We start from the raw sequence: 57,671 nt of genomic DNA, 5'->3' as shown, positions 1-57,671 counted from the left end.
AGCATTCATGGCAGGGAAACGCGACCTTCGAACACTAGAAGTCATGCAGGAAATTGGAGCAAGAGTCTCCGATTTTACAAGTAAGTATGATTTAGCCATTTATGTAGCCAATTTTGAAACGTCAAGTAACAACACCGTTATAAGGATAAATTGGAAAGGCCTTGCAGGTATGGGTGATGACACACCCTGGTTTACATCCGAAATACCAACTGTTTTCATTAGTCTAGCAAACCCATATCATTTATTGGATGTCCCTATGGTACAGGCTTATGTCAATGGTTACACAAACAATGAATTTGTTCTTGAGAGTTTGATTGATAAATTAATGGGTCGTTCCGATTTTAAAGGCGTGAGCCCGGTTGATGCATTTTGTGGCAGGGAAGATACCAAATATTAATTAATTAGTTAACTGGGTGAATCGCGTATTCACCCAATTTACATTTGGAGGAAAGATAAATGAAATATAAAGCCATTATTTTTGATTTAGACGGAGTCATTTGTCATACAGATCAAAATCATTATCAAGCATGGAAAGCGATCGCGAACAAATTAAACATTTATTTTGATGAAATGATTAACAACCAGTTACGTGGAATAAGCAGGATGGAAAGTCTTAATATCATACTAGAAAGATATGATGGTAAGATGTCAGAAGAAGAAAAAGCCAAGTATGCAGATGAAAAAAACAATATTTACAAAAAATTATTAGAGAATATGTCTGAAAGTGATTTAAGCCTAGAAGTAAAAAATACTCTAGTAGATTTGAGAAGCAGAGGCTTTAAATTGGCCATTGGTTCATCCAGTAAAAATGCTAAATACATTTTACATCAAATAGGGCTGGGGACCTTTTTTGATGCCATCTCTGACGGTAATAATATAAAAAATTCAAAACCAGATCCAGAAGTTTTTCTAAAAGCTGCTGAATATTTAAATGAACAACCCCAACGTTGTCTTATAGTGGAAGATGCGGTAGCAGGGTTAGAGGCTGCTAAAGCAGGGGGGATGGATAGCTGTGCGATTGGCGATGCAATTTCAAGTGGCAAAGCCACTTACAACCTAAATTTATTCAAAGATCTTATAAAAATAATAGAATAGAAGATTTTCCCATCTTGTCTTAGAAGAAAAGCTGACTAGTAGCCATTAATTAGTCAGCTTCTTATTTTGTCCGGGGAAGCAAAATCATAGGAAGTGGAGTAAAACAAATTGAATAAGCTTAGCACGAAATCATTACTAGAAGCATATCAGAAAGCGATAGAATACAATCTAAAGGGATGCATTTATTACCTTATTATTAAAAGAAGAATTAAGTAAACGAGGGATTGATGAATCACTCATAACTGACTATAGGAATAAAGTGAATGCTAAAATTATAAACTTTAATGCATAGCCTATATTTCCAAACACCACACAATAATGCTAAGGGCACCGTTCATTGAGAACGGTGCCCTTAGGTTTTGCTTTTAACACTTCTATGCTACGAAAAGGATTAAACAGATTTGCGATCCTCAAATGGAAACTCATCGTTTAGGTTTCGTCTTTTTAATAGACCAAAGAAGTTTTCAATTTCTCGTTCAGCACTCAAAAGAGAGTCCGACCCATGGATGACATTTTCTTCTTTTGAAAAAGCAAAATCACCACGGATCGTCCCAGGCAATGCTTCCGAAGGACTTGTCTTTCCAATCATCAGACGAGAAACCTCAATGATATTTTCACCTTCCCAGACCATTGCAAAAGATGGGGCCGATGTAATGAAATCCACTAATTCACCGAAAAATGGCTTTTCTTTATGTTCGATGTAATGATATTCTGCTTTAGTGCGGTCAATGGTCATCAACTGTGCATGTAACAAAGTAAATCCTTTTTGCTCAAAGCGTCTGACAATCTCGCCAACTAATCCTCGTTTTACTCCATCTGGCTTGACCATAATAAACGTCCGTTGTACTGACATACAATCACCTCTTAAATAATTATATTTATATATGAGAACCTTGAGAATTGATCCTGCATGTTACCATTATGGCGAAAAAATAAAGTTTCAAACCAAAAAAAACACACATCCGCCAATGTGTATTAATGATTATGGTCATTCCTCTTTAACTGTATCTCTTTTACCTTTTGATACTGCTCATCCGGCCACCATGCACCACAATCATTTGAAACAATGCAGGCAGCACATTTTTCTAAGTCATAAACCATCATGCCTGAAATGGGAGGGGAATATAGATGGAGTGTAACCATATCAGTGTTATTGAGAGCCTTCATTTTATGAACGGCCTTTTTGGGGGCATAAAAGGTTTTCCCCTGATGTTGATATTGGTGAAACAATTGAGTTGGCAACCCATCCTCGCTTACTTCATAAACCGAATTGATTGAGGTCCCGGAGAGAACTTGTATCCAGCCGTGGGAACTGCCGTGATCATGTGGAGCACACTCTAAGTCTGACCAATTCATTACGAGCATCTCAACATCATTATTTTTATACAGCAGCTTTCGATTGTAGGGCTTTCCGTCAGTTGGTTCTGGCAAGTCGGCAAGTTCATCGACGGTTAGATTTAGTTGTAATAGAGCATCCTTCAATTCAGCTTTAGAGGGATTTTTTAAAATATCTAAAACTTTGCTTATCTTACGCGTCAAAGTCATACTGCTTCACTCCTATTGTCGTTTATTTCTATCGTTGCTGAACAACATAGGTACAAGCTGACCGTTAACAATGACCACTCCCATTATAATTATGATTCCTCCGGCAACACTTATGAATAAAACTTTTTCATGTAAAAGCAAAACGGCAGCAATTAATGTTGCGATCGGTTCCAGGTATAGAAACATAGAAACCTTTGAAGCCTCTAAAACTTCTAATGCCTTCCCCCAGTACCAGTAAGCAATGCCTGAAACAAAGACACCGAGAAATATCAAGTGGGCCCACTCTGTCTCGTTCAAAAGTGAAAGTCTTTCCCATCCTCTGTTTCGAATAATAAAAGGGATGGTGAGGATTAATCCGATTAAACTCATATAAAACGTTACAACAATAGGGGAGTAAGGGATTTTTAGGCTCTTTAAAAGCACTGAATAAACAGCCCAATTTAATGTGCTCAATACCATTAACAGGAAGCCTAGGTTCAAGGCAAAGTGTAATGATTGTCCACTTCTTGTTGAAGTGACTAACAACACCCCGATAATCGCCAGCGACATTCCGATAGCCCTTGTTAAGCTCATCTTTTCATGCAGGAAAAGAATCGATAAGATAACCGTAAAGACTGGAGATAACGATATAAGCCAGCCGGCAGAAGATGCATTAATCGTCAACAGAGCAGTAGCCTGTAATACCTGATGAACAAATACTCCAAGTGTACCAAGAATGAGCAAATGGGGGAAAAATCTCAAAGAGATAAATAGCCGGTGACGCTGCAGCAGGATTAAAAGCAGCAAAAAAAGAACCCCGATCCCAAAACGAAAAACGAGCAGCGAATAAGGATCAAGCTTTCCTAGGACAGCCTTGGCCGATACAAAGGAAACACCCCAGAAACTAATTGAGATCAAAGCATACATCGAAGCAGTTACTTTAGACTTGTACAAAATCATGAGTAGAATCCTTTCGAAAAAAGAGGTTTTTACTCAATTTTATGTTTGTCCTTTAATATAATGATTAGTGGTTTTTAAATACTAGTGGATATTTTTTATAATCATGCATAAAGTCACTAATAATGTCACTAGGTCGTTCACAATTATGACATATTTTTTCAAAATTTTTAATTGATATTTCGACATTAAATGAGTGTATTCTGGTCTTATTATGTATACGCTTTCATTTTTGTTTGAATTTTTCAATGAATTATGTAGATTGGGGATTGATTGTGTCGTTTTGTTACTATTTTCTATAATTTCTATGTTTGATACAATGAAAAAAACTTAATCTTTTTAAAAAATATAAAAGGAACTAGCGAAAGGGAGAAAAGTTTGTAACATCGTGGTCTTCCAAATAGGATTTTTTAGTGGTGCTCCAATCGCGCAGCTCTTTAGGAGGGCAATATTATGGTATTTAAGGTAAAAATCTGGAGAAAATTAACTAGGAACCAGAAACTAAGACTGCTATCACAAAAAGCTCACTTTTAACCTTTGGAAGAGCCCTGTTTGGGCTTATTTATTTTGGCCTATGTAGTAAAGTAGAAAAAACACTTTTTATAAATAAGCAGCTATCCCATAATAATGGACAGCTGCTTTTCTTGTTTTGAATTTAACCTAGTAATGAGGCTGAACCTTTTAAATTAGAATCTTCTGGCGGCCATACCGAAAGGTCAAAAGGATAATCTGAGCCTGGAACAACTCTGTCTTCTCCTACCGTTTTTGTGAGAAACTGAATACTTTCAGCGTTCCACAAGACATTATCATACCAAAATCGTTTAAGGTATTCTGATGGTTTACCTTTTAGTTTTGAAGAAACAAGCCCCCATTGTTCATACCCTTTATCGAGTCTTCCAATTTGATATGGGAGGAAGCCTCCGCCATGTGCAAATAATATTTTGACCTCTGGATATTGATCAATCATTCCACTCAATAGTATATCCGTTGCACAAACAGTTGTTTCCCAAGGGACGCCAATTAAATTAGGCATCATTCTTCGCTTTAACCGTGGGTCTTCACACAATAACGGGTGAATAAACACAATGGCCTTTAAGCGATTGGCTTCTTCGAAAAATGGTGTGAAGAATTCATCAGATAACATGTGACCGGATATTCCTGGACCAATGATGACTCCTTTTAATCCTAGATTCATGGCTTCAGATAGAACTTGTGCAGCTTTTTCTGGGTTGGTAAGAGGGACAGTCCCTAATGCGGATAGTTTCTGAGGTGTTTTCTTGGTCCATTCTGCTAACGCACGATTGTAAACAGTAGACAAATCGGTAGTTATTTCTTCACGAAAATCATATAGGAAAAGTTGAGGGATGGGTGAGATAACTGAATGGGCCACACCAGCCTTTTCTTGTTCAGTAAGATAAAAATCACCGTCAACAAAGGCTTTCTTTAGCTCAAATCCCCATTTTTCATTAATAACTAAAAACGGATCTTTCCCACCTTCTTTATTGATCCATTTGGCGTTTACGAGGTTCTGGTGATCCTTTAGCCAGGTTAAAACATCTGGCGGGATAAAATGTGTATGAAAATCATGCATCTAACATCGCTCCTCTTAAAAAATAACTCTATCGTTTTCTGTAGCCCAATCTAGTAGAAACCTCTAAAGCAGCACTGATTACTTTTTTAGCAATGGCTTGAATCTTATGAGATTGTAATCTTTGTTTTGGTCCGACAACAGATAAGGCTGAGATCACATTCCCTCGATAATCAAAAATCGGTGCAGCGATTGAGGTTACTCCATCTAAAATCTCCTCAACACTAGAAGCGTAACCATTTTCCTTCACTTCACGTAAGTGTGCACGCAGAATTTTTGGGTCTGTAATGGTATTTTTGCAGTATTTGTTTAGACCTTTTTCAATCACTCTATCAACGACATCATCATTGGAGAAAGCAAGTAATACTTTGCCTGAACTTGTGCAATAGGCTGGATTTCTTCTCCCAACATGCGTTAGAAATCGCACAGGATGGTTGCAATCTACTTTATGAAGGTAAATCACGTCTAAATGATCCAGTACAGAAATGTGAGCGGTTTCACCAAGAGTCTCAACCAGCCTGTTTAAGATTGGCTGTGATTCTCGGTGGATATCCATTGAACTATTGACGACGCCGCTGAGAGTAAGAATGGAAAGACCTAAGCGGTATTTCTTCGTTTCAGGATCTTTATAAACAAAACCTTCACTTGCAAGCGTTGCCATCGTTCTGCTGACAGTACTTTTATTTAGTCCAAGCGATGAAGAAATTTCACTAATTTTCTTTTCAGGTTCATCCATTGAAAAACTATTTAAAATTCGCAGTGCATTTTTTAAGGATGAAAGATAATGCTCTTCCTGGTTTTTTGTTTCCAAATTATCATTCCTCCTTTGCCCTGTAGTTTCATTATTGAAAACGATGTTGCTCTATAGTGGTCAATATAACAGATGAAAAAAGAAATAGAAAGAAATTTTTATAAAATTAAAATTATTTTTAATTGTTTCACTATGTGAAACAAGGATGTTGTATACGCAATCAAAAGGGGATATCTTCTAATTAACGAACATTTAGGAGGAACAAGATGATGACTGTGGAAACTAGAGTAAAGGCAATCAATTGTTTGCATTTCATTAATGGCCAATTTGTGGAGTCACAAAACAAAAAAACATTCGAGAATATTAACCCAGCAACTGAAGAGGTTTTGGGGACAGTAGCGGAGGGTGGTAAGGAAGAAGTCGACTATGCGGTTCGAGCAGCACGCAGAGCCTTAAATGGTAAATGGAAAAAGATGACGACAACAGAGCGTTCAAAAGTAATTCGCCGAATTGGTGATTTAATCCTTGAAAGACAAGAAGAATTAGCCCGTTTGGAATCGTTAGATACCGGGAAACCGTTTTGGTTAGCTAATAGTATTGATATCCCACGGGCTGCTTATAACTTCCACTTTTTTGCTGATTATATGATTTCAGTTAATACTGATGCAAACCAGCAAGATGATCAGGCTATCCATTACTCCTATCGCCGCCCAGTTGGTGTTGTCGGCATTATTAAACCGTGGAATCTACCATTACTATTACTTACCTGGAAACTAGCTCCTTGCTTAGCAATGGGAAATACAGCAGTCATCAAACCTGCGGAATGGACACCGATGACAGCAACCGTATTAATGGAAATTTGTAAGGAAGCCGGAGTACCGGATGGTGTGGTAAATCTAATTCATGGTTTCGGACCAAATTCTGCTGGAGGAGCAATATCAGAACATCCTGATATTGATGCGATTTCCTTTATCGGTGAACCGGGAACAGGCTCTGCGATTATGAAAGCGGCATCAAGTTCGTTAAAAAAGCTGTCTTTTGAATTGGGCGGTAAAAATCCGAATATAATCTTTGCTGATTCAGATCTTGATGAAGTGGTGGAAACATCCATCAAATCTAGTTTTATTAATCAAGGTGAAGTGTGTCTTTGCGGCTCACGGATCTATGTGGAGCGTCCGGCATATGAGGAGTTCTTAAATAAATTTACAGAGAAGGTAAAAACCTTAAAGGTTGGAAAACCAGAAAATGAGGATACAAAGGTTGGGGCCTTAATCAGCAAGGAACATTACGACCGTGTAAACAGCTATATAGACATCGCAAAAAATGAAGGCGCAGTCATTCTGACAGGTGGAAAACGCCCTGAGGGAATGGATAAGGGTTACTATTTAGAACCTACCATTATTACTGGAGTGGATCGTAATTCTCGTTGTGTCCGGGAAGAAATATTTGGACCGGTTGTAACGGTTATGCCATTTGATATGGAAGAAGAAGTAATTATGCAAGCGAATGATACCCACTACGGATTAAGCGCAACGATTTGGACCAATGACCTAAGACGTGCTCACCGAGTTGCACACCAAATTGAAGCCGGCATTATCTGGGTAAATACTTGGTTCTTACGTGATCTTCGTACACCGTTCGGTGGAATGAAAAATAGCGGAATTGGCAGAACGGGTGGAATGCATAGCATTGATTTCTACTCTGAATTATCTAATATCACCATTAAACTATAAAGGAGTATACCGATGACCAATAAAATAAAACAGTTTGCAGAACAATTGGCTGATGCAGAAACCACTCGTATAGGCATTTCTCCTCTCTCATCTGTTGAGCCAGAACTAACGATAAAAGAAGCTTATTCTATTCAGCTTGAAAATATTCAGCGAAAAGTAGCTGAAGGTCAAACGATTGTAGGGAAAAAGATTGGTTTAACTTCACTAGCCATGCAGAGATTACTTGGTGTGAATGAGCCTGATTATGGACATTTGCTGGATGGAATGGTGGTCGAAAACGGAGGTCATATCTCGATTGAGCACGTCCTTCAACCAAAAGTAGAAGCAGAAATTGCCTTTATTTTAAAAAAGGAATTACGAGGACCAAATGTAACTGCAATTGATGTCCTTCAAGCAACAGACTATATTGTACCTGCACTTGAAATCGTTGATAGCAGAGTGAAAGATTGGAAGATTACTTTGGCAGATACGGTAGCAGACAATGCCTCATCAGGATTTTACGTTCTTGGCGGCAAGCCTGCAAAAATTGAAGATATCGACCTTGAATTAGTAGGTATGGTGTTAACGAAAAATGGTGAGCTAGTCAACACGGGTGTAGGGGCAGCAGCACTAGGAAATCCGGCCAATTGCGTTGCCTGGTTAGCCAATAAGCTAGCGGAATTTGATATTTCTCTGAAGGCAGGAGAAGTCATTCTCTCAGGAGCATTGTCAGCAGCAGAAGCAGCCAACAAAGGGGATACTTTTACCGCAAGATTCGCACATATCGGTCAAGTAAGTGTACGATTTTAATTATATTAAGGAAGTGAGGGGAAAACTTTTGACGAAAGTAAAGGTAGCGATATTGGGTTCGGGAAACATCGGTACAGATCTCATGTTAAAACTAGGCAGATCGGAAGTTCTAGAATTAACAACTGTAATTGGAATAGATCCAGCTTCAGAAGGTTTACAGAAAGCCAGAGAGCTAGGTTATGAGACAATTGATACCGGAATACAAGGTTTTTTAGAGAGACCAGAGCTTGCAGATATAGTTTTTGATGCCACAAGTGCAAAAGCACATATTAGACACGCAAAACTATTAAAAGAAGCCGGAAAACAGGTGCTTGATTTAACACCTGCAGCAGTCGGGCCTTTAGTCGTCCCGCCGGTAAATATTGAGGAACATGTAAATGCGGAAAATATTAATTTAATAACCTGTGGTGGCCAGGCAACGATCCCCATCGTTCATGCGATTCATCGGGTTCAGCCTGTCGAATATGCGGAAATAGTGGCAACCATTTCTAGCAAAAGTGCAGGACCAGGGACAAGAGCAAATATTGATGAGTTCACACAAACGACTGCACGTGGAATTGAAAAAATTGGCGGTGCCAAAAAAGGAAAAGCGATTATCGTCTTAAATCCAGCAGAGCCGCCAATTATGATGCGAGATACCATTCATGTCCTTGTCGAAGGAGAAGAGGTTAAGGCAGAAGAAATTACGGCTTCTATTAAAGAAATGGAGAAGCAGGTTCAAACGTATGTTCCAGGCTACCGGTTAAGACAAGAACCAATTTTCGATGGCAATCGGGTAACGGTGTTTATTGAAGTGGAAGGTGCTGGCGATTATTTGCCTAAGTATTCCGGAAACTTGGATATCATGACAGCTGCATCGGTGAAAGTAGCGGAAGAATGGGCGAAACATAAAATCTCCGTTGAGGTAAGGAGTTGAGTGTAGTGAGTAATGAAAGAGAAATTTATATAACTGAAGTTGCCTTGCGTGATGGCAGTCATGCAATTGGACATCAGTTTACGGTTGAACAAGTAACGAATGTTGCCAAGGCATTAGACGAAGCAAATGTTCCAGTTATTGAAGTTTCCCATGGGGATGGACTAGGCGGTTCTTCTTTACAATATGGATTATCGTTAACAGATGAAATGAAACTGATCGAAGCAGCTGCATCTGTTGTCAAAAATGCTAAAATCGCTGTTTTGCTGTTACCTGGAATCGGGACGGTTCATGATTTAAAGCAGGCTGCCAATCTAGGGGCTAAAATGGCTCGTATTGCTACACATGTAACGGAAGCAGATGTAGCACCCCAGCATATTGCGATGGCAAAAGAGCTTGGTCTTGAAACAGTTGGATTTTTAATGATGTCCCATATGGCGCCAACGTCCAAATTGGTAGAGCAAGCAAAGCTGATGGAAAGCTACGGGGCAGATACTGTGTATGTGGTCGATTCTGCCGGGGCACTGTTACCGCATCAAGTAAAAGAGAGAATTCATGCATTAAAGAATAGCATTGGTGTGAATGTCGGTTTCCACGCTCATAATAATCTTTCGTTAGCGATGGCGAACAGCTTAGCTGCGATTGAAGAAGGGGCAACGAGAATCGACGGGAGTATTCGCTGTCTAGGAGCCGGTGCTGGAAATACACAAACAGAGGTATTAGTCGCTGTTTTAGAAAAGCTAGGAATTAAAACGGGAATTGATGTATTTAAGATGATGGATATCGCGGAAGAACTAGTGGCTCCTATTTTAGAAAAGCCACAAGAAATTACCAGAGATGGTCTTGTCCTAGGTTATGCAGGAGTTTACTCTAGCTTTTTATTGCATGCTAGGAGAGCTGCCACTCAATTCGGAATTGATTCAAGAGATATTTTAATCGAGCTTGGCAGACAAAAGATTGTTGGCGGACAAGAGGATATGATTTTTGATGTTGCTGCTGAACTTTCTAAAAAAAAGCAAAGTGTTCGTGCCTAAGGAGGTAGAGGGAATTGAGTCGATATAAGGAAATCGCCAATTATTTAGTCGCAGCAGAAGTAGAGAAACGCGAGGTTGCAAAGGTAACGGTAGACTTAAAGCCTGATTTATCGGTTGAAGAAGCCTACCTAGTTCAACAGGAAATTGTTAACCTGAAATTAAATGAAGGAAGAAGAATTGTTGGACCAAAAATGGGATTAACGAGTCAGGCAAAAATGAAACAAATGGGAATCGAAGAACCGATTTATGGCTATGTGTTTGATTATATGATCATTGAAAATGGCGGTAAGGTTCCATTACATGAATTAATTCATCCCAAAGTGGAAGCGGAAGTTGCTTTTGTGATCGGAGAAGATATAGAAGGTCCTGGTGTAACCGGTGCACAAGTGTTAGCAAAAACGGAGTATGTTTTACCTGCATTAGAAATTATAGATAGTCGTTATGAGAACTTCCAGTTTACATTACCGGATGTAATTGCTGATAATGCGAGCACCGCAAGAGTAGTATTTGGAACAACGCTTAAAAAACCGGATCAATTTGAACTGGATTTAGTTGGGGCGACGCTTTCGATTAATGGAGAAATAAAAGAATTAGGTGCTGGAGCTGCCGTCCTTGGCCACCCTGCACATTCTATCGCCATGCTTGCCAATATGCTTGCTAGAAAAGGAGAAAAGGTACGTAAAGGCGATGTAATCTTAACTGGCGGGATTACAAGTGCCGTTCAGTTGAAATATGGTGATATTGTTAGCGGTAAGTTTGACGGGCTAGGGGAAGTAACTTTTACCGTAACCGATTAACACTTTTAAAAAGGAGCATTTTAAGATGCCAATAATAAATGTGCAAATTTTAGAAGGAAGACCAAAGGAAAAAGTAGAAGAAGTAATCTATAATATTACTAACACTGTTTCAGAAACCCTGGGTGCTCCTAAAGAGAGTATTAGAGTTATTGTAACAGAGATTCCGAAAACTCATTGGGGGATTGCAGGGGTTCCTGTTTCGAAAAGGTAATGTCCGTTAGATCAATGTGACCGATTAAAAGTCGGTCACATAGTTAAGTTTCGATGTCCCGAATCCGATAAGGTTATCTTGTAAGCGGTTACTAATAAAAAACAAGGAGGATCATATGACAATTGAATTATCTATGTTAGTTCCTCATGTCCCAAGCCTATGCCATGAGGATCAAGTACCTGAATTCCAGCAGGACATGGCAGCTGAAATGAAAAAAATAGCAAAACAAATAAAAGAGATAAAACCAGATGTGATCGTCTTAGTATCCTGTCATTGGCCGTCTACTTTCTTCCATTATGTAGATTGTACGGCAGAACATAAGGGGATACTTACCGCGTTTGAAGCACCTGATTTAATTAAGGATGTTCTTTATCATTATCCTGGGGACGAAGAACTGGCAAATCAACTGGTTAAAGCTGGGGAAGAAGCAAATCTCCAAGTGCAAGGAGTAAATGATCCCTATTATATTTGGGATTATGGCACGGTGGTACCTTTACGCTATCTTGTACCGAATGAGGATATCCCAGTTATTAACTTATCGGTTACATTGGCGGCTAGTTTAGAAGAAACGTATAAATGGGGACAAGAAATTAGTAAGGTATTGCGAGAAAGTGATAAAAAAGTAGTCTTTATCTCGAGTGGTGCCCTATCCCATAATCTAGTACGAGGCAGACATAATAAGCCAACCGTATCGGAGCATGCCTTGGATAAACAATTTATAGAATATGTTATGACAAAAGACTATAAAGCAGCATATGCCATGCTGCCTGAATATGCAAGAATGGCAAGAGTCGAATCAGGCGGCCGTCATCTCGCTATGCTATTTACAATGATTGAAGAAGGCAGTGAACCAACTTATCTTGCAGAGGGCCAGTCTTCAGGGAGCTGGAATGCCCTAATTACGTTTGAAAAAAGCAGGGTAACTCACTTAAAAGCTGATGTGAAAAGTGAGTATGTTAAGTAAAATCTAGTAAGGAGTTGGTATCTAAGGTGCGCACTCAAGTAGGAATTATTGGTGCCGGTCCTGCAGGTCTTATGCTGTCACATCTATTACATTTGCAAGGGATCGACTCTATCATTCTAGAATCCCGTTCTCGGCAGGAGATTGAGGGGACGATTCGGGCAGGAGTATTAGAGCAAGGGACTGTTGATATTTTAAATGCAACTGGTGTCGGGGAAAGAATGATGCGAGAAGGACATGTACACGAAGGTGTTGAACTGCAATTCAATGGAAGCAGACACCGTATTGATTTTCCGGAATTGACCGGAGGAAAACGAATTATGGTTTATCCTCAGCATGAAGTCATAAAAGATTTGGTAGCCGCACGTCTGCAAGCGAATGCTTCCATTTTCTTCAACGTTTCTGATGTTGAATTATTAGAAATCGAAACGACACATCCAAAAATTAAGTTTAAAAATGAATTGGGTGAAGTTCAGTTGATCGACTGTGACTTTATTGCAGGCTGTGACGGTTTCCACGGACCTAGCCGCCAGGCAATCCCAAAAAACAAAAGAATCGAAAAACAACAAATTTATCCTTTTGGCTGGCTTGGTATTCTTGCCGAGACACCGCAGGTTAACCCGGAATTGATTTATGCCCATCATAAGAGGGGGTTCGCCTTGCTAAGTACACGAACCCCAAGTATCCAAAGACACTATCTTCAAGTTGACCCGCATGATGATATAGCAAATTGGTCTGATGAACGAATCTGGGCAGAACTTCATGCTAGAGTAGATATGGACGGATGGGTTCTGAAGGAAGGCCCCATTATTCAAAAGAATATTGTATCAATGAGGAGCTTTGTTTGTGAAACGATGCAATATGGCCGGCTCTTTCTAGCTGGGGATGCTGCACATATCGTGCCACCAACAGGAGCGAAGGGATTGAACTTAGCAGTTGCTGACATTCAAGTTTTAAGTCATGGTATTCGAGAGTTTTACGATTCAGGACAACAAGCTACACTAGAAAACTATTCAGCCATTTGCTTGAAAAGGGTATGGAAAGCACAAAGGTTTTCCTGGTGGATGACTACTATGCTGCATCGTAATGAAAAACACAGTCCATTTGAATATGGAATTCAGCTGACAGAACTCGAAAATGTCACTTCATCAAGAAATGCAGCAGCAAACTTAGCAGAGAACTATGTTGGCTTACCGTTACAACTTCCCTCTATAAACTATCAATCCATCACTAAGTAAACCAAAGGAAGGAAGGAATCCCTTCCTTTTTTAACATTTAGTCTGTGTTAAAGATGAATGTTGATATTGAACGATTTTTGCGAAATCTGCGAGACTCCTCGAAAATGCTATCGCATTTTCTTCGTGCGTGGGCAGATTCGAGGAAGCTTATTCAATGTCCTGCGGGATTACGGGTCTGGGGAGACCCCTCAGGCGCTTTAGCGCCGAGGAGGCTCCCCGGAACGCCCGCGGAAAGGGAGCGGATTTCGTAAAAATCAACACTGTACATTAACACAGCCAACATTTATTAAAAAAGGTAACTCGGAGGTGTCTATGAAATATCCATATGAAAGTGTTGTGATAAAAGAAGATGTTCCAATGTTCATGTTAATGACAAGTGTAAAATATGTAACCATGCACTGGCATGATCGTATTGAGTTTTTATTTGTATTAAGAGGCCAGATTCAAGTTTTTGTCGGGAAAGAAGAGCACACCTTAAAAACGAATGATTTACTGTTAATTAATAGCAATGAAGTTCACGGTGTTGAATCTAGCGAAGATAATGTCATATTAATGCTCCAAATTCCGATTTCATTTATAAAGAGATATTACTCGAACATTGAAAACGAAGTCTTTCATTGTCATTCTTTTTTGAATGAAGAACAAAAAAAGTTCAATGTGATCCGCTCATTAATAGTTCAGTTAATATTAATGCAACGAAAAAAAGAGGCAGGGTTTGATATTAAAATTCATTCATTACTGCTCGATATCGTCTATCAACTCATTTCCACATTTAGAGTTGAAAGTCAAAAAATGATACTCCGAAATAGTGGTAAAGATATTGAGCGACTGACTCGAATAACCAATTATATTCAACAAAATTATATGCATCCAATTACGCTGAATGAGGTAGCCGAAAATGAACAACTGAGTGTCCCTTACTTATCTAGATATTTTCAGCAGCATATGGGACAGCCTTTCATTAAGTATTTGAACGCAGTGCGGCTGGAGCATGCAGTCAGGTATTTGATGGAGACCGATTGGGCTGTTATTCAGATTGCAATTGAGTCTGGTTTTTCGAACCTAAATACATTCCACAAAATGTTTAAAGACACTTTTCATACAACTCCTTATCAGTATCGCAAAAAACATCAAAAGCAGACTTATACTACTCGTCTGCACGAGAAGAAAGGTATTGAAAGCTATCAATATAACGAAAAAGATGCTCTTTCTTACCTGCAAGATCTTTTATCTGAAAAGTATAAAAATCAATATTAATTTTGGCAAAAATGTGAACGTTTTTAACTGAATGCCTCCTTATAATAGTTATAAGAAACCGCTTACATTAGTAGAGTGTTAAAAAAATGGTGCAGGCTAGAGAAAGGCGGTTCAAATTTTTAAAGGGGTGTATTTGGTGTGAGTCAACCGAAACAATCATTTTTTCGCTACGAAAATGGTATTTTAATTGTCTTATTTTTGGTTTTTGGGCTGGTCTTTATGGATCGCCTCAGTATTATCTACTTATTTCCTTTTGTTGCTGGTGAGTTAGGTCTTAATAACACACAAATGGGAATGATTGTGGGGGCTACATCGATTGCCTGGGGGTTATCAACCTTACTATTCGCTAGTTTATCAGATTTTATCGGCAAAAAGAAAAATACACTCATTATTTTTATCCTTATTTTCTCAGCAGCTACCTTTACTTCCGGTCTAGTTGGCGGACTCGGCTCACTAATCCTCGTGAGACTTTTGATGGGAGCATCGGAAGGTCCTGTTATCCCATTAGTTCAATCCACGATGATGGCTGAGTCTACACCTAAACGCCGGGGATTTAATATGGGCTTTATTCAAAGCTCTGCACCGTTGCTCGGAAATGCCATTGCACCGGTTTTAGTCGTTAGCATCGCTGTTGCAACCAATTGGCGCTATTCTTTTTTTGCCTTAGCGATTCCTGGTGTCATTCTTGCGATAATTTTAATGTTTTATATGAAGGAGCCTATCCTGAAGTCAGCTAGTAACAGTGGTGAGAAACAGGAAAAACCTACCTTTTCAGAATATAAGAGTGTTTTTAAAACTCGTAATGTATGGGTCAGTATGTTAATCTCGGTTTTTTATATGATGTATCTTTTAGTATTTACTAGTTTCATGCCTCTCTTTTTATCAGGCGTTTCAGGCTACAGTGAAGCACAGTATGGAATTATTTTAGGCATATTTGGGCTCTCTATGTTCTTCTGGCAGTTAGTGATCCCATATTTATCTGATAAGGTAGGACGAAAAGCCGTGATCACACCAGTAACTTTTATAGCCATCTTTTTACCGCTAGCGATTGCCATGTTCCATACAAATTTTGCATTGTTAGCAGGTTCTATCTTTTTGCTGGCAATAGGTTTTGGCGGTCAGCCGCTTTATCTTGCGATCATTCCATCCGAGTCTGTACCGAGAATGTTTGCTGCAACATCAATAGCGGTAATTATCCTTACTGGGGAAATTATTGGGGGAACTCTAGGACCGGTAGTAGCAGGAATTCTAGCTGATAAGTATAGTTTATATACACCATTGTGGCTGGCAAGTGGAGCAGCCGTTGTTTTCTTCCTGTTAACCTTTGGGATCAAGGAAACGGCACCGATAAAAGAGTCACCAAATAAAGTCATTGATTCAAAGGAAGAAAATGTTACTGTTTGATCATTATCCATATAACAATATTTTTGAAGGGAAGCATTAAATGATGCTTTCTTTTTTTTTGCCTATTTTGCATGAATAGCTATGGATTTTGTAACGTTATATAAATGGACCTTTCGCAAAAACTGGAGTCAAACTAATATCCTAGAGATTGAAATTTCTAGGTTAGAAAGACCCAAACCCAATAAGTTACTGTTTATGCAAAAAAATACAAAATCAAAAGCATCCAAACTATTCAAAAATGTCTTAATGTTGGAAAAATTTTCTGAAAGTATAATGTATCAAGATAGGAAGTAAGTAACCGCTTTCTATTTATGTTAGGTGAAAATCCTACATATTAATATCGGCTGAACAGCAAGTAAAGGAGGGGAAAGGGGTTTTTACTAGTATTTTATTGTATTACAATACGTATAGGGAGGCTGTAAAAGTGAAGAAAAATACGGTAGTTAAAATGATTACGATCTTGGTGTTGATGGTTGCCATCATAGGCAGTTTTGTCCCATCACCAGCAGAGGCTGCTCCTAGTAATTACAAATTTGATTTCGGGAGTGGAAAGGTGGAAAAGGGCTTTATTGGTGTAAGTGCCACTGATCAATACGACGAAAAAAAGAGATATGGATTTAATACACCCGACAATATGATCAATGTCCCTGCATCTGGAACAGGAGCTGCAAGTGATGCTGTTCAATTTCTAGAGTTTGGTACAAAAAGCTCTAATACGTTTGATGTAGACCTGCCTAATGGTCTCTACGAGATTAAGGTCACCTTAGGGAATACGTTCAGATCAAGTGTTGCGGCAGAAGGTGTTTTCCAGGTTATCAATATGACAGGAAATAATGCAACAGATACGTTTCAAATTCCGATTACGGATGGCCAATTAAATCTTCTTATCACAGAAGGAAGAGTTGGTGCTAACTTTACGTTAAGCGCTCTAGAAATCAATAAATTGTCACGCCATCCTGAGACCAGTAGGACGATTTATATTGGTGGAGACTCGACGGTAGCAAATTATTATCCATTGGATAGCAGCATACAGGCTGGCTGGGGTCAATTATTTTCTAAATTTGTTGACGAGGAAATTTTTCAGGTGAGAAATATGGCATCGGGCGGCCAAATAGCAAGAGGCTTTAAGGATGATGGACAGTTAGAAGCGATTTTAAAATATATTAAACCAGGCGACTACTTTATCTTACAGCTCGGAATTAATGATACCAATCCAAAAAATACAACCACTGAAGAGCAATTTAAAGAGTATATGAGGGATATGATCCAACAAGTAAAAGCTTCAGGAGCAACAGTTATATTATCCACGCCTCAGGGCCGCGGATCAGACTTCAATTCTGAGGGATTACACAATTCGGAAAATAGATGGTATAGGCATTCAACTGTTGCATTAGCTCAAGAGGAAAATGTACCGTTAGTTGATCTTAATGTGCTGAGTTCAGCATATTTTACATCCATTGGAGCCGAAGCTACCCTCAACCTTTATTTACAGGGAGATACATTGCATCCGAACCGTGCAGGAGCCACCGAACTTGCTAGAATGGTAGCAGAAGAATTGCAGAGACAAGGGCTAGATGGATTTACGGGAGTTCAGAAAGATAATAACAAAAATAAATAAGAAATATACCAAGCTTTCGAGAGGGCATCAATCAAATTAAATGAGCCCTCTCATTTTTCCTTTTTATTAAAAATATAAGTTTAAGCTCAGTTGACATGGTTTTAGAATAACTTCATTTAACATATTATCTTCTTAATGATGTTTTAGACCATTTATTGAGGAGATGAAAACATGAACTTTGAGATGCAAAAAGCGATTATGCTGGCTGAAGGTATAAAAGGTTTCATCCAATTTGTCCAAAAAAACTATGAAAATAAAAATAGCTTTCGAATAAATACAGATAAATTGTATAAGATTAAGCTGATTACAGAGGATTTTAAGTTCCAAATTATAGCTGATGAACTGCTCAGAATAAATCAGTTTGATTGGGACGGTAAATACACCTATTACTTGGTCAATCAATTTCGAGAAGGGTATGAAATCATTGAGGAATACGTGAAAAATAACTACGAGGATTTATTCCTTATTACGGCAAGAATGCACTCATTAAAAAGCCTCAGTTCTTCGTTTAGTAGATAATTAATAGTATAGAAAAACAACTAGAGCCGACAAAGGGACTTATCCCCCACGGAAAGTCCCCCTTTCTTGGTAAATACAACATCGATAGTGTAAAATAATGTTCGAACGATTACTGTATAACAAGGGGATTTTTAATTTGCTAGAATCATTACTATTGAATTTTCTTTTCTTACTTTTACCTGTTCTAATTTTCCTGATCTTTTTTGAAAACAAATTCCATACTTATAACCGCTACATACTTGTCCTCTTATCTTCTCTTTCAATGGTTCTGTGTATGGCATTTCCGATAAAACTGCAAATCGGGTTTATTTTTGATTTACGGTATATTCCCTTCCTTGTTGTTGCCCTTTATGGAGGATTTAGGTACACATTCCCGTTATATATTGTGTTAAATATTTATCGTTACATGATTGGAGGGGAAGGTACCTTTCACTCTTTTATTTTTTCTACCGTTGTTTTCATATTAGTTTTGTTAGTAAGCAAGAAGTTTATAAAACAAAGTTCTAGGATTCGGATCTGGAGTGCAGTAACCGCTTCTATTATAACGATGATTCTCTATTTATCCGTTCTAGCTACTTTTTTTCCTGTATTGAATACTGAATTTTGGATTTTAGCAATTAATGCTCTGACTACTCACGCTGTGGTAATGGCTATTATAACCATATTAATAGAGCAAATCATTACTAATAGCAAGACACGCGAGTCGTTATTACAGTCAGAGCGATTTAATATAATGAGTGATTTGTCAGCTAGTGTTTCTCATGAAATCAGGAATCCGCTAACAGTTACAAGCGGGTTTCTCCAACTGTTAAATGAATCAAAGGCTCTTTCCCAGGAGGATAAAAAGTATATTGAGTATTCACTATTAGAGTTAAAACGGGCTGAAAAGATTGTTAGTGATTTCTTAGCTTATGCTAAGCCACAATCCGAAAATATGATTTATTCCAACCTTAAAGCTGAAACAGAGTATGTAAAGAATATGATTACACCCTATGCAAACATGCATCAAGTTGACGTTCAATTTCATTTTCATAACACATTAAATATAAGGTATGATAAAAATCAAATACAACAATGCTTAATAAATTTATATAAAAATGCTATTGAAGCAATGAAAGAAAAGGGCGGAACACTATTTATAGATGTTTCAGAACAGAAGAAAGCCATTCAAATAAAAATTAAAGATACAGGAATTGGAATGACAAAGGAGGAAGTTTTACAACTGGGAAAACCATACTATTCTACAAAAAATGAAGGAACTGGTCTTGGCATGCTTATGGTCTATAGCACAGTTAATAAAATCAATGGAAAAATCAAAGTAGTGAGCGAAAAGGGGAAGGGAACGACTTTTATTATTTCGATCCCTACAAAGAGCTGATTAATGTTAAAAGTCATTTTGTCAGAACAATCGACGAGCCTTCCTACATATTCTAAAGTATCAAATTGTGAGGGTGTATCAACTTGAGAAATAGGCTTGTAAATGAACCAAAACCGATGATTGGCCAAGCATGGACTGGGAGACATGTTGTCTTACTTCACTGTACAGTTGATAATCAGTTTCAATACTTATATCAAAGTTTCCACGCACCGATTGAACCTCCAAAACAAAATTGTGCAGAAACGTTATCACAGTTACTTAGTATTGGATATCGCATCCATGCTATAACCCCAATTCCTCCAAATCTAATTCAATACTTTTTGGTGCTTGAATGAAAAAGGAAACTCCCAGGAGCTTCCTTTTTCATATGGCTGTGTTAATGGATACTGTTGATTTTAGAGGCGCTTGACTCCTCGAAAATGAAAATCACATTTTCTTCGTGCGATGTTTCGCTACCGTAGCCTTCCTTGTCCTGCGGATGTACGAGCTGAGTGAGACCCCACAGGTGCGAAGCTGTAATAGGCTCACGGGTGAGCCCGCGGAAAGCATAGCGCCTGTAGCGTAAATCAACAGCCTAGTTAAACATAGCCTTTCTTATAAATGCAGGATATTTTTAAGAAGAAATAGGCAAGTCTTTTAACTTCAAATTCTTTCCTGTTTTTGGTATAATTACATAATATTCAGATGTCTCTGAGGTGAAAATATGGAGATTATGTATGCTTTAGTAGTTATTATTATAATAGTATCTATTATTTCTACATTATTAATTACAGGAAAGGGAGACGGTAACTATAGAGAGGCAACGAAAAGAAACACAATCAATTTAACTTTAATTTATGCGGTCATCATTTCTCTATCGCTTATTGCCCTTGGAATTTATATCAGATTTTTTGTCTAGAAATGCATAAAACTGCAGGTATATATTTTAGTATATTGAATTATCGAAAAAAATTGACACATTCGAATAAAACATGATATAAACAAACACAATAGGAAAGTTTATTACATAAAAGTGCTAAATTCTTTATAAAAAATAGGGGGAATTAACAATCATGGGACAAAGTAGTAAAATTCTCGACTGCACCATTCGTGATGGAGGTTTAATAAACAATTGGGACTTTAGCGTTGAGTTCGTTCAAGACTTGTACGATAGTCTTAGTGCTGCAGGTGTTGAATATATGGAGATTGGCTATAAGAACTCCCCTAAGCTATTGAATGCCACTGAGCCTAATCCATGGAGATTTCTTGACGATAACTTCCTTAAAGAAATTATTCCAGTAAAAAAGTTCACGAAGTTGTCTGCCTTAGTAGATATCGGTCGTGTGGATCCGAATGATATTTTACCACGTGAGCAAAGTGTCTTGGATATGATTCGTGTCGCTTGTTATATTCGCGAAGTTGATAAGGGACTAGAACTTGTCAGGATGTTCCATGACCTGGGGTATGAGACTTCTCTAAACATTATGGCTTTATCAAGCGTACCTGAACAACAGCTTATTAAAGCATTTGAAATGGTAAAGGAAAGTCCTGTAGACGTTGTCTATATTGTTGATTCCTTTGGCAGCTTAGACCCTACAGACATTGAACATCTGATTAAAAAGTTCCAAGCTATGATTCCCAATAAACAGCTCGGGATTCATACGCATAATAATATGCAGCTGGCATTTGCCAATACCATAACAGCCATTCGAAATGGTGTTACTTTCTTAGATTCCTCTGTTTATGGAATGGGACGAGCTGCAGGTAACTGTAATACAGAGCTTTTGGTCAGCTATATTCAAAAATCTAGCTATGAGCTAAAACCTGTACTTGGAGTTATTGAAAAGCACATGCTCGACATGCGTCAAAAGTGGGAGTGGGGATATATCATTCCTTACATGATTTCAGGTGTCCTAAATGAACATCCACGTGTCGCTATGGCTTACCGTGATAGTGCAGATCGTGATAACTTCGTTAATTTTTATGACAAAGTTACTTCACCGGAAGTTTCTCTTGCTCCTGTGTCAAAATAGCTTGTAATCAAAGTGCCTCTTTTAGAGGTGCTTTTTTTATGTAAAAACAAGAGGTTCTCGTCACAAGAACCGAGAACCTCCTTATCAAATCCTATTTTTAATCTCGGTCTCTGCCAATTTCGAGTAAGGATTTTTCAATTTTGTTATCCTGAACTTTTACTTCTTTACCTTTGAGTTTTCCTTTGCCTTTCTTTTGAACCTCGGTACCAACAGAAGCAAAGATGCTATTTGCTAACAGACGATAGCTGTATTGAGTATGTGCTCTGAAGGCAAGGTCGTTCGCAAACAGGGTAATCGTGCTGTCCTCAAAGCTTTGTGTAAAGGCAAGTGTTTGGCCTTTTGCACGCTCGTTACTAGGCCACCAGCCTGAAACATAGAAATCCTCATTATTATTGAAAGTTGCCAACACCACTGCATCTTTAGGTACGGAAGTAATCCATGCACCTTGAGTTGTATAAAGAAGTTCATCTGTTTGGTACCCAGAAGTTAGCATATGATCGTTAATCACTGCTTTGAAAAGTCCTTCATGACCATTTTTCGTGTAGGCAAAATCATACCCAGGAAGTGCTCCGCTGTTTTTAACTGCATTTAAAGTAGAAACTCCAATCCCAATAAATGATTTACCAGATATGCTAGATGGACTAAAGCTGCTGTTGTCACTGACAATAACATCGGCATTAGCTGTATTGGTTATATCAAATCCTAGCTCCTTCAGTGAAAATGCTAATTGCGATGAACCAGTTACTGCAACCTTAGGTAGACTTAATTGTTCGGTTTTTACATTATTGGAGGTACCTAGTGACGTTGCTTCGAAATAATAGTTTTGGCCAAATAGCTGTAGGTCCTTAGTACTGACAATAAAGTCTCCTCTATTGACCCCAGCTTTTGTTTCAGTTGCTTTTTCGACAACTGCTCCTTTTTTAAGAAGCTCATTTACTAGTTTAATAGTGTCGTTATTCGAATTTGCTAAAACTTGTTTAGGTGTTTTTCCGACAATTTTGCCAGTTGGAATGGTTACCGTTTCAACTTCAGCAGTAACTTTGTCAAATGCACCCGGCACACGGATTTCTTTTACATCAAAGCCCCTTAATGCTGGGAAGTTTACAACCACCGGATCATACATAGCTCCCCAGTCAGAAACATTGTCACCTTTATAAAGCATAGCGTTTGCAAGACCGCGTTTCGCTTGGTTCATAGGAATGACAAACGTTCCTTTTGGATACATCGTTCCATTTACATTCGTATTTTTAGTGGTTTGTTCAACTTTTACACCATTACGAAGTAAATAGTCTACCATTTTATGTGCTTCAAGAGTGTTCTTTTGTTCCTTGTCATTTGTCGGGATGACATAGTAATGAGGGAAGAAGTTTTCATTTTCTCCTCGTATACGCCCAATTGGTTCCCCTGCAGCATTGATATAATATGCATCAACAGCTCGGTTATCCTCTCCGTTTACTCCACGTTTGAAAATCTCAAGCTGATTTTCATACAATTCATCTTTATTCTCGATAACAAATGAGGTAGCACCTAACCCTGTGCCTACCATGGCTCGGTAAGAGTCTTGACCTAAAGCAGGTACCTCAACTGTATGTCCCATTGATCCATGAAGCATAGCAAAGGTAGCCGTATAAGCAGGCGTCATATCATCCCAGCCATCGCCCCAATCTTCTGCTGGAATGAAGTATGAATCTAGATTAGAGTTGCCGATACCAGCTTGTCCCATTGCATTTGCTTCAGCAATCATATTGTTGTAAAGCAAGTCATACTCATAATTTGGATTATGCGGAGGTGTTGTTGGCTCAATTAAAAAGCCATTTACATAACCATGCATATCAATGAAAGATAGTGGTGTCCATTTTGCAATTACTTGAGTAACAGCTTGTGTTTCAACTTGTGTTTGATAGTGGTTATCACGATTTAAGTCAAACCCATTAGCATTCGCTCTAGTATTTGCAACTCTTCCATCAGGGTTGTTTGTAAACATGTAAAGGAAAATCACATTATCAAGAACTTCATCAACATTCAAAGTAACTTGTTCTACAGCTTTGCTTCCTTTTTCTGAAGTATTAAATGTTATTTCATCTTCAAGGGCAAATTTCTTCAACAAGTCAACTGATGCATCCACACCTTCCACCTCGTCTGGATGGATATTGTTTAACCAAATTGGAACTTGGTAATCGCCGATTGCACCGTTTTGGATTGATTTAATAACACTATCAGGATCATCTAACGCTGCAGGTAATGTTTCATTTAAGTATTTATCAATAGCTGACTTATCCCTCGCTAAAATAACAAAGTGTAAATCACGACCTTCTACAGACTTGCCAAGGCTTTGATACTCCAGGTATCGATTATTGTCTGGATCAGCATCCGCTTGTTTAAATACTTGGTCAATTGCTGGCTTGATTTCATCATAAAATAAAAACTCATCATATACATTGAGTTTTACAGTCGCTTCAGCCTTTGTCCCATTTGAAGGGCTGACCATTGCTAATTCATAATTTCCGATAAAATTTTGATATTGTGTTCTGATTGTTCTGGAGGATAGATTAATAGTGTTATACAAAAGTCCAAACTCTAAAATCGCCTTAACTTTCCCATCCTCAACGTATGGTTGTTTTACAACTGTGATCAATGGAGCTCCGTTATAGGTTGTACCTCCAGACCATTTTTTAAATTCAGAGATGCTCTTCCCGTTAAAAAGGAACTCTAGTTGACCTAAATCAACATTCTCTCCCAAATCTGCTTGTACCTCAACGGTTCTAGCTTCTGTAAGTGAAAATAGCGTTCGACTAACCTCAAGGTTCACCACATCGTACTCTGCTGCTTCATTTGCTAGAGCCGGAAAGGCGGTTTGTGTGAATATGGATAGCATCATTAAGAATGCTAGCCAACCTGCAACATGTTTCTTCATATAATCTTCCTTTCTATGTATTAATCACTACTAAACTAACATAACAGAATATTCCAGCTATTCTTGCCGAAATATTTCGAAAACAGAAGGTTTTTCTCGACAAATTGTGCATTCTGTCAGATAGCTTTACAAGGCAAAAAAGTCAAAACTGGCAAAATTCTACTATCTCAGTAAATAAAATAGTATCATTGAAGAAAACTAGTTCTTCTTTTATCGTTAGAGATAAGAAAATGAAATGACAGGGAGTGGTAGTAATGCCAAAAGTAGTATTGGCTTTTCCAGAAGGTAAGCACAAGGTGTTAACAATGAGTTATGACGATGGCCGGGCAGCTGACCGAAAATTAGTAGAGATTTTTAATCAATATGGTATTAAAGGTACTTTTCATATTAATTCTGGTCTGCTTGGAGAAGGTGATCGGATTCCACAGGAAGAAGTGGCAGAGCTTTATGAAGGATATGAGGTTTCAGCACATACGGTTACACATCCAACGATTGCACGATCTCCTAAAGAGCAAATTATCGAGGAAATAATGGAAGATCGGAAAGGCCTAGAAAACATAGTAGGGTATACAGTAAGAGGGTTATCCTATCCGAATGGTTCGTATAATCAATTAATAAAAGAGATCCTTCCTTACCTGGGGATTGAATACGCGAGAACCGTTCATAGTACAGGTAATTTCTCAATTCCAGATGATTTATTAGAATGGAATCCAACCTGTCATCACAATCGGAATTTACAAAATCTAGCAGAAGAGTTTGTCCAACTTCACAAAAAACAATATTTGTATATGATGTATGTGTGGGGGCATAGCTATGAGTTTGATAATGATCAAAATTGGAATGTCATCGAAAACTTTTGTCAATACATTGGAAGACGAGATGACATTTGGTACGCAACAAATTTGGAAATTGTAGATTATATGAAAGCCTTCCAAGCACTAAAATTCGCAGCTGATAGTCGTTTTGTTTATAATCCAACAGCTACCACAGTTTGGCTTGATGTAAACGGTCACCATGTTAAGGTAGGAGCAGGTCAGCAAGTCTTTTTAAAGTAAAACAGAAAAAAAATAAAAAACTGAAATATCTGAACTTTAAACAAAGAGTACTGTTTTTTATATGTTAGCAATGTCTTGATACTGCTATTATGTTTGAATGGTAGCGGTTTCATAAATACCCTATGAATAATACATACCAGAATTTTATGAGTACCTATACCGTATTAAGCCATGTGGCTAATGGGGGAGGGTAGGGAAACAGAAAATTACTGAAGTACTATTGGGGAGGGTGCGATTTTTGAGAAAGAGAAACAATAAAATTTTATCAATTTTACTAACATTTTTTGTCATGTGTTATTCAGTATTACCGTTTATTGGTACTGGAACAAACCGTGTTTTTGCTGAACAGCTGGCATGGAAGTATGATTTTGGTACTGGATCGAGCCTTGTTGCTGATGGATATACACGCGTATCTGAGTCCACCATATATACATCTGATAGTGGATTTGGTCTGAATAAGAAAATTGCTTCACGCGACCGATCCTATTCTGATGCCCTCTTAAGAGATTTTGTTCTTGATACAAGTTCTGCCAAAAATTATACCTTTCGTGCTGACGTTCCAAACGGCACATATCAGGTAAAAGTTGGTGCGGGAGATGCAATTGCATCAAATAAAACCTCCGTAAGTGTTGAGGCGGTTGAATTAGGTGCTACCAATACAGGAAGCGGTGAGTTTGAGGAACTAACCGGTACGATAAAGGTAATAGACGGAAAAATGCTTTTTACCATTACTGGGAATGACACCCGAATAAATGTGATTGAGATTACACAGCTAGAGCAGAATGGTGAAACAATTAAAATTGAACAAATTACGGTAAATGGAACTGGTGGTACAGAAGAAGTTTTAGTTGGAGAATCACTGCAAATGCAGACGACCCTGTCTCCAGAAAATGCTTCTTATCCTTGGCTCACTTGGAATGTCTATGAAACCGATGGAACCGAAACTGGTCTTGCGTCTATTGATAGTAATGGGGTGCTTACGGCAAACTTCCCTGGTAAGGTGAAGATTGTAGCCAGTTCAATGGATGGTTCCGAGGTTAAAGGGGAAAAAATTATTAACCTAAAGCCAACGAATAAACCGAATTTAAAATTTGATTTTGGTACAAGCTCTAGTTCTCTTCAAACTGGTTTTGCAAGGGTAACTGAAGCCACTCATTATTCACCAGAAATAGGATATGGGCTGGATCAAACTGTCGTATCAAGGGATAGAAGCCATTCAGATAATTTATTGAGAGATTTTGTTCTTCTTCAAGGAAGCCAAGATTATACCTTCGAAGTTGACCTTCCAAATGGGTCTTACGATGTGAAAGTTTTAGCAGGAGACGCAATTGCTTCAAACCAAACGACTATATCTGTTCAAGATGTTGATTTAGGAACAATGAACAGCAGCAGTGGTAATTTTGCTGAGTTGACAGGGAAAGCGGAAGTAACAGATAGGAAAATGACATTCACGGTCGGTGGTAATGACAGGCGGATAAATGGGATAGAAATCACTCCAGTTCAATTAAATAATGAAACGGTACAGGCTAGTGCTGTTTTAGTCGGCGGGGTAAATGGAAAATCCATTGTCAATGAAGGTGAAAAACTTCAAATGACAGCCAATGTAATTCCTGCATTTGCCAAAGATCGATCCGTTACTTGGAGTGTATTTGACCTAAATGGAAACCCGACAGAACTCGCTGAAATTAGCCCCTATGGTTTGTTATCAGCTAAGCATTGGGGCCAAGTTAAGGTTATCGCCACAACAGAGGATGGGACAAATATTTCAGGGGAAACAGTCCTTACCATTCATACTAATCGTACTATTGGTGCACCTGATGGGCTCACTTTAACTGAACAAAACCTATTCCCTGAAAGCTCAGTTTCCTTAAGATGGAATAAAGTGGAAGAAGCAATTGGCTATAACGTTTATAGAAAGCTTTCTGGAGAAAAGGATTATCAAAAAGTAGGCAATTCTGTTTCGACCGATTTTACAGATGAAAACGCATTACCTGGAATGACATATTCATACGTAGTGACCGCTCTTATCGAAGGAATTGGAAACACAGAATCTGAGTTTAGTTCGGAACTGATTGTCAAAATGTACGTTGAAAATATTGCTGTACCAAGTTCACCTAAGCGGCTTAAAAATGTAGATGCTACGAGACATTCAATCGAACTGGCATGGGAATCACCTGACAGTGCAAAGCTTTATTACATTTATCGCTCTGATAAAAAAGATGGAACCTTTGTACAAACAGGCGAATCTAAGGCCACTAGTTTCATAGATAACGATGTTTTAACCGATGTGCCTTATTATTACAAAGTAAAAGCTGTCAATGAGGGCGGCTTATCGGAATTTTCCGATGTCCTAGAGGTTCCAATCGCTACTTATTATTATCGCCAAATGGAAAAATTAAATAGAGGTCTCATTGCAGTCAAGGCCGATAATGGTATTTATATTGGATGGAGGCTATTAGGTACAGATCCAAAGGATATCGCATTTAATTTATATCGTGACGGAAAGAAGATTAATAGTGAACCGATTAAGAACAGCACAAATTTCTTAGATTCTGATGGTACAGTAAAATCCATCTATAAAATCCGTGTTGTGGCAGATGGCAAAACTCTTGCTGGTTCAGAGTCAACAAAAGTCAAAAGTAATCAGTATTTTGACCTGCCACTGCAAAAACCGGCTAATGGTGTTACACCAAAAGGTGACCGCTATTCCTACAATGCTAACGATGCAAGTGCTGCTGACTTAGATGGGGATGGTGAGTATGAGCTCATCTTAAAGTGGGATCCTGAGAATTCTAAAGATAATTCAAGGACCGGATATACAGGAAATGTCTACGTTGATGCTTACAAGATGAATGGTGAACTCCTATGGAGAATTGACCTTGGAAAGAACATACGTGCAGGAGCACATTATACTCAATTTATGGTCTACGACTTGGATGGAGATGGCAAAGCCGAAGTGGCTATGCGTACCTCTGATGGTTCCGTTGATGCAGCAGGAAAGGTGATTGGTGACCCAAATGCAGATCACAGGGATACTGCAGGACGAATCTATAGAGGCCCTGAATTCCTGACGATATTTGATGGTATGACAGGTAAAGAACTTGTATCGACTGAATATGAGCCAAAACGAGGAAGTACTTCTGATTGGGGAGACGGAACTGGTAATCGTTCTGAAAGATTCCTAGCAGGTGTGGCCTACCTTGACGGGGAACGTCCAAGTTTAATTATGGCTCGAGGTTATTATGCGAAATCAGCAATTGCAGCCTATAACTGGAGAGATGGAGAACTAACAAAACTCTGGAAGTTTGATACAAGTGACCCTGGAAATAGTAGCTATAGAGGACAAGGAAACCATAACCTAAGTGTAGGTGATGTAGATGGTGATGGTAAAGATGAAATTGTTTATGGTGCAATGACCCTTGACCATGATGGCAGTCCTCTTTATAACTCAGGCTTTGGCCATGGTGATGCGATGCATTTAGGTGACTTGGATCCAGAGAGACCAGGATTAGAAGTGTTCAGTGTCTTTGAAAATGGTTCCTCTCCATATGGTTTAGCTATGAGAGATGCGGCTACAGGTGAAGTCATTTGGGGTAAAAAGACGGGAAGAGATACGGGCAGGGGATTATCTGCTAATATCGACCCTAGATACCCAGGTGAACAAGCATGGGCTATTGGCGGAGAATGGAACGATACAAATGGTTATTTATTCTCAGCTAAAGGTGAACCAATATCTAATAATATTCCGCCAGCCAATTTCGCCATATGGTGGGACGGAGATTTGCTTCGTGAACTGTTAGATCATAACTTTGATGGGACAAACGGAGTTGGAACGATTAGTAAGTGGGATTACGAGAATGAAAAGATCATTAATTTGCTCACTGCTGATGGCACGTTCTCTAACAACGGAACAAAAGGAACCCCTGTCCTGCAGGCTGACCTCTTCGGCGATTGGAGAGAAGAAGCAATCTGGAGATTAGAGGATAGCAGTGCCTTAAGAATTTACACCACTACTGTTGTAACCGAACACCGAATCCATACCCTTATGCACGACCCAATTTATCGTTTAGGTATTGCCTGGCAGAATGTTGCTTATAATCAGCCGCCTCATACTAGTTTCTATTTAGGTCATGGAATGGCTGAGCCGCCAGTTCCAAAAATCCTTACAGGACCTCGTTTGGTTGATAAAGGGATTATTCATGTTCTAGCACACCAAGAAGGGGAAAAGGCAGTAGTAAACATTTCAGCAGAAGAAATGAGTCTAGCTGCTCAATCGATGGAAGGTAACCATATTGTTGTGAAAGTAAATGGAGGAAGTGAATTAAATAAATTCGATGTAGCTGTACCTTCGCAAAGTATTAAGGCTGCTGAAGGTACGTCAGTTAAGCGGATAACTTTTAGCACAAATTTAGGTTCTGTTACGATAGATGTTAATGAATTAAGCAAAAAAATCAGCAAAGAATCTAAAAAACTTGTGTTTACCATGTCAACTGTACCTAACGATACAAGTGATGGTAATCCTGTTTATGATTTTAGTCTAATGTTGGACGGAAAACAATTAACGGACGTGACACACAGTAATGGCAACGTAATAGAAGTAGAAGTACCCTATAATCTTAAATCGGGAGAAAGTAATAGCAATATAACAATCTACTATCTTACCGATCAAGGTGAAATAACGGAAATAAAAAATGCTAGATATAATCAGCAAGAAGGTACGGCAACGTTCAAACTGAAACAATTTTAATTGTAAAAAAGGGCTGTTCCAAATTTTTTGGAACAGTTTTCATTTTTTTAAAGTGTTACACATACAGTACATAACCTAATATAGTCGTAATTACCCATGAATGGATGGGTAAAATATACTGAATATTTAAAATATCTGTTTTTTAAACGATATAGACTGTTTTCTTACTATCAAAAATAGAACAATCGGGCTAATATTTACAATTGTAAACGCTGTCAAATCTACCAAATCATGGAGGTGGTTTTTTATTATTGGAAGATGAGCTAGTGAAATTGAGGAAAAAGGGGAGAAAAATATTGGATAAGAAAAGTAGAAATAGGAGAAAGTTTTTTGCAGTTATTCTTAGTTTTATACTGCTATTAACCTCAGTTCCTGCGGTACCTTTGCAAGTACTGGCAGATGAACAATCTATCACGAAAAAATTTGATTTCGGTACAGCAGCCAGTGCTGTTGAAGCGGGCTTTACTAAAGTTTCATCAGACACAGTTTATTCGGCAGAAGCAGGATACGGTTTTGCTGACTCCTCCAAGGTAACCTCTAAAGATCGTGCAACTTCAGACCGCTTGAAATCAGACTTTATCTCAACAAAAGAGACAACCTTTAATGTGGACCTTCCGAATGGTGATTACTCTATCACTATCTTCTCAGGGGATGAGACGGAGGCAACAAATGTAGGTATTAAGGCAGAAAATATACAAAAAGTACAGGATACAGCTGTACTAGCAGGTTCGTATATTGAGAGGAACTTTGCACTTGCCTTAGTAGATGGTCAATTAAATCTTGAATTAACAGGATCCAATCCAAAGTTAAATGGTCTAATGATTGAAAAACTACCTGAAAGAATTGCAGGCGAGCTTCCTACTGTATATATTGCAGGTGACTCAACTGTGCAAACCTATGATGAGTATTGGCGCCCGGAAGCAGGATGGGGGCAGATGATTCCTCGTTTTTTCAGCTCCGATGTCGAGTTTAAAAACCATGCCATCGGCGGAAGAAGTACGAAATCATTTATCAACGAGGGACGTTTGGACGCTATTTTAAGAGAGGTTAAACCAAATGACTATTTCCTCGTCCAATTTGGTCATAATGATGCAACGGTTAGTATTCCTGAACGTTATGCGTCCGTGCCAGATTATAAAAATTACTTAAAAACATATATTAACGGTGCACGTCAGCGTGGTGCAACTCCGATTCTCGTGACTCCGGTTGGAAGACGTGACTTTAATCCAACAACAGGTAAATTTAACGTCAGTTTTCCAGAGTATGTTCAAGGAATGAAGGAAGTAGCGGCAGAATTAGAAGTGGCGGTTGTTGATTTAAGTGCAAGAAGTGTTGCTTACTACGATTCGGTTGGACCAGAAGGAACATTATCTGTATTTTTACATACGGATCCAGGCATTTATACTGCATTTCCAAATGGTTCACAGGATAATACTCACTTCCAGGAATATGGAGCGATACAGCTTGCACGTATGATATCAGATGAAATCAAAAGTCTAAATATTCAACTATCTAGTTATGTAACTGGCATCGAGCCGCCAGCAAACGTCCCAGGAAAACCAAGCAATGTGGTAGTAAGCAGTATAAGTAATGCTGGGGCTCTATTAACTTGGGACGAAATAGAAGGTGCTGATATTTATAGGGTTTACCGTAAACTATCAACAGATAGTGACTTTAAACTAGTAGGTACTTCCACTCTTCCTAGACTTAATGTTACAGGAATGGAAGAAGGAAAAACTTATGATGTTGCTGTATCTGCTGTAAATGGTAAGGGTGACTCAGAATTATCTGATGTAAAACAATTCACGACAAAAAAGGCAACATTAAAATTTGATTTTGGTTTGGCTGGTAATCCTATTGCAGAAGGCTATACAGGTGTTAACCTATCAACTCTCTACACTCCAGAAAGAGGCTACGGAATTGTCGATGCAACAGGAATGATTGGCCGTGACCGCGGCGATGGTGGAGACCTTCTTCGCGATTGGCTAGGGTATTTTAATATCGGCTGGAGATTTAATGTTGATGTACCGAATGGACTTTACGCCTTGAAAGTTTATGTAGGTGACTTCTCAGGAAGTGCGAGAACGAATATGACTTTTGAAGGTCAAGATTACGGTAGTATCAATGCACCTAGCAGGAACTATACAACCAGGGTTATTCCAGAAGTTTCTGTTAAAGATGGTCAGATGAACTTCTTTTTCAGCGGTTCAACAGGGATTGTAAATGGATTAGAAATTACTCCAATACTGATTGCACCATCAAATCTTAAAGTTGATGAGCTTTCTTTAGATGCTGAACAGCCATATACATCTATTTCATGGAAAGCGGTTGAAGAAGCAGCTAAGTACAATGTTTATCGCAAAGTTGCCGGTGCCGGTGACTATTCACTAGTCGGCAGCTCAACTACTCCATCATACAAGGATGAGACTAGTGATGTTGGGATGGAGTACGAATATGTAGTCACTACTGTTGACAATGCAAATGTAGAAACAGTACCATCAATGCCGCTAAAGGTAATAATGATTGACAAATCGCTCCCAGTTCCTGCTGTACCAACTAACCTAAAGGTTGGGGAAGTCAATAAGAATGATCTAACATTCAGCTGGAATCAGGTAGATGGAGCCATAACTTATAACGTGTATCGTTCTAAGAAAGAAAATGGCACTTATGAGTACATTGGGAAGTCGAAAACTACATCTTACAAAGACGAGACGGTCTTAACAACGATTCCTTATTTTTATAAAATAGCAGCCGTTAACGCAGGTGGACTATCAGAACTTTCAGAGATTTTAGAGACGCCGGCTGTAACGGTATTAAAGCGTCAAATGGAAGACATTGATCGTGCACCAGTTGCAATGAAAACTGATGAGGGTGTTTTTATAAGCTGGAGAATGCTTGGTACAGACCCAGACAGCATTAGCTTTAACTTGTATCGAGATGGAGAGAAAATTAATACCAGCCCAATTACCTCCAGCACAAACTATGTGGATAATGAAGGCAAAGCAGAGTCTGTTTATGAGGTTCGTGCGGTAATTGATGGAAATGAGCGGAAAACACAAGAAACCGCAACTGTCTTAAATCAAAATTATCTTGACATACCACTTCAAAAACCGGCAGATGGAGTAACACCGCTTGGTGATCCGTATTCTTATCGTGCCAATGATGCTAGTGTTGGTGACTTAGATGGAGACGGAAAATATGAATTAGTGCTTAAATGGGATCCTACTAATTCAAAGGATAATTCTCAATCAGGTTATACCGGTAATGTGTATATTGACGCATACGAAATGGACGGCACATTAAAGTGGCGGATTGATTTAGGAAAAAATATTCGTGCGGGAGCTCACTACACTCAATTCCTAGTATATGATTTTGATGGTGATGGAAAATCAGAGGTTGTATTTAAAACAGCTGACGGAACAATCGATGGCAAGGGAACGGTCATAGGCAGAGCAGATGCCGATCACCGCTACAGTTCAGGTTATGTCCTACAAGGTGCAGAGTACTTAACTGTATTTGAGGGTGAAACTGGTAAAGCATTGGCAACGACTGAATACGAGCCTCCAAGAGGAGATGTTGGTGCATGGGGAGATACTTACGGTAACCGTGTTGACCGTTTCCTAGCAGGTGTGGCTTATTTGGATGGAGAGACACCAAGCATTGTGATGGCACGTGGTTACTATACTAGAACAGTACTAGCTGCCTACAATTTTAAAGACGGCAAATTGACAAAGCAATGGGTTTTTGATTCTAACGATGAAGGACATCGTGATTACGCGGGTCAAGGCTACCATTCTTTAAGTATTGCCGATGTGGATAAAGATGGTAAGGATGAAATTGTATACGGTCAAGCGGTGATTGATGATGATGGAAAAGGCCTGTATACTACGGGCTTAGGTCATGGAGATGCCCTTCACGTAAGCGATCTTGATCCAACGAGACCTGGGCTTGAAGTCTTTGCTGTTCAAGAGGTTAAAGATGGTCCGTATGGCTATGATATGCGCGATGCCGAAACAGGAGAAATCCTATGGGGTGTAAAAACCGGGCAAGATACAGGACGCGGAGTATCTGCAGATGTTGATCCAAGATATGAAGGGGCAGAGTCATGGGCCATTTCAGGTGCTTGGAACAGTCAAGTTGGTGGCATTCATTCTGCAAAGGGAGAAAAAATCTCCGATAATATTCCATCCAGCAACTTTGCCGTTTGGTGGGATGGCGACTTACTTCGTGAGTTAGTAGACCACAAATGGAGTGACGCAACTGGAACAGGCGTAGGAACGATTGACAAGTGGGATTATCAAAATAGTAAACTAGTAAATTTACTAACTGCAGATGGAACACTGTCAAATAATGGGACAAAAGGCACTCCGGTTCTTCAGGCTGATTTGTTCGGCGACTGGAGAGAAGAGGTAATCTGGAGAACAGAAGACAGCAGTGCACTTAGAGTATATATGACGACAGCGGAAACAGAACATAGAATTTATACCTTGATGCATGACTCTCAATACCGATTAGCCATTGCTTGGCAAAATGTTGGCTATAATCAGCCGCCGCATCCAAGTTTCTTCCTTGGTGCTGGAATGGCTAAACCTCCTGTACCAAGCATTGATATAGTAGAAAGAGCAGATGTGACTGCTCCTGAAACAGAGCATGTGGTGGTTGGGGATGAAAAAGATGGCTGGTACAATGGTCCAGTTACGGTAAACTTCACTGCTGATGACTATCACTCGGGTGTTAAGGCGACCTATTACTCTGTAAATGGTTCAGACCAGCAACAGGGAAATAGTGTTGAATTGAAAGAGGATGGAAAGCATGTGTTAGATTATTGGAGTGAAGATCACGCAGGTAATATTGAATCAAAGAAAACCGTAAGTATTAATATCGACCAGACAGCTCCAGAAATCACTTTCTCAGTGGACACAGAAAAGGTATTTGGAGTAGATGCATATATTAGTATTACTTGCCAGGTAGCTGACAGCCTATCAGGCGTTAGCTCCTCTACATGTGAGGAAATTTCTATACCTGCATATGAGCTAGGTTTAGGAACCCATTCATTTGAGGTTGAAGCAGAAGATCATGCTGGTAATAAAGCGAGTCAAACATTAACAATTCACGTCGCTGTTGATTTTGATCGTCTTGGCAAACTCACCGGGTTGTTTTTGACTGAGAATGGGGGAGACAGCAAGCTTTTAAATTCACTCACTTCTAAACTTGATTCAGCAAAAGCATCTGATGAAAGAGGGAATGTGAAGGCAGCGAATGGCCAGCTGACTGCTTATATTAATGAGGTTAAAGCAAAGATCGGAAAAGATTTTACTGAAACACAAACGCAAGTTTTAAATAAACTTGTTGAAGCCTTAATGAAATAAGAGAGAAGAGAAGGGATCCAAAGTTAATCTTTGGATCCCTTTCAATTTACTTAAACTACTCTGGTCCAACGTTCATTTCAAAACCGTTCAGACACCATTCCTTGATTGTCACTTAGCTTTTTCCCTATAATGTAAATTATGTTTAGCTTAAGAGAAAGAGAAAGAAATGCTTTACTTCAATTAATACATAATTAGGAGTTGTTGAGGATGAATAACATTACATTTCCCGATGGATTTTTATGGGGAGGTGCCATCGCTGCGAATCAGGCAGAAGGGGCTTACTTAGAAGGTGGAAAAGGGCTGACAGTTGTCGATTTACTTCCAACTGGAAAATTGCGCCGGGACTTCATGATGGGGAATATTTCTTCCTTTCAACCAATCGAAGGTGAATTTTATCCTTCCCATGAAGCGATTGACTTTTATCATCGTTATAAAGAGGATATTGCACTTTTTGCTGAAATGGGTTTTAAAGCATTAAGGCTTTCGATTTCATGGTCAAGAATCTTTCCAAAAGGTAATGAGGAAAAGCCAAATGAAGCTGGTTTACAGTTTTATGATGATGTGTTTGATGAATGTTTAAAGTACGGCATTCAACCCGTGGTGACGATCGCTCACTTTGATGTACCGATATATTTAGTCGAAACGTACGGAAGCTGGCGAAGCCGAAAGTTAGTTGACTTATTTGAAACCTATGCTACCACCTTGTTTGAGCGTTACAAAAACAAGGTGAAATATTGGATGACATTTAATGAAATTAATATGCTCCTTCATTTACCATTTATCGGGGCTGGCCTTTACTTTAAAGAAGGCGAAAACAAAGAACAACTTCAATATCAAGCAGCTCACCATCAGCTTATTGCGAGTGCCCTAGCTGTAAAGGCCTGCCACGAAATCATTCCAGACGCGATGATTGGCTGTATGCTGGCAGCTGGCACTACTTATCCATATACTTGTAACCCCGATGATGTTTGGAGCGCAATGGACAAAGATCGCGAATCCTTCTTCTTTATCGATGTGCAGTCACGTGGAGAGTATCCAGGATATGCGAAGCGCTTTTTTAGGGATCACAATTTAACAATTGAAATGGAAGATGGAGACGAAGCGCTTCTGAAGGAACATACTGTTGATTATATCGGTTTCAGCTATTATTCAAGTCGTGCCACCAGTACAGACCCTGAGGTATTAAAAAATATAACTAGTGGAAATGTATTTGGCTCTGTGTCAAATCCATACGCTGAGAAATCAGAATGGGGCTGGACCATTGATCCAAGAGGTTTTCGATTAACGGCAAACCAACTATACGATCGGTACCAAAAACCGTTATTCGTAGTAGAAAACGGGCTGGGAGCAGTAGACGAAGTTTCTCCAGAAGGGGAAATAAACGATGATTATCGAATTGATTACCTGAGAAAGCATATCGCCGAAATGGGAGAGGCAGTTGCAGACGGTGTAGAAATCTTAGGATACACGAGCTGGGGCCCAATTGATATTGTCAGTGCTTCAACAGGTGAAATGAAAAAACGTTATGGGTATATTTATGTGGAAAAAGACAATGATGGCAAAGGTACAATGAAGCGTACGAAGAAGAAAAGTTTCCACTGGTACACACAGGTCATTGCATCAAATGGAAAAGACCTTTAACCATCATTTAATAAAAAAGTCGGATGAGGAGCAACCTCATCCAACTTTTTTATAATTCCATACTTAGATAACGTTCACCAGTATCTGGTGCGATACAAACAACTCTTTTCCCAGTACCTAATCGCTTAGCTACTTCAATAGAAGCAATAACGGCAGCGGCTGCAGATGGGCCAACAAATATTCCTTCCTCAGAAGCCAAGCGTTTAAACATATCTACAGCAATCTCATCTGCAACTTGAAAAATTTCATCATATACATTTGTATTTAAAATCGAAGGTACGAATCCAGGGCTAGTACCCACCAATTTATGTGGACCGGGCTGACCTCCTGATAAAACAGGAGAACCCTTAGGCTCAACAACGGCAACATAAAGTTCTGGCAGCAGTTCCTTTAATTTCTCTCCAGTTCCAGTAATCGTCCCACCCGTTCCAGCAGTAGCTACAAAAGCATCGAGACGACCTTCCATTTGATCGAAAATCTCAATTGCGGTTGTAGTGCGGTGAATATCAGGGTTTGAAAGATTTTCAAATTGCTGTGGAATAAAGCTGCCAGGAATCTTCTTCTGTAGTTCAAGTGCCTTTTCAATAGCACCCGGCATTTTCTTTTCGCTCGGTGTTAACACCACTTCTGCCCCATAAGCTTTTAGTATATTGATCCGTTCTTTGGTCATATTATCGGGCATGATTAGGATTGCTTTGTAGCCTTTGGCAGCTGCAGTCATTGCCAGACCAATACCAGTGTTCCCACTAGTGGGCTCGATAATTGTATCTCCAGGCTTAATTAAGCCCTCTTCCTCAGCTGTCTTGATCATATTATAAGCAGCACGGTCTTTTACACTTTTAGAAGGATTAAACATCTCAAGTTTCACATAGACTTCCGCTGCATGTTCAGGAACCACTCTGTTCAAACGAACAATAGGTGTATCTCCAATTAATTCTGTGATATTATTTACAACCCTCATGACAAAACCTCCGTAAGTATTACTTCTATATAAATAATTCCAATTGGTACTGAGAACCCTATTTAATATATTTTATCAAAGTGAACCCCATTTTCAAAACAATCTATTCCTATCAACCTTACTATTGTAGAAAAAATATTTAACTATTGATGTATAATTGTGTTGACAAGAACCATTGTCGTAAAGCATGATATAAAAATAAAACCCATTAGTTTACTTGGAATTAAACGAGGTGACAAGATGTATTTAACAATCGACGGTATTGAAAAAAGCTTTACGAATGACAAGAAAGAACCAATTAAAGTTCTAGATAATATAAATTTAAATGTTAAAAAAGGAAGTTTTGTATCCATTGTCGGTCCATCAGGCTGTGGTAAATCCACTTTGCTATATTTGATCGCCGGCCTCGATAAAGCGGATCAAGGCGAGATCCGTGTTGCCGGAAATTTAGTGAAAAAACCAGGTCCTGAAAGGGTTGTTGTTTTTCAAGAAGCAGGATTATTTCCTTGGTTAACCGTTATGGAAAATGTAACGTACGGTCTACTTCTGAAAAAAATGCCTAAAGTGCAAGCTAAAAAGAAAGCACTTGAAGTATTGAAGATGGTACACCTTAGCCGATATGTTGATGCATATCCTCATGAACTTTCTGGAGGTATGAAACAACGTGTTTCGATTGCAAGGGCATTAGTAATGGAACCAGATATTTTGTTAATGGATGAACCCTTCTCCGCATTGGATGAACAAACACGAATGGTCTTGCATAAGGAATTGCTCGAAATTTGGCGAAAAACGAAAGTTACCATTTTTTTTATTACCCACAATATTAGGGAGGCAGTGCTACTATCAGAACAGGTAGTTGTTTTTGCAACTCGTCCAGGCAAGATTAAAGAAATTATTTCCGTACCAACGATGAGGGACGGGGTAATGCCTGATAGTGTGACTTTATCGACGGAACAAAAGATATTGTCGATTTTACAAGAAGAAATTGAAAAAGTATTGAAGGAGGAAATGGGTGATGACTACAGCTTTAAGACGAATCATCTTCATCGCGATGATAGCGGTGATATGGGAAGTCACATCTAGATTTTCCAGCCTCCCAGATTTTATGTTCCCAAGTTTGACCCAAGTATTTGAAACATTAATAAATGGGTTGATCAGTGGGCAAATTACTGCTGCGATCACTAAAAGTATGGGTCGTATCCTCCTTGGTTTTACCATTGCGATCATTGTTGGTTTAATATTAGGTTATTTTATTTGGCGTTATAAACTTGTTGAGGATACACTCGGATTTATCGTTACCGCCCTCCAATCGATCCCAAGTATTGTTTGGTTTCCGTTAGCGATTATCTGGTTCGGACTAAATGATTTTTCCATTTTGTTTATCGTTACTATTGGCGCTACCTGGACCATGACCGTTAATGCAACAAGCGGATTCAAGAATGTCCCTCAGCTATATCAACGAGTTGCAAAAACCTATGGTTCAAGCGGGTTCCATTTCCTTCGAACTGTTATCTTGCCAGCGTCTGTACCTCAGATTATTTCTGGTCTCAGAATTGCATGGGCATTCTCATGGCGTGCCCTAATGGCAGGGGAACTGCTTGGCGGGGGTGGAGGTCTCGGACAGCTTCTTGAAATGGGACGTTCACTTGGACAAATGGATCTCGTTATTTCAGTCATGATTATCATTGCTATTATTGGTACAATCGTTGATAATGTTGTCTTTTCAAGATTGGAACGAAGTGTTGAAGTAAAATGGGGTTTACGAGGAAGATAATTTTATTTAAAGGAGATAAAAAGATGTTAAAAAAATCTATGTTGTACTTATCAGTATTGGTGTTATTTTTAGGCTTATTAAGCGGTTGCGGCCAAGCTAATAATAAAGCAGAAACTGGTGGAACAGATACGCAAACAGTTAAAATTGGTTATTTCCCAAACCTTACACATATTGCCACCATCGTAGCTCTTGAGAATGGCTATTTTGAAGAAGCTTTTGGTGAAAATGTGAAAATTGAAACGAAAACGGTTAACAATGGCGGACTATTTATGGAAGCTATGGCTACAAAGGCGATTGATGTAGGGACTGTGGGACCTGGTCCATTGCTTAACTTCTTTGTAAAAAACAAGGAATACCATCTTATTTCTGGAGCGGTTAATGGCGGGGCTGTTCTTGTTGCAAATGAAAATAGCGGTGTAAAAGAATTAGCTGATCTAGATGGGAAAAAGGTGGCAATTCCGGTAATTGGGAGCACACAGGATGTAATGTTAAGAAAAGCGTTAAAAGAAGTTAATTTAAAAGCAAAAACAAATGGTGGTACGGTTGACTTATACGCTGCAGCTCCAGCAGATACAGCCTCACTATTCATTCAAAACTCAGTTGATGCGGCTGCTACACAAGAGCCATGGGGATACGTATTAGAAACCCAAGCTAACGGTAAACTCTTATTAGACTGGGATCAGTTTGCCTGGGGTAAGGAATCCACAAATACAGTAGTAGCCGCTAGACAAGATTTCTTAAAAAAGACAGATCTTGCTAAAGCCTACTTAAGTGCACATAAGAAAGCAGTTGAATTTATTCAAAATAACCCTGAAGAAAGTAAAGAAATTGTTATTAAACACCTTAAAGACCTTACTGGTAAAGAGTTGAATGCAGACGAGGTAGCAGCGGCATTTTCCCGTTTGTTAGTCACAACAGAAGTAAACGAACAAGTTATCCAAGAAATGGCTGAAATTAGCGAAGAAGCTGGATATATTCCAAACAGTGACATTAAAGGGATGGTAGATTTAAGTCTGCTTAAGGATTTGAAATAAAACGAAGGGCCCTAAGGAGTATAAACTTCCTTTGGGCCCTTACTTTTGCAAATCAAGTAACACTTTTAGCAGTCTCCGTGTTTATTCAAGTGAAGCGGGGGAGGAATCAGCCATCCTTTTTCTTTGTTTAAGCGGAGAACTTTGGCCGCTAGTGCTGCTTTTTGTATATGGAATTGCCCATATAGCATAGCAACATCTTCTCTGATGGATTTCCCCATTATTTGACTGCAAATAACTAGCCCTGCCGCACAATCAGCAGAAAGTGTAGCAGCAATGGCAGGGTCCTGTATCCTTGCTCCAACAGGAATGTCCTCAAGACACGCTTCTGGCGGTTCTGGACTAGCTGGAGGTAATCCAATCCCATTTTCTTTTAACAGTTCTTCGATTTGTTTCTTTTGCTGCTGACCAAGTTCAATCGCTTCGACTAACAACTTCTGCAGATCTTCGTCACCCGCATGGTTTACCAAAACCTGATAACCAGCTATCATAGCATTGCCGGCTAAATCTGATGCCCAAATATCAAAGACTTCTCCATAATGTAAAGGCTCTTCTTTAGGGTTTCCGCTTAAAATACCCATCGTAAACCTCCTTAGTGAGTAGGAAATATTATTCACATTCAGTGCCACCTTTCCTGAAGCACAGAAATAGTATTACCAACTTTTTAAAGAACTAATGTCGAATCGATTCTCCTTTTTTTGGAAATAAAGTCAAGGAATCCTTGACTTTATTAATAATCGAGTTATAATAATATACTTGTGATGCTTTACTTTGATTATTTCTTAGTTTGTTCACAGATTGTTAATATTTATACCATAAAATAATTGATAGTTTAATTGGTTCTAAAATCATATTTAAATATAAACTAAAATGTGCAATAATAATTGCTTGAAGGTAGGTGCAATATAAAAATGAATAACGTATTTCATAAAGATAAAACTATTAATAAGTTTATTGGATTTTTCCTTTTGGCAGTATTGTTACTTTGGTTAAAAACATATACTGCACAATTAACTCAATTTGACTTAGGTATTGAAAATACCCTGCAACAATTTCTCCTTTTTATAAATCCTTTAGGATCGTCTTTGTTATTTTTAGGACTAGCATTACTTTTTAAAGGCCGATTAAAATATATTGTGCTGCTAGTTATTGATTTTCTATTATCATTCCTCCTGTACGCAAATATTTTATATTACCGATTTTTTAATGATTTTATTACCTTACCAACATTAACGCAAACACAGAATTTTGGAGACGTAAGTGGCAGTGTTGTGTCATTATTAAGACCGTTTGATTTCTTATTCTTCATTGACATCCTGTTCTTAATAACACTTCTTGCTACTCGTTTTGTTAAAATCGAATTAAAAGATATGGATCGCCGAAAAGTGGCGGCATTATTTTCACTATCACTTGCAATCTCATTCGGAAATCTTTCGTTAGCCGAAACGGATCGCCCTCAGTTATTAACGAGAGGATTTGACCGAAATTATATTGTGAAATATTTAGGTATGTACAATTACACGATTTATGATGCTGTTAAGAGTACGAAAGCATCCGCACAAAGGGTTATGGCGAATAGTGATGATATGACCGAAATTATTAACTATACAAAATCTAATTATGCGGAGCCTAATCCTGCCTACTTTGGTGCCGGCAAAGGAATGAATGTTATTTATGTTCACCTTGAATCAATCCAGAGCTTTCTGATTGACTACAAGCTGCATGGAGAAGAAGTGACTCCGTTTCTAAATTCTTTAACAAAAGAAGAGAGTACACTTTATTTTGATAACTTTTTCCATCAAACGGCACAAGGAAAAACGGCAGATGCTGAGTTTATTCTTGAAAATTCATTCTATGGGTTACCACAGGGTTCTGCTTTTACAACAAAAGGGATGAATACGTATCATGCTGCTCCAGCCATCCTTGGTCAGGCAGGGTACACATCAGCTGTATTCCATGGTAATTCAGGCAGCTTCTGGAATCGAAATGAAATTTATAAATCTTTTGGCTTTAATTATTTCTTTGATGAAAATTCATATGTAATGAATCCTGAAGATTTAGCGGAATATGGTCTTATGGATAAACCATTTTATGAGCAGTCTGCTGCTTTATTAGAAACACTGCCACAGCCGTTCTATTCTAAGTTCATTACGGTAACTCATCATTACCCATACTCAATGAATCAAGAAGAAGCAACGATTGCACCGCATACTACAGGTGACAAGTCAGTAGATAATTATTTCCAGACGGCAAGATATGCAGATGAGGCATTAGAGCAATTCTTTAATTATCTAAAGGAATCTGGTTTATACGATAATTCCGTCATTATTATGTACGGTGATCATTATGGTATTTCTAAAAATCATAATAAGGCAATGGCACAAGTCCTGGAAAAGGAAATTGGCAGTTTTGAAACTGCTGGCCTGCAGCGTGTTCCGCTATTTATTCGTGTACCTGGAATGGAAGGTGGAGTGAATCATGAATATGGCGGCCAAATTGATCTTCTTCCAACCTTGCTTCACCTACTAGGAATTGAATCAAATGATTTTGTTCATTTTGGTACGGATTTATTATCTGAACAACATGATGAAATTATCCCGTTCCGTAACGGAGAATATGTAAGTCCGGAGTTCATCCATAGTGAGGGCAAATTCTTTGATTCTTCTACTGGATTGATTATAGAAGAAGACCGTCTGGAACAAGCAATGAAATATCAAGAAATCGTTGAGAATAAATTAGCTCTCTCAGATAGAGTTGTAAATGGTGATTTATTACGATTCTACACCCCGGAAGGTTTCATACCCGTAGATCGTTCTCAGTACAAATATAATATCTCAAAAGATGTTGAAGCTAACGAATAAAATGTAAGGACTGTCCGAGTTAATCTCAGGACAGTCCTTTTTTATTATTACTGTTTTAAAATGACTTCTTTCATATAAAACGGTTTAACCATTTCATTTATGACTAAAATGATAGAAAAATGCCAGTGGGGTTGTTTAATTTGTTTTTACAGCTTTTCAAAAAACTATTGAAAAAAACAAATAATCATGATGTTAACAAAGAGCGTAACTCTGATGAGCTTATTCAATTAAAACAAGGCAATGTTTATTATAGTCTCGATAAAAATATGGACGCCATTAGAAAGATTTACAAATTACCTAGTAATCAAGATTTAAAAACCAGAGAGTTATACATAGGCGGAGTCGAGCTGAGGGCAAGTATTGTCTTCCTTTCTCCTATAGTGAACACCGGATTGATAGAAAAAGCAATTATTAAACCGTTATTAACAAATACGAGTATTAGTAAAAAAATTGAAGACATTATCATAAGTCAAAGTATTAAAAGGATCTATAGCTTCAAAGAAGTGCTCCAAGAAATTAATAAAGGGAGTACGGTATTATTTATCGACGAGAGTAAAACTGCATTCTCGATGGATACAGTAGAAGTAAAGGCTCGGAGTATTGATAAAGCAGAATATGAAGTTATCTTAAAAGGACCTAAGGAAGCTTTTAATGAAAATGTAGTAGATAATATCGCATTAGTTAGAAAATACTTTACTACGGAGAGTTTGATTAACGAAAAGATTAATGTTGGAAAAAGAACGGAAGATGAAGTTCATATCTTATATTTGGATGATATTGTCAATGATGAACTTTTAGAAATTGTGAAGCAAAGTTTAAACAAAGTAGATATTGACTCTGTTCAAAATTTAGGAATCTTAGAGCAGCTTATAGAAGAGCGGGAAAAGTCAATATTTCCGACAACACTGTATACGGAAAGACCTGACAGAGCTGTATCTTTTATCCAAGATGGCTACATTGTCTTGGTCATGAAAAATTCTCCAGCATGCTTGGTATTACCGGCAACTTTTTGGTCGTTTTTTCATACACCAGAGGAGCATTACCTGAAATTTTTGTTTGGCAACTTTACTAGGATTCTGAGAATGTTTGCTGTGTTTATAACATTGTTTACCTCGGCTATTTATATAGCAATTACTAACTATCATGCACAAATGATTCCTCCAGACCTACAGCTAGCGATTTCCGCAACAAGGGAAAGAGTACCTTTTCCGATTGTTTTTGAAATACTAATGATGGAAATTGCATTTGAGTTAATACGTGAAGCTGGTTTGCGGGTTCCAAATCCAATGGGGCCAACAATTGGGATTGTTGGGGCACTAATATTAGGCCAGGCAGCTGTAGAGGCTAATATCATTAGTCCTATCGTAATCATTATTGTAGCGCTTGGGGGACTATCTTCTTTTTCCATTAGTGATATAAGCTTTAACTTTGCAATCCGAATTTGTAGATTTTTATTTATCATTGCGGCATCCGTATTTGGAATCTATGGAATGAGCCTTCTCTTTATCATTGGGCTATCCTATATGCTTTCCATCAAGAGCTTTGGAGTTCCATACTTAGCCCCTATGACTCCAAGGTATACATCCTCTCAGGATACTATTTTTAGAAAGCTCCTGAAAAATGAAAGATTTAGGCCGGGTTTTTTAAAGCCGAAGGATATTCAGAAAAAGGGAGAGTAGAGAAATATGAGGACACCTTCAAGTACTGCTGTTGGTATAAGAGAATATGTTGCGATGCTCTTAATAATCATTGGCGTCAAGTTAGCGGATAGTACTCCTGCCTTATATTTTGACAGTCTGTTAAGTGCAAGTTGGATGGGGCCTTTAATCGGAGGTATAATCGCTGCCATACCTATTTACTTTTTGATTAAAGTGATGAAACTTTATAAGGATCAGCACATTCATGATGTGATCGTTCATCTTTTTGGTAAAATCCTTGGAATCTCTATCTCCTTCCTTTTTTGGTTATATGGATCGGTAGTGATTGCAGTTGATACCAGGAGTTATGTTGATATTATTTCAACTCTCTATTTTGTAAAAACACCTACAATAGCTATTTTTATTCTCATGATGGTTGCATGTGCTTATACGGCTATGAAAGGGATACAACATTTAGGGTCCTTGTCATGGCTTGTACTTGCATACATAAAAATTGTTTTAGCATTTGCCTTATTTTTGTCGATCAAAGAGGCTAATTTCTATGCAATTTTTCCATTCTGGGGGCCAGGTATCAAAGAAATTATGATAGAAAGTGTCTTTAAAACCTCACTTTATGGTGATATTGCCTATATGGGCCTCATTTTCCCTTTTTTGGCATCTAATAAAGTTTTTACAAAAGGCACATGGATTGCTTTAGCAATTTTAACCGTTGAGATTACCATTTCCTTTTTATTGTTTATATTCATGTTTGATTACATGTCTGTGAGTATACTGAGTTTTCCGTTTCATGAATTAACAAGATATATAGGAATTGGCACGTTCTTATCAAATATTGATACATTATTTTTTCCCTTTTGGGTTGTAGCAAGTCTAATACGATTTTCTGTTTACTTATACCTTAACGCATTACTATTCGGTTATATTTTTAAGGTTAAAAAGTATATATATGCAATCCCAATCTTTGCTAGTGTGTATTTAATTATTGGAATGATACCTGAAACACCTTCTTTTACCATATATAAACTACGGGATCCTTTGTACCAAATATTCTCCCCTGTGTTTATCGCCTTGCCTATCTTAATGTGGATCATTGCTAAAATAAGAGGTGATGTAAGAAGTGAAACCAATAAAGGCAGTGTTAAAATATAGCCCTTTTCTGATAGTACTGCTATTGTTGTCTGGATGCTGGGATAAAAAGGAACTAGAGGAAAGAGCATATGTGATTGGTTTGGGACTAGATAAGAATGCTGATTCAAACCATCTCACTATCACCTTTTTAATTGCCAACCCTGAAGTAGGGAGCCAACAAGGAGGCGGAGGGACTCAGGAACCAGCCCAAGAGATATTAACTATTAGGGCAAATGACTTTATTTCGGCCCGTAATACGGCCAATACTGTTATCGCTAGAGAATTAACCTATGATTTATTAAGGGTTTTTGTTATTTCTGAGGAATTGGCGAGTGATAAGGATTTTATTAGGTACATTTATGATGCAACAAAAGATCGTGAAATTAGAAGAGATTCCTATTTAATTGTTTCAAAAGAAGATGCTAGTGTTTTCTTTACAAACAATAAACCTAAACTAGAATCAAGACCCCATAAATATTTTCAATTTATGATAGATAGAGGCATTGCGACTGGGGTTATCCCAGATTCGGACTTACATAGGTTTTTTAGAGTAACAGAGAATGATGCGGAATTATTTCTGGCAATTTATGCAACGACAGAGACTGAAAAGAACAAATCCGTTAATAGTGAGGATGAATATTTGGCTGGGGAAATTGATGCAAAAGGAACGGCAAATCAAACTCAGTTTATTGGGTCGGCTGTTTTTAAGGAAGGTAGAATGATTGGCAAAATCACCGGGCAGGAAACGCGAATATCTGAGTTGTTGGACGACACTACTAGAATAAAGGATATTTTAACCACTTATCCAGATCCATTTAGTGATAGATTTAGGCTAGCAGCACGTCTCATTAAGAACGAAGATACTGAGGTTAGCGTAGACATAAGAAATGGACCACCAAAAATTTCAGTTAATATACCCTTGGTTATAGAGATATTATCTGATCCGAGTATGACAAGCTACGGTGATGATGAGGAAAAAAAGAAAATATTAAAAAAGCATCTCGAAGAACATTTGACGGATACGATCCAAACCTTTGTTGAAAAGATGAAAGAAGAGTTTAAAGGCGAGGCTTTCATGTGGTCTATCTATGCTAGAAAAAAATTTAAAACCGTCCAAGAATATACGGAGTATGATTGGATGAAGACATACCCAGAAGCTGAAGTGAAGGTTGCTGTAGAGGTTACCTTTGGTGAATTTGGTAAACAATCAAAGGTACCATCCTTAGAAATATTGAGGGATTAATATGAATTTTGTTCTTTGGGTGTTAGTTGTAATGCTGTTTTTGTACGGAGGTGCATTTTCCATCACTCTTTGGAAAGAAAACAGTAAAAGTGGGGCTATTGTAGTGATGGTCTGTGCATTATTTATTGCGATTGGCCCCTATTTTATATTTTTATCCTAGCTACTTAGATGTAATGCACTTTTTCTTTACGCTAATTTTACAAAATAGCCTCTTGAATTCATTCAATAAGTATTTTATTATATTAGTGAATAGTTATATATTAATATAAATGAATCATACGTTCTTTATTATTGGACGTGACTGGAGGTACTGCTTTGTTATCAACAATACTAGCAACGGCAATTTTTTTGGGAACCTTGATTTTAGTAATTTGGCAGCCAAAGGGGTTATCGATTGGCTGGTCAGCCTGTGGCGGTGCCATTCTCGCTCTCCTCGTAGGGGTTGTTGACTTCCATGATGTAGTAGATGTGACATCTATTGTTTGGAATGCAACCTTAGCGTTTATTGCCATTATTATCATCTCTCTGATTCTGGATGAAATTGGTTTCTTTGAGTGGTCAGCCCTTCATATGGCTCGTGCTGCAAAAGGTAATGGAGTGTTAATGTTTGTGTATGTTTCCATACTAGGAGCATTAGTTGCGGCCTTTTTTGCAAACGATGGTGCTGCCCTAATTTTGACACCCATTGTTTTGGCAATGGTTCGAAATCTTAAATTTGAAGAGAGAATGGTATTTCCATTTATTATCGCGAGTGGATTTATCGCAGATACCACATCACTGCCATTAGTGGTTAGCAATTTAGTCAATATCGTTTCAGCTGATTTCTTTGGCATAGGGTTCGTTGAATTTGCATCACGAATGATTGTTCCTAACTTCTTTTCTTTAGGTGCAAGTATTTTGGTATTATTTTTATATTTCCGTAAGAGCATTCCTAAGAAATATGAGCTAGCCCATCTGAAGAAGCCAGCTGAAGCCATACGAGATGAAAAGATGTTCCGTCTATCTTGGGGTGTGCTGGTGATATTACTAATTGGTTACTTCTCCAGTGAATTCATTGGAGTACCTGTCTCTATCATAGCTGGAATAGTTGCGATCTTCTTTCTAATTATGGCTAGAAGAAGTACGGCTGTAGACACTGCAACTGTTATAAAGGGTGCACCATGGGCAATCGTGTTCTTTTCAATTGGAATGTACGTAGTTGTTTATGGGTTGAGAAATGTGGGATTAACCAATGTATTAAGTGATCTCATCCAGTTAACAGCCGACCAAGGACTGTTTGCTGCAACAATTGGAATGGGTTTCATTGCTGCAATCCTCTCCTCCGTTATGAACAATATGCCAACCGTCATGATTGATGCACTAGCAATTGCAGATACAGATACTAGCGGTGTTATTAGAGAAGCCCTCATTTACGCAAATGTAATTGGCTCAGATTTGGGACCAAAAATCACACCAATTGGTTCATTGGCAACCTTACTTTGGCTTCATGTTCTATCCTTAAAAGGTGTTAAGATCTCTTGGGGAACGTACTTTAAAACAGGTATTATCTTAACCATTCCGACATTGTTTATCACATTAGTTGGATTGTATATTTGGTTGTTAATAATATAAACAAAAAGGAGAGTTAACATGTCTAAAAAATCAATTTACTTTCTATGTACAGGGAATTCATGCCGCAGCCAAATGGCAGAAGGATGGGCAAAACAACATTTAGGTGACGAGTGGGAGGTAAGAAGCGCCGGCTTAGAAGCCCACGGACTTAATCCAAATGCGGTAAAAGCAATGAAAGAGGCAGGAATTGATATTTCAAACCAAACTTCTGATGTGATTGATCCGAATATTTTAAATAATGCCGATTTAGTTGTTACCTTATGTGGACATGCAGCTGATCATTGCCCTGTAACTCCTCCACATATCAAACGAGTACACTGGGGATTTGATGATCCTGCAAAGGCAGAAGGTACAGTAGAAGAGAGATGGGCTTTCTTCCAACGAGTTCGTGATGAAATAGGTGGACGTATCAAAGGTTTTGCGGATACTGGAGAATAATTTGGGAATTGAGAGCCGGGGTATTTAGCTCGGCTATAGTTTTTAGCGAAAAAATATATCACTATTTTTATCAAATTTGTTAATAATATTTAACAACTAACTTATATCACTTGAATTATATAAGTGAATAGTTATATATTTATTATATAGGTTTCTCGTTAAATTTCATTGGAGGTGGAATAATGCAAAAAGTTACATCAGATATAACTCAGATTGCACAGGTACTTAAATTGCTAGGTGATAAAACAAGGCTTACTATTGCGGCCCTTTTGATGAAACGGGAATTATGCGTGTGTGAACTGCTTGAAGTATTTGACGTGAGTCAACCGTCGATTAGTCAGCACTTACGAAAACTAAAAGATGCAGGTTTAGTGAAAGAAACAAGAAGGGGACAATGGATTTATTATTCTTTAAATAAAGATAGCGAATCTTTTCCATTAATTGAAAGTGTTTTGAGCTTTACAGCAGATATAACAGAGAAAATTGAACAAATAGACAAGAGCAATCCTACACAAAGATGTGGATGTTAGTTCGTATTGAAATGGAGTTGAAAGTATGAAATTAGAGATTTATGATCCTGCTATGTGTTGTCCTACCGGAGTTTGCGGTCCAACGATTGACCCAGAATTAGCAAGAGTAGCATCTGCTTTATTTCTACTTAATAGCAAAGGATTATCGGTTACTCGCTACAATTTAGGGACTGAGCCACAAGCCTTTATTGAAAATGTAAAAGTCAATCAGCTTTTGAATGAACGAGGTACAGAGGTATTGCCGTTGGTTCTTATTGATGGAAATGTAGTAAAAGAGGGTTCTTACCCCTCTAATCCGGAATTAGCATCATGGTTCGAAATCGAAACAAAGGAGTTAGAAGCAAAAAAGCCTTCTAACCAATTATTATAAAATAGAGGTGTTTAAGGTGTATCCATTATTTAGACCTGATGAACTTCAGTTAACCCCCTTCATGTTTTTTACAGGTAAGGGTGGAGTTGGAAAAACCTCCTCTGCAAGTGCCTTGGCCATCTATCTAGCCAATCAAGGAAAACAGGTACTTATTGTTTCAACGGATCCTGCTTCCAACCTGCAGGATGTATTTGAAACAGACTTAACAAATGAAATTCAATCCATTCCCAATGTTGAGGGATTATTCGCTTGTAATTTAGACCCCGAAGAAGCAGCAAGAGCGTATCGCGATAAAATTGTCGGGCCATTTAAAGGAAAGCTTCCCGAAAATGTCATTATGTCGATGGAAGAACAACTTTCTGGAGCATGTACGGTAGAGATTGCGGCGTTTGATGAATTTACCAATCTGCTAGCTAATCCCTTAGTAAAAGATAAATATGACCATATTATTTTTGATACAGCCCCAACCGGTCATACATTGCGGCTTTTGCAGCTGCCTACCGCATGGACTGACTTTTTAAATGAAAGTTCTCATGGTGCCAGCTGTTTAGGACCGTTATCTGGTTTAAGTGAAAAAAAGGAACTATACGCAACAACCGTCGACACTTTATCCGATAAAGAAAAAACCACATTGATCTTAGTGGCAAGACCTGATATAAATTCTTTATTAGAAGCAGAACGAGCAGCCCAAGAACTATTCCAAATTGGCATGGTACAGCAAATATTGTTAGTCAACGGTGTTCTTCAAAGATTTACACAGGGTGATCGTATTTCAGAGGCTTTTTATCGTAAGCAAAAACATGCTCTTTCACGGATGCCTGCTGGATTAGTGGATTTACCAATATTTGAAATTGCACTTATGCCTTTTTCATTAACCGGAATTGAATCCTTAAGTAATTTATTTAATGAGCAGGAGGCTGCTTTACAAACAGATTCATACAGTGCACCTGTCTCGCTTCCACCTTTTCATGATTTAATTGATGACTTACAACAGAGGAATATCAAAGTTGTATTTACAATGGGAAAGGGCGGGGTGGGTAAAACAACCATTGCTTCTGCAATTGCAGTTGCTTTGAGTGAAAAAGGGCACCAGGTTCATTTAACTACAACCGATCCAGCTGCGCATTTAACGACTTATTTCAGAGATGACCAGAATTATTCTAACCTGACTATTAGCCGAATTGACCCGAGAGTAGAAGTGGATAAATACAGAAATGATGTTTTGAGTAAGGTATCTAGTGACCTTGATGAGGATGCTATTGCTTATATCAAAGAGGACTTGGAATCCCCATGTACAGAAGAAATAGCCATTTTCCAAGCCTTTGCTGAAGTCGTTGGCAGGTCAAAGAAAGAAATTGTTGTCATCGATACTGCTCCAACTGGTCATACTTTGTTGTTATTGGATGCAGCACATTCTTATCATAAAGAATTAGAACGTTCTACTGGCGAAATTTCGGAGAATGTGAAAGAATTACTACCTAGGCTTCGCAACCAAAACGAGACAGAAATTGTCATCACAACTCTGCCAGAAGCTACTCCAGTATTAGAAGCAGAAAGACTTCAAAAAGACTTGAAGCGTGCAGGAATTGTGCCTCATTGGTGGGTAATCAATCAAAGTCTTTATGCTGCAAATACAATAGACCCAATATTAAGTGGCAGAGCAAGGGCTGAAAGAAACTGGATTGAAAAGGTCAGGAATGAACTTTCTGAACAAATGGCTGTTATTCCTTGGGTAGAAATGGAACAACAGGGTATCAAACAAATTAAACAATTATTAGAGAAGTAGGGGAAAGCATGAAAATTACAGATGCAGCACGCGACTTATTAGTTCAAGTGCTAGAAGACAAAAATGTAAGTGGAATCCGCGTTTATTTCGCGGGCTTTGGCTGAGGACAGCCACAAATAGGACTGGCTCTGGATGAGCCGGAAGCAGAAGATAACATAGTAACCATCAATCAAATCCAAGTAGCCTTTGACCCAAATATCGAAGCCTACACACAAGACCTAACACTCGACTTCGACCAACAAAACAATGGTCTAGTCTTAACAGGTAACGAAAGCAACTGCTGCTAAACCGCAAATAAAACCAGCATAACCAAAGGGTGCCGCAAAATGACTTGCGACACCCTTTTTGGTTTGGGAAATAATTAGGAAATGGTGCCTGTCACCGCTCGTGGACAATTCAGTGCCTTTTGTACGTCTGGGGTGGACAGTGGGGAGGTGCGAGTTTTTGCTATTTTGTGTTAATTTGGATAATTCGTTGTTATACTTATTAAGATTGCTTAGTTATGGCATAGTTGGTGTGTTTAGTGAATATTTACTTTAGTAATGTTGTAAAGACTGCTATTTTGTAGAAAGAGGAGTGAGGTTGATGACGACTTATACGTCTAGGCTAGAAGTGCCGGAGAGTGAAAAATGGAATATTAGTGATTTATATTCTGAACTCAATAAGTGGGAAGAGGACCTTGAACAGATTGAAAAGCTAGGAGCTCAGCTTAAGGAATATGATGGTACCATTCACAATGGGCATAGCTTACATGCTTTTCTAGCCCTTCAGGAAAATTTATCCTATAAGCTAAATCATGTTTATGCATATGCGATGTTAAAGGTAGATGAAGATACACGAGATACTAGTTCACAAGCTTTATTAGACCGTGTTAAAGGGGTTAGTGTAAAGGTAAGTGCGTCGACATCCTTTTTTATGCCATTTTTATTAAGCTTAAGTGAAACTACCTTAAAGGAATACATAGCCGAAGATGCCGGTTTAAAATATTTTGAAGAAGACTTATTCGAGTCGTTTAGATATAAAGCACATGTCCTCAATAAGGAACAGGAGGAATTGCTTTCGCAACTAGGAGAAGCGTTATCCGCTCCAGGAACAACCTTTGGGATGATGAATAATGCAGATATAAAATTTGGAGAAGTAACGAAAGAAAATGGTGAAAAGGTTGAACTAACAAGAGGGATGTACTCAAAATTAATGGAAGAAGAAGACCGTGAGAAAAGGCGTGAAGCTTATAAGGCATATTATCAGCCTTATGTTCAATTAAAGAACAGCATTGCCTCAACACTATCGGCGGCAATTAAAAATAATGTAACCTTATCAAAGGTACGTAAATATCCATCGGCGCTTGAAAAAGCTTTATTTGGTGACCGGGTACCGAAGGAAGTGTATGAAAACCTAATAGAAGCAACAAAAGAGAACATCAAACCGCTTCACTTGTACTCTAAAATCCGCAAGGAAAAACTCCAATTAGACGAACTGCGTCAATACGATATGAATGTGCCATTGGTTAAGGGTGTTAAGCAGGACATTCCATATGAAGAAGCCTATGAGATGATGCTTAAAGGTTTGGCGCCGCTAGGTGTAGAATATATTACGATCTTAAAGGAATTTAAGGAGTCTAGATATATTGATGTACGGGAAACACCAGGGAAACGGTCAGGTGCTTATAATCTTGGAATTTACGGAGTACACCCCTTTATTTTATTGAATCATCGAGACGATTTAGATAGTTTATTTACCCTGGCACATGAATGCGGTCATGGCGTTCATAGTAAACTCAGTTCACAGCACCAGCCACAAATCTCAGCCCGCTATAGTATCTTTGTCGCAGAGGTTGCTTCAACTGTTAATGAGGTATTATTAATCAATTACCTCTTGGAAAATGAAAAGAAGCCAGAAGTTCGGAAGCATTTATTAAACCATTTTATTGACCAATTCAAAGGGACCTTTTTTACACAAGTGATGTTTGCTGAATTTGAAAAGAAAACACATGAGTTAGCCGAAAAAGGAGTACCATTGAATGTAGAAGTATTTAATCAAACATATGAAAGCTTGTTCAGGGAGTATTATGGGCCGGAAGTAGTTTTTGATGACGAGGTAAAGTTTGGGTGGTCCAGAATCCCTCACTTTTATCGGCCATTTTATGTTTATAAATATGCCACTGGTTTTGCTTCAGCGATTCATTTGGCCACCAGGATTCTAGAAGGCGACCAAAAGACGTTAGCATCTTACTTAGACTTTTTAAAGAGCGGAAGCTCCGATTATCCGCTCGAGCTTTTAAAGAAGACAGGTGTCGATTTAACGACGCCAATACCGATTGAAAATGCCTTGAAAAAGTTCAATGAACTAGTAGAAGAATTTTCAAGATTAGAGTAATGACCAGAAGAGCAAAAGCACTTAGTTTTCTTGGACTAAGTGCTTTTGCTTGAATTTAGCTATATATCTATTACTATATAAGTCTCGTTTATTTTAACACAGTGGAATTTTTCCATGATATGATAATATAATAGTAATTACCTTTTTTTGTATATAGTTTTGTTATGTAGAGTGGGAGTAGGTGATTAGGATCTGGAAAAAGTCTGCATCGCTAATGGCTATAGTAGGAGTTATCCTTTTTACTGTTTTTAATACTAACTTGTTCCCAATGCTTAGAAGTGGAGATATAGATAGCATCATAGCTTCCTTTAAGGGGAATGTCGTAAGTCAGCTCACATTTTCACTCGTTATCATGATCATTCAAAACTCATTCACCCTTATTCCACTCATACTTGTCATCACGCTCAATTATACCTTATTTGGCTTTGTTAATGGTTTTATTTGGAGTTGGGTTACCAGCATAATAGCTGCTGCCATCATGTTCGTTGGAAGTCGCTATTATTTTCAAAATTGGGTTGTTAAGAAAACCGACACTAGATTGCTTGCAAAAATGGAGGATAACGGATTAATATTTGTTTTTCAAGCAAGAATTTTTCCATTTGTCCCTACAAGTTTAATTAATATACTCGGTGGAGTAAGTTCAATTAAATTTAAAGATTTTATTATAGGTACGATTACAGGAAACTTTATTTTCTTTTTTCTTCTATCCCTTATTCCAGCGGGATTCATGTCAGGTAAGATGAATGATCTAATACTTATCATCATAACTCTAGTCCTCCTAGCCTTTGTCCTTTTATATCGTTATAAAAACAAGCAGAAACGAAAGCGAGAAGTTGGTTGATTTGTGTAATGAGGAAAACCTCTGAACCATAGGTCTTTTAACCAAACGCACATGATTGTGCGTTTTTTTGATGCTGATAAAAATATAGGAAGGTAATAAAGGTTGAAGTTGAACTCTAGTTCATTAATTTTCACATTAATGATATAATGATAGTCAGATATTAACTGTGATTAAAGTGCGATAACCAAAAGTTCCAACCTGTAATTATGTATTGAACCAATTATGGCAACAATAGTTCAGGCAGATAAAAACCCTAAAAACATTAGTATCTAATCTAACATATAGAAAAAGGCGTGATAAAATGACGGAGATGGAAATGCTTCAAACACAGGTTCAACACCAAAAGCTGCCACTGAGTAAAATCATCATGCGTGCAATCGCAATAACTATTGGGGCTATACTCATGGCTGTAGGTCTTGAGGTCTTTTTAGTTCCCAACCAGGTTGTCGATGGCGGTGTTACGGGGATTTCGATTATGCTTTCACACCTAACTGGTATCCGTTTAGGAATCTTTCTCTTCATCCTAAACCTGCCGTTTGTATACATGGGATATAAACAAATGGGAAAAACCTTTGCGATCTCAACTATTTATGGAATTATTATTTTATCTATATTTACTACACTACTCCATCATGCACCAGCTTTTACAGATGATATCCTTTTGGCTACTATATTTGGCGGGATGATTCTTGGTATTGGAGTTGGTATTGTGATTAGGAATGGTGGGGCATTAGATGGAACAGAAATTCTGTCCCTCGTGATTACGAAGAAGGTTCCATTTTCTGTAGGTCAAATTATTATGTTTATCAATATATTTATACTGGGCGCTGCAGGGTTTGTATTCACCTGGGACCGTGCTATGTACTCGGTGCTAGCGTATGTTATTGCTGCAAAGGCAATTGATACAGTGGTAGAAGGACTTGAAGAGTCCAAATCGGTTTGGATTATAAGTGATGCAGCAGAAGAAATCGGTGAAACCATCAACGCCCGTTTGGGTCGAGGTGTTACCTACTTAAAAGGTGAAGGAGCCTACACCGGGGATGAAAAGAAAGTCATTTTCTGTATCATTACAAGACTTGAAGAATCGAAGCTGACGACCATTGTAGATCATATCGATAGTTCTGCATTTTTAGCAATAGCTGATATCGCTGAAGTCCGGGGCGGAAGATTTAAGAAAAGAAATATTCATTAGAAAAAATCCAAGGCTAATATAAAGTGTACCCGTTGTAAAGGACATTTTTAAAAAAGACCTAGGCAGTTTGTAGCTAGATCCATCGTGATACGATCTGACACATGATAGGCCACGATTTCATTAGTGGAGCTATCTTTAATTGTTGATAGGTAGGCCTTCTGGCCCTTTCCGTAAAATAAATAGGTAATATCTGTTAGGAGGACTTTGCCAGGGACTTCTTGCTTAAATTGACGCTTCAATAGGTTCGGCACAACTCGATGTTCCTGTGTTGCTTTCATCATACGTCTATATGGATTTGCCTTCCGAATGGGGCAGATAATGGCGTACTTATTCATAATTCTTCGAATCCGCTTCAAATTGTACTCA

At 38.3% G+C, this 57,671-nt stretch carries 46 protein-coding genes and 1 pseudogene (1 of these 47 running past the window's edge); 38 read left to right on the top strand and 9 right to left on the bottom strand.

Annotated elements, in window-relative coordinates:
• From BTR25_RS21135 to sda, 3 genes are all read left to right on the top strand, one after another.
• Positions 1–397 carry the final stretch of a glycoside hydrolase family 3 protein gene (locus tag BTR25_RS21135; protein WP_254842765.1) on the top strand. Its footprint begins 1,376 nt before the window's first position, so only the last 397 of its 1,773 coding nucleotides appear in the window; the start codon falls outside the window, past its left edge; its stop codon occupies positions 395–397.
• Positions 398–456: 59 nt separating this feature from the next.
• Positions 457–1,095 carry a beta-phosphoglucomutase gene (gene pgmB, locus BTR25_RS21130; protein WP_075690002.1) on the top strand — a complete coding sequence of 213 codons (639 nt, stop codon included), beginning with the start codon at positions 457–459 and terminating at the stop codon, positions 1,093–1,095.
• Positions 1,096–1,203: 108 nt separating this feature from the next.
• Entirely contained in the window at positions 1,204–1,311 is a 108-nt protein-coding gene (sda, locus tag BTR25_RS28785; protein WP_483295277.1) for a sporulation histidine kinase inhibitor Sda, read from the top strand.
• 175 nt (positions 1,312–1,486) lie between these two features.
• Here sda and ndk read toward each other — a convergent pair whose 3' ends face one another.
• From ndk to BTR25_RS21105, 5 genes are all read right to left on the bottom strand, one after another.
• A complete protein-coding gene (gene ndk / locus BTR25_RS21125) occupies positions 1,487–1,948 on the bottom strand; it encodes a nucleoside-diphosphate kinase (protein ID WP_075690001.1) in 462 nt (153 codons plus the stop codon).
• A 122-nt stretch (positions 1,949–2,070) separates the two neighbouring features.
• On the bottom strand, positions 2,071–2,640 hold the full coding sequence (locus BTR25_RS21120) for a cysteine dioxygenase (RefSeq protein WP_075690000.1): 570 nt from the start codon (positions 2,638–2,640) through the stop codon (positions 2,071–2,073).
• Between the two features lie 12 nt (positions 2,641–2,652).
• Positions 2,653–3,579, bottom strand: a complete 927-nt coding sequence (locus tag BTR25_RS21115) for a DMT family transporter (protein ID WP_075689999.1) — start codon at positions 3,577–3,579, stop codon at positions 2,653–2,655.
• 652 nt (positions 3,580–4,231) lie between these two features.
• Positions 4,232–5,167, bottom strand: coding sequence for an amidohydrolase family protein (locus BTR25_RS21110; protein ID WP_075689998.1), 936 nt, complete (start codon positions 5,165–5,167; stop codon positions 4,232–4,234).
• Positions 5,168–5,195: 28 nt separating this feature from the next.
• Positions 5,196–5,975: an IclR family transcriptional regulator gene (locus tag BTR25_RS21105; RefSeq protein WP_075689997.1), complete on the bottom strand. Its 780-nt coding sequence runs from the start codon at positions 5,973–5,975 to the stop codon at positions 5,196–5,198.
• Between the two features lie 209 nt (positions 5,976–6,184).
• Here BTR25_RS21105 and BTR25_RS21100 point away from each other — a divergent pair, with 209 nt between their 5' ends.
• The 15 genes from BTR25_RS21100 to BTR25_RS21025 all read left to right on the top strand — a co-directional run bounded on the left by BTR25_RS21100 (position 6,185) and on the right by BTR25_RS21025 (position 21,779).
• On the top strand, positions 6,185–7,648 hold the full coding sequence (locus BTR25_RS21100) for an aldehyde dehydrogenase (RefSeq protein WP_075690011.1): 1,464 nt from the start codon (positions 6,185–6,187) through the stop codon (positions 7,646–7,648).
• 12 nt (positions 7,649–7,660) lie between these two features.
• Positions 7,661–8,437, top strand: a complete 777-nt coding sequence (locus BTR25_RS21095; protein ID WP_075689996.1) for a 2-keto-4-pentenoate hydratase — start codon at positions 7,661–7,663, stop codon at positions 8,435–8,437.
• 28 nt (positions 8,438–8,465) lie between these two features.
• Positions 8,466–9,353 (top strand): acetaldehyde dehydrogenase (acetylating), encoded by an 888-nt coding sequence (locus BTR25_RS21090; protein WP_075689995.1) that lies wholly within the window; start codon positions 8,466–8,468, stop codon positions 9,351–9,353.
• A gap of 5 nt (positions 9,354–9,358) precedes the next feature.
• Positions 9,359–10,384, top strand: coding sequence for a 4-hydroxy-2-oxovalerate aldolase (gene dmpG / locus BTR25_RS21085; RefSeq protein ID WP_075689994.1), 1,026 nt, complete (start codon positions 9,359–9,361; stop codon positions 10,382–10,384).
• A 14-nt stretch (positions 10,385–10,398) separates the two neighbouring features.
• On the top strand, positions 10,399–11,181 hold the full coding sequence (locus BTR25_RS21080; protein WP_075689993.1) for a 2-keto-4-pentenoate hydratase: 783 nt from the start codon (positions 10,399–10,401) through the stop codon (positions 11,179–11,181).
• A 25-nt stretch (positions 11,182–11,206) separates the two neighbouring features.
• The gene (locus BTR25_RS21075) at positions 11,207–11,392 is read left to right on the top strand and encodes a 4-oxalocrotonate tautomerase (protein WP_075689992.1); all 186 of its coding nucleotides are present in this window, start codon (positions 11,207–11,209) and stop codon (positions 11,390–11,392) included.
• A 115-nt stretch (positions 11,393–11,507) separates the two neighbouring features.
• Complete coding sequence (locus BTR25_RS21070; RefSeq protein WP_075689991.1) at positions 11,508–12,356, top strand: DODA-type extradiol aromatic ring-opening family dioxygenase; 849 nt, start codon at positions 11,508–11,510, stop codon at positions 12,354–12,356.
• Positions 12,357–12,382: 26 nt separating this feature from the next.
• Positions 12,383–13,591: a 4-hydroxybenzoate 3-monooxygenase gene (locus tag BTR25_RS21065; RefSeq protein WP_075689990.1), complete on the top strand. Its 1,209-nt coding sequence runs from the start codon at positions 12,383–12,385 to the stop codon at positions 13,589–13,591.
• A 312-nt stretch (positions 13,592–13,903) separates the two neighbouring features.
• Positions 13,904–14,848, top strand: coding sequence for an AraC family transcriptional regulator (locus BTR25_RS21060; protein ID WP_075689989.1), 945 nt, complete (start codon positions 13,904–13,906; stop codon positions 14,846–14,848).
• Positions 14,849–14,986: 138 nt separating this feature from the next.
• Positions 14,987–16,252 carry an MFS transporter gene (locus BTR25_RS21055; RefSeq protein ID WP_075689988.1) on the top strand — a complete coding sequence of 422 codons (1,266 nt, stop codon included), beginning with the start codon at positions 14,987–14,989 and terminating at the stop codon, positions 16,250–16,252.
• Positions 16,253–16,721: 469 nt separating this feature from the next.
• Positions 16,722–17,870: a rhamnogalacturonan acetylesterase gene (locus BTR25_RS21050; protein ID WP_254842766.1), complete on the top strand. Its 1,149-nt coding sequence runs from the start codon at positions 16,722–16,724 to the stop codon at positions 17,868–17,870.
• A 171-nt stretch (positions 17,871–18,041) separates the two neighbouring features.
• Complete coding sequence (locus BTR25_RS21045; RefSeq protein WP_075689987.1) at positions 18,042–18,389, top strand: hypothetical protein; 348 nt, start codon at positions 18,042–18,044, stop codon at positions 18,387–18,389.
• A gap of 136 nt (positions 18,390–18,525) precedes the next feature.
• A complete protein-coding gene (locus BTR25_RS21040; protein ID WP_075689986.1) occupies positions 18,526–19,767 on the top strand; it encodes an ATP-binding protein in 1,242 nt (413 codons plus the stop codon).
• Between the two features lie 83 nt (positions 19,768–19,850).
• Complete coding sequence (locus tag BTR25_RS21035; protein ID WP_254842764.1) at positions 19,851–20,102, top strand: hypothetical protein; 252 nt, start codon at positions 19,851–19,853, stop codon at positions 20,100–20,102.
• A gap of 717 nt (positions 20,103–20,819) precedes the next feature.
• Positions 20,820–21,779, top strand: a complete 960-nt coding sequence (locus BTR25_RS21025) for an aldolase catalytic domain-containing protein (protein WP_075689984.1) — start codon at positions 20,820–20,822, stop codon at positions 21,777–21,779.
• Between the two features lie 97 nt (positions 21,780–21,876).
• On the opposite strand, the gene BTR25_RS21020 is transcribed toward BTR25_RS21025, so the two are convergent.
• Positions 21,877–24,693 (bottom strand): M14 family metallopeptidase, encoded by a 2,817-nt coding sequence (locus BTR25_RS21020; RefSeq protein WP_075689983.1) that lies wholly within the window; start codon positions 24,691–24,693, stop codon positions 21,877–21,879.
• A gap of 254 nt (positions 24,694–24,947) precedes the next feature.
• On the opposite strand from BTR25_RS21020, the gene BTR25_RS21015 reads away from it, so the two are divergent.
• The 4 genes from BTR25_RS21015 to BTR25_RS21000 all read left to right on the top strand — a co-directional run bounded on the left by BTR25_RS21015 (position 24,948) and on the right by BTR25_RS21000 (position 37,505).
• Positions 24,948–25,748: a polysaccharide deacetylase family protein gene (locus tag BTR25_RS21015; protein ID WP_075689982.1), complete on the top strand. Its 801-nt coding sequence runs from the start codon at positions 24,948–24,950 to the stop codon at positions 25,746–25,748.
• Between the two features lie 238 nt (positions 25,749–25,986).
• Positions 25,987–30,495, top strand: coding sequence for a rhamnogalacturonan lyase family protein (locus tag BTR25_RS28535; RefSeq protein ID WP_075689981.1), 4,509 nt, complete (start codon positions 25,987–25,989; stop codon positions 30,493–30,495).
• 296 nt (positions 30,496–30,791) lie between these two features.
• Positions 30,792–35,864, top strand: coding sequence for a rhamnogalacturonan lyase family protein (locus BTR25_RS28530; protein ID WP_175596844.1), 5,073 nt, complete (start codon positions 30,792–30,794; stop codon positions 35,862–35,864).
• 207 nt (positions 35,865–36,071) lie between these two features.
• Positions 36,072–37,505, top strand: coding sequence for a 6-phospho-beta-glucosidase (locus BTR25_RS21000; RefSeq protein ID WP_075689979.1), 1,434 nt, complete (start codon positions 36,072–36,074; stop codon positions 37,503–37,505).
• A gap of 49 nt (positions 37,506–37,554) precedes the next feature.
• Here BTR25_RS21000 and cysK read toward each other — a convergent pair whose 3' ends face one another.
• Positions 37,555–38,466: a cysteine synthase A gene (cysK, locus tag BTR25_RS20995; protein WP_075689978.1), complete on the bottom strand. Its 912-nt coding sequence runs from the start codon at positions 38,464–38,466 to the stop codon at positions 37,555–37,557.
• A gap of 240 nt (positions 38,467–38,706) precedes the next feature.
• Here cysK and BTR25_RS20990 point away from each other — a divergent pair, with 240 nt between their 5' ends.
• The 3 genes from BTR25_RS20990 to BTR25_RS20980 are packed head-to-tail and all read left to right on the top strand — an operon-like array spanning position 38,707 to position 41,274.
• Positions 38,707–39,549 carry an ABC transporter ATP-binding protein gene (locus tag BTR25_RS20990; protein WP_075689977.1) on the top strand — a complete coding sequence of 281 codons (843 nt, stop codon included), beginning with the start codon at positions 38,707–38,709 and terminating at the stop codon, positions 39,547–39,549.
• Positions 39,482–40,240, top strand: coding sequence for an ABC transporter permease (locus BTR25_RS20985; RefSeq protein ID WP_075689976.1), 759 nt, complete (start codon positions 39,482–39,484; stop codon positions 40,238–40,240). Before BTR25_RS20990 ends, BTR25_RS20985 begins: the two co-directional genes overlap by 68 nt.
• Before the next feature lie 23 nt (positions 40,241–40,263).
• Positions 40,264–41,274 (top strand): ABC transporter substrate-binding protein, encoded by a 1,011-nt coding sequence (locus tag BTR25_RS20980; RefSeq protein ID WP_075689975.1) that lies wholly within the window; start codon positions 40,264–40,266, stop codon positions 41,272–41,274.
• A 65-nt stretch (positions 41,275–41,339) separates the two neighbouring features.
• Here BTR25_RS20980 and BTR25_RS20975 read toward each other — a convergent pair whose 3' ends face one another.
• Positions 41,340–41,852, bottom strand: a complete 513-nt coding sequence (locus BTR25_RS20975; RefSeq protein WP_075689974.1) for a DUF3231 family protein — start codon at positions 41,850–41,852, stop codon at positions 41,340–41,342.
• Between the two features lie 330 nt (positions 41,853–42,182).
• On the opposite strand from BTR25_RS20975, the gene ltaS reads away from it, so the two are divergent.
• The 13 genes from ltaS (at position 42,183) to BTR25_RS20910 (ending at position 57,305) form a co-directional block, all read left to right on the top strand.
• Positions 42,183–44,132: a lipoteichoic acid synthase gene (ltaS, locus tag BTR25_RS20970; protein WP_175596843.1), complete on the top strand. Its 1,950-nt coding sequence runs from the start codon at positions 42,183–42,185 to the stop codon at positions 44,130–44,132.
• A 140-nt stretch (positions 44,133–44,272) separates the two neighbouring features.
• Positions 44,273–45,811: a spore germination protein gene (locus BTR25_RS20965; RefSeq protein ID WP_254842763.1), complete on the top strand. Its 1,539-nt coding sequence runs from the start codon at positions 44,273–44,275 to the stop codon at positions 45,809–45,811.
• Between the two features lie 6 nt (positions 45,812–45,817).
• Positions 45,818–46,939 (top strand): GerAB/ArcD/ProY family transporter, encoded by a 1,122-nt coding sequence (locus BTR25_RS20960; protein ID WP_075689973.1) that lies wholly within the window; start codon positions 45,818–45,820, stop codon positions 46,937–46,939.
• Positions 46,908–48,161: a Ger(x)C family spore germination protein gene (locus BTR25_RS20955; RefSeq protein WP_083652494.1), complete on the top strand. Its 1,254-nt coding sequence runs from the start codon at positions 46,908–46,910 to the stop codon at positions 48,159–48,161. The genes BTR25_RS20960 and BTR25_RS20955 overlap by 32 nt, the downstream gene beginning before the upstream one ends.
• A 1-nt stretch (position 48,162) precedes the next feature.
• On the top strand, positions 48,163–48,321 hold the full coding sequence (locus BTR25_RS27785) for a hypothetical protein (RefSeq protein ID WP_175596842.1): 159 nt from the start codon (positions 48,163–48,165) through the stop codon (positions 48,319–48,321).
• A gap of 155 nt (positions 48,322–48,476) precedes the next feature.
• Positions 48,477–49,772: an arsenic transporter gene (locus BTR25_RS20950; protein WP_075689972.1), complete on the top strand. Its 1,296-nt coding sequence runs from the start codon at positions 48,477–48,479 to the stop codon at positions 49,770–49,772.
• A gap of 18 nt (positions 49,773–49,790) precedes the next feature.
• Positions 49,791–50,210, top strand: a complete 420-nt coding sequence (gene arsC, locus BTR25_RS20945) for an arsenate reductase (thioredoxin) (RefSeq protein ID WP_075689971.1) — start codon at positions 49,791–49,793, stop codon at positions 50,208–50,210.
• Positions 50,211–50,392: 182 nt separating this feature from the next.
• Entirely contained in the window at positions 50,393–50,740 is a 348-nt protein-coding gene (locus tag BTR25_RS20940; RefSeq protein ID WP_075689970.1) for an ArsR/SmtB family transcription factor, read from the top strand.
• A 25-nt stretch (positions 50,741–50,765) separates the two neighbouring features.
• Positions 50,766–51,110, top strand: a complete 345-nt coding sequence (gene arsD / locus BTR25_RS20935; protein WP_075689969.1) for an arsenite efflux transporter metallochaperone ArsD — start codon at positions 50,766–50,768, stop codon at positions 51,108–51,110.
• A 61-nt stretch (positions 51,111–51,171) separates the two neighbouring features.
• Positions 51,172–52,896, top strand: a complete 1,725-nt coding sequence (gene arsA, locus BTR25_RS20930; protein WP_075690005.1) for an arsenical pump-driving ATPase — start codon at positions 51,172–51,174, stop codon at positions 52,894–52,896.
• A 585-nt stretch (positions 52,897–53,481) separates the two neighbouring features.
• Complete coding sequence (gene pepF / locus BTR25_RS20920) at positions 53,482–55,272, top strand: oligoendopeptidase F (protein ID WP_075689968.1); 1,791 nt, start codon at positions 53,482–53,484, stop codon at positions 55,270–55,272.
• Between the two features lie 181 nt (positions 55,273–55,453).
• Positions 55,454–56,113, top strand: a complete 660-nt coding sequence (locus tag BTR25_RS20915) for a TVP38/TMEM64 family protein (RefSeq protein WP_083652493.1) — start codon at positions 55,454–55,456, stop codon at positions 56,111–56,113.
• A 301-nt stretch (positions 56,114–56,414) separates the two neighbouring features.
• Positions 56,415–57,305, top strand: coding sequence for a YitT family protein (locus BTR25_RS20910; RefSeq protein ID WP_075689967.1), 891 nt, complete (start codon positions 56,415–56,417; stop codon positions 57,303–57,305).
• A gap of 59 nt (positions 57,306–57,364) precedes the next feature.
• On the opposite strand, the pseudogene BTR25_RS20905 reads toward BTR25_RS20910, so the two are convergent.
• Positions 57,365–57,671 (bottom strand): annotated as a pseudogene (locus tag BTR25_RS20905) (IS3 family transposase); the annotation flags it as partial.

Source organism: Bacillus sp. MRMR6, assembly GCF_001940785.1.
Classification (GTDB): Bacteria; Bacillota; Bacilli; order Bacillales; family Cytobacillaceae; genus Neobacillus.
The sequence above is the reverse complement of the archived record's forward strand: the minus strand, read 5'-3'. Positions and strand labels throughout refer to the sequence as shown.

Coding starts and splice junctions, on each gene's coding strand:
- pgmB (WP_075690002.1), top strand. CDS start 457: ATGAAATATAAAGCCATTATTTTTGATTTAGACGGAGTCATTTGTCAT.
- ndk (WP_075690001.1), bottom strand. CDS start 1,948: ATGTCAGTACAACGGACGTTTATTATGGTCAAGCCAGATGGAGTAAAA.
- BTR25_RS21120 (WP_075690000.1), bottom strand. CDS start 2,640: ATGACTTTGACGCGTAAGATAAGCAAAGTTTTAGATATTTTAAAAAAT.
- BTR25_RS21115 (WP_075689999.1), bottom strand. CDS start 3,579: ATGATTTTGTACAAGTCTAAAGTAACTGCTTCGATGTATGCTTTGATC.
- BTR25_RS21110 (WP_075689998.1), bottom strand. CDS start 5,167: ATGCATGATTTTCATACACATTTTATCCCGCCAGATGTTTTAACCTGG.
- BTR25_RS21100 (WP_075690011.1), top strand. CDS start 6,185: ATGACTGTGGAAACTAGAGTAAAGGCAATCAATTGTTTGCATTTCATT.
- BTR25_RS21095 (WP_075689996.1), top strand. CDS start 7,661: ATGACCAATAAAATAAAACAGTTTGCAGAACAATTGGCTGATGCAGAA.
- BTR25_RS21075 (WP_075689992.1), top strand. CDS start 11,207: ATGCCAATAATAAATGTGCAAATTTTAGAAGGAAGACCAAAGGAAAAA.
- BTR25_RS21070 (WP_075689991.1), top strand. CDS start 11,508: ATGACAATTGAATTATCTATGTTAGTTCCTCATGTCCCAAGCCTATGC.
- BTR25_RS21060 (WP_075689989.1), top strand. CDS start 13,904: ATGAAATATCCATATGAAAGTGTTGTGATAAAAGAAGATGTTCCAATG.
- BTR25_RS21050 (WP_254842766.1), top strand. CDS start 16,722: ATGGTTGCCATCATAGGCAGTTTTGTCCCATCACCAGCAGAGGCTGCT.
- BTR25_RS21045 (WP_075689987.1), top strand. CDS start 18,042: ATGAACTTTGAGATGCAAAAAGCGATTATGCTGGCTGAAGGTATAAAA.
- BTR25_RS21025 (WP_075689984.1), top strand. CDS start 20,820: ATGGGACAAAGTAGTAAAATTCTCGACTGCACCATTCGTGATGGAGGT.
- BTR25_RS21020 (WP_075689983.1), bottom strand. CDS start 24,693: ATGAAGAAACATGTTGCAGGTTGGCTAGCATTCTTAATGATGCTATCC.
- BTR25_RS21015 (WP_075689982.1), top strand. CDS start 24,948: ATGCCAAAAGTAGTATTGGCTTTTCCAGAAGGTAAGCACAAGGTGTTA.
- BTR25_RS21000 (WP_075689979.1), top strand. CDS start 36,072: ATGAATAACATTACATTTCCCGATGGATTTTTATGGGGAGGTGCCATC.
- cysK (WP_075689978.1), bottom strand. CDS start 38,466: ATGAGGGTTGTAAATAATATCACAGAATTAATTGGAGATACACCTATT.
- BTR25_RS20990 (WP_075689977.1), top strand. CDS start 38,707: ATGTATTTAACAATCGACGGTATTGAAAAAAGCTTTACGAATGACAAG.
- BTR25_RS20985 (WP_075689976.1), top strand. CDS start 39,482: ATGACTACAGCTTTAAGACGAATCATCTTCATCGCGATGATAGCGGTG.
- BTR25_RS20980 (WP_075689975.1), top strand. CDS start 40,264: ATGTTAAAAAAATCTATGTTGTACTTATCAGTATTGGTGTTATTTTTA.
- BTR25_RS20975 (WP_075689974.1), bottom strand. CDS start 41,852: ATGGGTATTTTAAGCGGAAACCCTAAAGAAGAGCCTTTACATTATGGA.
- ltaS (WP_175596843.1), top strand. CDS start 42,183: ATGAATAACGTATTTCATAAAGATAAAACTATTAATAAGTTTATTGGA.
- BTR25_RS20960 (WP_075689973.1), top strand. CDS start 45,818: ATGAGGACACCTTCAAGTACTGCTGTTGGTATAAGAGAATATGTTGCG.
- BTR25_RS27785 (WP_175596842.1), top strand. CDS start 48,163: ATGAATTTTGTTCTTTGGGTGTTAGTTGTAATGCTGTTTTTGTACGGA.
- arsC (WP_075689971.1), top strand. CDS start 49,791: ATGTCTAAAAAATCAATTTACTTTCTATGTACAGGGAATTCATGCCGC.
- BTR25_RS20940 (WP_075689970.1), top strand. CDS start 50,393: ATGCAAAAAGTTACATCAGATATAACTCAGATTGCACAGGTACTTAAA.
- arsD (WP_075689969.1), top strand. CDS start 50,766: ATGAAATTAGAGATTTATGATCCTGCTATGTGTTGTCCTACCGGAGTT.
- arsA (WP_075690005.1), top strand. CDS start 51,172: ATGTTTTTTACAGGTAAGGGTGGAGTTGGAAAAACCTCCTCTGCAAGT.
- pepF (WP_075689968.1), top strand. CDS start 53,482: ATGACGACTTATACGTCTAGGCTAGAAGTGCCGGAGAGTGAAAAATGG.
- BTR25_RS20910 (WP_075689967.1), top strand. CDS start 56,415: ATGACGGAGATGGAAATGCTTCAAACACAGGTTCAACACCAAAAGCTG.